This window comes from Aneurinibacillus sp. Ricciae_BoGa-3, assembly GCF_028421645.1.
Taxonomy (GTDB): Bacteria; Bacillota; Bacilli; order Aneurinibacillales; family Aneurinibacillaceae; genus Aneurinibacillus_B.
This window is the reverse complement of the sequence record NZ_CP116887.1, coordinates 3,847,276-3,904,946: the sequence shown is the minus strand read 5'-3', so window position 1 is coordinate 3,904,946 and position 57,671 is coordinate 3,847,276. Positions and strand designations below refer to the sequence as shown.

General features: G+C 45.6%; 59 protein-coding genes, 3 pseudogenes, 1 riboswitch and 1 other annotated feature (2 of these 64 only partly in view). Of the genes and pseudogenes, 43 read left to right on the top strand and 19 right to left on the bottom strand.

What is annotated here, in order from left to right; translation table 11 throughout:
• Nucleotides 1-165 carry the 3' end of a sigma-70 family RNA polymerase sigma factor gene (locus PP175_RS19865; protein WP_272439967.1) on the top strand. It extends 195 nt beyond the left edge of the window, so the window shows 165 of its 360 coding nt (coding positions 196-360); its start codon lies beyond the left edge, outside the window; its stop codon occupies nt 163-165.
• 266 nt (nt 166-431) lie between these two features.
• Nucleotides 432-830, top strand: coding sequence for a CBO0543 family protein (locus tag PP175_RS19860; RefSeq protein ID WP_272439966.1), 399 nt, complete (start codon nt 432-434; stop codon nt 828-830).
• A gap of 27 nt (nt 831-857) precedes the next feature.
• On the opposite strand, the gene PP175_RS19855 is transcribed toward PP175_RS19860, so the two are convergent.
• Complete coding sequence (locus PP175_RS19855; protein ID WP_272439965.1) at nt 858-1,016, bottom strand: transposase; 159 nt, start codon at nt 1,014-1,016, stop codon at nt 858-860.
• Nucleotides 1,017-1,029: 13 nt separating this feature from the next.
• A riboswitch (cyclic di-GMP riboswitch) is annotated at nt 1,030-1,119 on the bottom strand.
• 243 nt (nt 1,120-1,362) lie between these two features.
• Between PP175_RS19855 and PP175_RS19850 the strand changes: the two genes are divergently transcribed.
• From PP175_RS19850 to PP175_RS19835, 4 genes and pseudogenes are all read left to right on the top strand, one after another.
• Nucleotides 1,363-1,911 (top strand): CBO0543 family protein, encoded by a 549-nt coding sequence (locus PP175_RS19850; RefSeq protein WP_272439964.1) that lies wholly within the window; start codon nt 1,363-1,365, stop codon nt 1,909-1,911.
• A gap of 192 nt (nt 1,912-2,103) precedes the next feature.
• Nucleotides 2,104-3,609 carry a recombinase family protein gene (locus PP175_RS19845; protein WP_272439963.1) on the top strand — a complete coding sequence of 502 codons (1,506 nt, stop codon included), beginning with the start codon at nt 2,104-2,106 and terminating at the stop codon, nt 3,607-3,609.
• Between the two features lie 23 nt (nt 3,610-3,632).
• Nucleotides 3,633-4,010 (top strand): annotated as a pseudogene (locus PP175_RS19840) (sigma-70 family RNA polymerase sigma factor); the annotation flags it as partial.
• Nucleotides 4,011-4,157: 147 nt separating this feature from the next.
• Entirely contained in the window at nt 4,158-4,922 is a 765-nt protein-coding gene (locus PP175_RS19835; RefSeq protein WP_272439961.1) for a DODA-type extradiol aromatic ring-opening family dioxygenase, read from the top strand.
• A 93-nt stretch (nt 4,923-5,015) separates the two neighbouring features.
• On the opposite strand, the gene lgt is transcribed toward PP175_RS19835, so the two are convergent.
• Nucleotides 5,016-5,804, bottom strand: a complete 789-nt coding sequence (gene lgt, locus PP175_RS19830; RefSeq protein WP_272439960.1) for a prolipoprotein diacylglyceryl transferase — start codon at nt 5,802-5,804, stop codon at nt 5,016-5,018.
• A gap of 70 nt (nt 5,805-5,874) precedes the next feature.
• Nucleotides 5,875-6,330 (bottom strand): 2-thiouracil desulfurase family protein, encoded by a 456-nt coding sequence (locus PP175_RS19825; protein WP_272439959.1) that lies wholly within the window; start codon nt 6,328-6,330, stop codon nt 5,875-5,877.
• Nucleotides 6,331-6,518: 188 nt separating this feature from the next.
• Between PP175_RS19825 and PP175_RS19820 the strand changes: the two genes are divergently transcribed.
• From PP175_RS19820 to PP175_RS19795, 6 genes are all read left to right on the top strand, one after another.
• On the top strand, nt 6,519-6,767 hold the full coding sequence (locus tag PP175_RS19820) for a hypothetical protein (RefSeq protein ID WP_272439958.1): 249 nt from the start codon (nt 6,519-6,521) through the stop codon (nt 6,765-6,767).
• Nucleotides 6,768-6,806: 39 nt separating this feature from the next.
• Nucleotides 6,807-7,286, top strand: a complete 480-nt coding sequence (locus PP175_RS19815) for a cache domain-containing protein (RefSeq protein ID WP_272439957.1) — start codon at nt 6,807-6,809, stop codon at nt 7,284-7,286.
• A gap of 414 nt (nt 7,287-7,700) precedes the next feature.
• Nucleotides 7,701-7,919 (top strand): hypothetical protein, encoded by a 219-nt coding sequence (locus tag PP175_RS19810; protein ID WP_272439956.1) that lies wholly within the window; start codon nt 7,701-7,703, stop codon nt 7,917-7,919.
• A 76-nt stretch (nt 7,920-7,995) separates the two neighbouring features.
• Nucleotides 7,996-9,423: an aspartate ammonia-lyase gene (gene aspA, locus PP175_RS19805; RefSeq protein WP_272439955.1), complete on the top strand. Its 1,428-nt coding sequence runs from the start codon at nt 7,996-7,998 to the stop codon at nt 9,421-9,423.
• Nucleotides 9,424-9,569: 146 nt separating this feature from the next.
• Nucleotides 9,570-10,244 carry a hypothetical protein gene (locus PP175_RS19800; RefSeq protein WP_272439954.1) on the top strand — a complete coding sequence of 225 codons (675 nt, stop codon included), beginning with the start codon at nt 9,570-9,572 and terminating at the stop codon, nt 10,242-10,244.
• Between the two features lie 70 nt (nt 10,245-10,314).
• Nucleotides 10,315-10,527, top strand: a complete 213-nt coding sequence (locus tag PP175_RS19795; protein WP_272439953.1) for an alpha/beta-type small acid-soluble spore protein — start codon at nt 10,315-10,317, stop codon at nt 10,525-10,527.
• Nucleotides 10,528-10,573: 46 nt separating this feature from the next.
• On the opposite strand, the gene hemY is transcribed toward PP175_RS19795, so the two are convergent.
• Genes hemY through hemE form a run of 3 tightly spaced genes read right to left on the bottom strand, consistent with a single transcriptional unit; the run spans nt 10,574 to nt 14,018 of the window.
• On the bottom strand, nt 10,574-12,004 hold the full coding sequence (gene hemY / locus PP175_RS19790; protein ID WP_442870392.1) for a protoporphyrinogen oxidase: 1,431 nt from the start codon (nt 12,002-12,004) through the stop codon (nt 10,574-10,576).
• A 17-nt stretch (nt 12,005-12,021) separates the two neighbouring features.
• Nucleotides 12,022-12,948 (bottom strand): ferrochelatase, encoded by a 927-nt coding sequence (hemH, locus tag PP175_RS19785; RefSeq protein WP_272443331.1) that lies wholly within the window; start codon nt 12,946-12,948, stop codon nt 12,022-12,024.
• Between the two features lie 26 nt (nt 12,949-12,974).
• Nucleotides 12,975-14,018 (bottom strand): uroporphyrinogen decarboxylase, encoded by a 1,044-nt coding sequence (gene hemE / locus PP175_RS19780; RefSeq protein ID WP_272439952.1) that lies wholly within the window; start codon nt 14,016-14,018, stop codon nt 12,975-12,977.
• Nucleotides 14,019-14,375: 357 nt separating this feature from the next.
• Here hemE and PP175_RS19775 point away from each other — a divergent pair, with 357 nt between their 5' ends.
• From PP175_RS19775 to PP175_RS19765, 3 genes are all read left to right on the top strand, one after another.
• Nucleotides 14,376-15,197 (top strand): ABC transporter permease, encoded by an 822-nt coding sequence (locus PP175_RS19775; protein WP_272439951.1) that lies wholly within the window; start codon nt 14,376-14,378, stop codon nt 15,195-15,197.
• Between the two features lie 42 nt (nt 15,198-15,239).
• Nucleotides 15,240-16,064 (top strand): ABC transporter ATP-binding protein, encoded by an 825-nt coding sequence (locus PP175_RS19770; protein ID WP_272439950.1) that lies wholly within the window; start codon nt 15,240-15,242, stop codon nt 16,062-16,064.
• A gap of 65 nt (nt 16,065-16,129) precedes the next feature.
• Complete coding sequence (locus PP175_RS19765; protein ID WP_272439949.1) at nt 16,130-17,212, top strand: ABC transporter substrate-binding protein; 1,083 nt, start codon at nt 16,130-16,132, stop codon at nt 17,210-17,212.
• Between the two features lie 405 nt (nt 17,213-17,617).
• Here PP175_RS19765 and PP175_RS19760 read toward each other — a convergent pair whose 3' ends face one another.
• From PP175_RS19760 to PP175_RS19750, 3 genes are all read right to left on the bottom strand, one after another.
• Nucleotides 17,618-18,391: a M15 family metallopeptidase gene (locus PP175_RS19760; RefSeq protein ID WP_272439948.1), complete on the bottom strand. Its 774-nt coding sequence runs from the start codon at nt 18,389-18,391 to the stop codon at nt 17,618-17,620.
• Between the two features lie 96 nt (nt 18,392-18,487).
• Nucleotides 18,488-18,958, bottom strand: coding sequence for a DUF441 domain-containing protein (locus tag PP175_RS19755; protein WP_272439947.1), 471 nt, complete (start codon nt 18,956-18,958; stop codon nt 18,488-18,490).
• A gap of 38 nt (nt 18,959-18,996) precedes the next feature.
• On the bottom strand, nt 18,997-19,716 hold the full coding sequence (locus PP175_RS19750) for a 2-phosphosulfolactate phosphatase (RefSeq protein WP_272439946.1): 720 nt from the start codon (nt 19,714-19,716) through the stop codon (nt 18,997-18,999).
• A gap of 117 nt (nt 19,717-19,833) precedes the next feature.
• Between PP175_RS19750 and PP175_RS19745 the strand changes: the two genes are divergently transcribed.
• Nucleotides 19,834-20,097 carry a YqhV family protein gene (locus PP175_RS19745; RefSeq protein WP_272439945.1) on the top strand — a complete coding sequence of 88 codons (264 nt, stop codon included), beginning with the start codon at nt 19,834-19,836 and terminating at the stop codon, nt 20,095-20,097.
• A gap of 99 nt (nt 20,098-20,196) precedes the next feature.
• Here PP175_RS19745 and PP175_RS19740 read toward each other — a convergent pair whose 3' ends face one another.
• Entirely contained in the window at nt 20,197-20,964 is a 768-nt protein-coding gene (locus PP175_RS19740) for a sulfite exporter TauE/SafE family protein (RefSeq protein WP_272439944.1), read from the bottom strand.
• A 248-nt stretch (nt 20,965-21,212) separates the two neighbouring features.
• Between PP175_RS19740 and nagA the strand changes: the two genes are divergently transcribed.
• Together nagA and nagB are read left to right on the top strand one after the other, a co-directional pair.
• Nucleotides 21,213-22,430: an N-acetylglucosamine-6-phosphate deacetylase gene (gene nagA, locus PP175_RS19735; RefSeq protein ID WP_272439943.1), complete on the top strand. Its 1,218-nt coding sequence runs from the start codon at nt 21,213-21,215 to the stop codon at nt 22,428-22,430.
• Nucleotides 22,402-23,166: a glucosamine-6-phosphate deaminase gene (gene nagB, locus PP175_RS19730; RefSeq protein ID WP_272439942.1), complete on the top strand. Its 765-nt coding sequence runs from the start codon at nt 22,402-22,404 to the stop codon at nt 23,164-23,166. The genes nagA and nagB overlap by 29 nt, the downstream gene beginning before the upstream one ends.
• An 87-nt stretch (nt 23,167-23,253) precedes the next feature.
• On the opposite strand, the gene PP175_RS19725 is transcribed toward nagB, so the two are convergent.
• A complete protein-coding gene (locus tag PP175_RS19725) occupies nt 23,254-24,285 on the bottom strand; it encodes a YkvI family membrane protein (RefSeq protein WP_272439941.1) in 1,032 nt (343 codons plus the stop codon).
• Nucleotides 24,286-24,412: 127 nt separating this feature from the next.
• On the opposite strand from PP175_RS19725, the gene lepB reads away from it, so the two are divergent.
• The gene (gene lepB, locus PP175_RS19720) at nt 24,413-24,928 is read left to right on the top strand and encodes a signal peptidase I (RefSeq protein WP_272439940.1); all 516 of its coding nucleotides are present in this window, start codon (nt 24,413-24,415) and stop codon (nt 24,926-24,928) included.
• Nucleotides 24,929-24,963: 35 nt separating this feature from the next.
• Here the strand turns inward: lepB and PP175_RS19715 are convergent, their stop codons facing one another.
• The 4 genes from PP175_RS19715 to PP175_RS19700 form a co-directional block, all read right to left on the bottom strand.
• On the bottom strand, nt 24,964-26,370 hold the full coding sequence (locus tag PP175_RS19715) for a sensor histidine kinase (protein WP_272439939.1): 1,407 nt from the start codon (nt 26,368-26,370) through the stop codon (nt 24,964-24,966).
• Nucleotides 26,367-27,041 (bottom strand): response regulator transcription factor, encoded by a 675-nt coding sequence (locus tag PP175_RS19710; RefSeq protein WP_272439938.1) that lies wholly within the window; start codon nt 27,039-27,041, stop codon nt 26,367-26,369. The genes PP175_RS19715 and PP175_RS19710 overlap by 4 nt, the downstream gene beginning before the upstream one ends.
• Complete coding sequence (locus PP175_RS19705) at nt 27,019-27,279, bottom strand: hypothetical protein (protein ID WP_272439937.1); 261 nt, start codon at nt 27,277-27,279, stop codon at nt 27,019-27,021. The genes PP175_RS19710 and PP175_RS19705 overlap by 23 nt, the downstream gene beginning before the upstream one ends.
• 190 nt (nt 27,280-27,469) lie before the next feature.
• Entirely contained in the window at nt 27,470-28,189 is a 720-nt protein-coding gene (locus PP175_RS19700) for an alpha/beta hydrolase (protein WP_272439936.1), read from the bottom strand.
• 198 nt (nt 28,190-28,387) lie between these two features.
• On the opposite strand from PP175_RS19700, the gene pdhA reads away from it, so the two are divergent.
• The 6 genes from pdhA (at nt 28,388) to PP175_RS19670 (ending at nt 34,886) form a co-directional block, all read left to right on the top strand.
• The gene (gene pdhA, locus PP175_RS19695) at nt 28,388-29,431 is read left to right on the top strand and encodes a pyruvate dehydrogenase (acetyl-transferring) E1 component subunit alpha (RefSeq protein ID WP_272439935.1); all 1,044 of its coding nucleotides are present in this window, start codon (nt 28,388-28,390) and stop codon (nt 29,429-29,431) included.
• Nucleotides 29,432-29,433: 2 nt separating this feature from the next.
• The gene (locus PP175_RS19690; RefSeq protein ID WP_272439934.1) at nt 29,434-30,414 is read left to right on the top strand and encodes an alpha-ketoacid dehydrogenase subunit beta; all 981 of its coding nucleotides are present in this window, start codon (nt 29,434-29,436) and stop codon (nt 30,412-30,414) included.
• 21 nt (nt 30,415-30,435) lie between these two features.
• On the top strand, nt 30,436-31,755 hold the full coding sequence (locus PP175_RS19685; RefSeq protein WP_272439933.1) for a dihydrolipoamide acetyltransferase family protein: 1,320 nt from the start codon (nt 30,436-30,438) through the stop codon (nt 31,753-31,755).
• 4 nt (nt 31,756-31,759) lie between these two features.
• Nucleotides 31,760-33,166: a dihydrolipoyl dehydrogenase gene (gene lpdA, locus PP175_RS19680; RefSeq protein ID WP_272439932.1), complete on the top strand. Its 1,407-nt coding sequence runs from the start codon at nt 31,760-31,762 to the stop codon at nt 33,164-33,166.
• 372 nt (nt 33,167-33,538) lie between these two features.
• Nucleotides 33,539-34,363: an ImmA/IrrE family metallo-endopeptidase gene (locus PP175_RS19675; protein WP_272439931.1), complete on the top strand. Its 825-nt coding sequence runs from the start codon at nt 33,539-33,541 to the stop codon at nt 34,361-34,363.
• Nucleotides 34,364-34,559: 196 nt separating this feature from the next.
• Entirely contained in the window at nt 34,560-34,886 is a 327-nt protein-coding gene (locus tag PP175_RS19670; protein ID WP_272439930.1) for a hypothetical protein, read from the top strand.
• 103 nt (nt 34,887-34,989) lie between these two features.
• Here PP175_RS19670 and PP175_RS19665 read toward each other — a convergent pair.
• Nucleotides 34,990-35,196, bottom strand: a pseudogene (locus tag PP175_RS19665) (transposase); the annotation flags it as partial.
• A 64-nt stretch (nt 35,197-35,260) separates the two neighbouring features.
• Between PP175_RS19665 and PP175_RS19660 the strand changes: the two are divergent.
• Entirely contained in the window at nt 35,261-36,487 is a 1,227-nt protein-coding gene (locus PP175_RS19660; RefSeq protein WP_272439165.1) for an ISL3 family transposase, read from the top strand.
• Between the two features lie 415 nt (nt 36,488-36,902).
• Here the strand turns inward: PP175_RS19660 and PP175_RS19655 are convergent.
• Together PP175_RS19655 and PP175_RS19650 are read right to left on the bottom strand one after the other, a co-directional pair.
• Nucleotides 36,903-38,075: pseudogene (locus PP175_RS19655) on the bottom strand (transposase); the annotation flags it as partial.
• A gap of 288 nt (nt 38,076-38,363) precedes the next feature.
• Nucleotides 38,364-38,804 (bottom strand): hypothetical protein, encoded by a 441-nt coding sequence (locus PP175_RS19650; protein WP_272439929.1) that lies wholly within the window; start codon nt 38,802-38,804, stop codon nt 38,364-38,366.
• A 187-nt stretch (nt 38,805-38,991) separates the two neighbouring features.
• Here PP175_RS19650 and PP175_RS19645 point away from each other — a divergent pair, with 187 nt between their 5' ends.
• The 5 genes from PP175_RS19645 to tnpC all read left to right on the top strand — a co-directional run bounded on the left by PP175_RS19645 (nt 38,992) and on the right by tnpC (nt 45,688).
• Complete coding sequence (locus tag PP175_RS19645; RefSeq protein ID WP_272443329.1) at nt 38,992-39,543, top strand: glycerol-3-phosphate responsive antiterminator; 552 nt, start codon at nt 38,992-38,994, stop codon at nt 39,541-39,543.
• Between the two features lie 261 nt (nt 39,544-39,804).
• Nucleotides 39,805-40,629, top strand: coding sequence for an MIP/aquaporin family protein (locus PP175_RS19640; protein WP_272439928.1), 825 nt, complete (start codon nt 39,805-39,807; stop codon nt 40,627-40,629).
• A gap of 39 nt (nt 40,630-40,668) precedes the next feature.
• Nucleotides 40,669-42,159, top strand: coding sequence for a glycerol kinase GlpK (glpK, locus tag PP175_RS19635; RefSeq protein ID WP_272439927.1), 1,491 nt, complete (start codon nt 40,669-40,671; stop codon nt 42,157-42,159).
• 152 nt (nt 42,160-42,311) lie between these two features.
• Nucleotides 42,312-44,018 carry a glycerol-3-phosphate dehydrogenase/oxidase gene (locus tag PP175_RS19630; RefSeq protein WP_272439926.1) on the top strand — a complete coding sequence of 569 codons (1,707 nt, stop codon included), beginning with the start codon at nt 42,312-42,314 and terminating at the stop codon, nt 44,016-44,018.
• 182 nt (nt 44,019-44,200) lie between these two features.
• Complete coding sequence (gene tnpC / locus PP175_RS19625; protein ID WP_272439925.1) at nt 44,201-45,688, top strand: IS66 family transposase; 1,488 nt, start codon at nt 44,201-44,203, stop codon at nt 45,686-45,688.
• A 230-nt stretch (nt 45,689-45,918) separates the two neighbouring features.
• On the opposite strand, the gene PP175_RS19620 is transcribed toward tnpC, so the two are convergent.
• The gene (locus PP175_RS19620) at nt 45,919-46,179 is read right to left on the bottom strand and encodes a hypothetical protein (protein WP_272439924.1); all 261 of its coding nucleotides are present in this window, start codon (nt 46,177-46,179) and stop codon (nt 45,919-45,921) included.
• Between the two features lie 564 nt (nt 46,180-46,743).
• On the opposite strand from PP175_RS19620, the gene PP175_RS19615 reads away from it, so the two are divergent.
• The 12 genes from PP175_RS19615 to leuS form a co-directional block, all read left to right on the top strand.
• Nucleotides 46,744-47,463, top strand: a complete 720-nt coding sequence (locus PP175_RS19615; protein ID WP_272439923.1) for a TrkA C-terminal domain-containing protein — start codon at nt 46,744-46,746, stop codon at nt 47,461-47,463.
• Between the two features lie 128 nt (nt 47,464-47,591).
• Nucleotides 47,592-49,022, top strand: a complete 1,431-nt coding sequence (locus PP175_RS19610; RefSeq protein WP_272439922.1) for a nicotinate phosphoribosyltransferase — start codon at nt 47,592-47,594, stop codon at nt 49,020-49,022.
• A gap of 84 nt (nt 49,023-49,106) precedes the next feature.
• Nucleotides 49,107-50,456 (top strand): S-layer homology domain-containing protein, encoded by a 1,350-nt coding sequence (locus PP175_RS19605; protein ID WP_272439921.1) that lies wholly within the window; start codon nt 49,107-49,109, stop codon nt 50,454-50,456.
• A gap of 394 nt (nt 50,457-50,850) precedes the next feature.
• Nucleotides 50,851-51,378 carry a YqeG family HAD IIIA-type phosphatase gene (locus PP175_RS19600; protein WP_272439920.1) on the top strand — a complete coding sequence of 176 codons (528 nt, stop codon included), beginning with the start codon at nt 50,851-50,853 and terminating at the stop codon, nt 51,376-51,378.
• Entirely contained in the window at nt 51,371-52,477 is a 1,107-nt protein-coding gene (gene yqeH, locus PP175_RS19595) for a ribosome biogenesis GTPase YqeH (RefSeq protein ID WP_272439919.1), read from the top strand. The genes PP175_RS19600 and yqeH overlap by 8 nt, the downstream gene beginning before the upstream one ends.
• Before the next feature lie 31 nt (nt 52,478-52,508).
• Complete coding sequence (locus tag PP175_RS19590) at nt 52,509-53,378, top strand: shikimate dehydrogenase (protein ID WP_442870391.1); 870 nt, start codon at nt 52,509-52,511, stop codon at nt 53,376-53,378.
• 16 nt (nt 53,379-53,394) lie between these two features.
• A complete protein-coding gene (gene yhbY / locus PP175_RS19585; RefSeq protein WP_272439918.1) occupies nt 53,395-53,688 on the top strand; it encodes a ribosome assembly RNA-binding protein YhbY in 294 nt (97 codons plus the stop codon).
• The gene (locus PP175_RS19580) at nt 53,672-54,268 is read left to right on the top strand and encodes a nicotinate-nucleotide adenylyltransferase (RefSeq protein ID WP_272439917.1); all 597 of its coding nucleotides are present in this window, start codon (nt 53,672-53,674) and stop codon (nt 54,266-54,268) included. The genes yhbY and PP175_RS19580 overlap by 17 nt, the downstream gene beginning before the upstream one ends.
• Nucleotides 54,258-54,842 carry a bis(5'-nucleosyl)-tetraphosphatase (symmetrical) YqeK gene (gene yqeK / locus PP175_RS19575; RefSeq protein ID WP_272439916.1) on the top strand — a complete coding sequence of 195 codons (585 nt, stop codon included), beginning with the start codon at nt 54,258-54,260 and terminating at the stop codon, nt 54,840-54,842. Before PP175_RS19580 ends, yqeK begins: the two co-directional genes overlap by 11 nt.
• Entirely contained in the window at nt 54,843-55,184 is a 342-nt protein-coding gene (rsfS, locus tag PP175_RS19570) for a ribosome silencing factor (protein WP_272439915.1), read from the top strand.
• On the top strand, nt 55,159-55,947 hold the full coding sequence (locus tag PP175_RS19565; protein WP_272439914.1) for a class I SAM-dependent DNA methyltransferase: 789 nt from the start codon (nt 55,159-55,161) through the stop codon (nt 55,945-55,947). The genes rsfS and PP175_RS19565 overlap by 26 nt, the downstream gene beginning before the upstream one ends.
• Before the next feature lie 43 nt (nt 55,948-55,990).
• Nucleotides 55,991-56,217 (top strand) — a binding site (T-box leader).
• 122 nt (nt 56,218-56,339) lie between these two features.
• Nucleotides 56,340-57,671, top strand: partial view of a leucine--tRNA ligase gene (leuS, locus tag PP175_RS19560; protein WP_272439913.1) — the 5' portion only. 1,128 nt of this gene lie beyond the right edge of the window; only the first 1,332 of its 2,460 coding nucleotides appear in the window; its start codon is at nt 56,340-56,342; the stop codon falls past the right edge of the window.

Below are 57,671 nucleotides of genomic sequence, written 5' to 3'. Positions count from 1 at the left end.
ACAAAGAAATTTGAGAATACCGGGGAAGACAGTGAGGATCTGATTTCAATTGGCACGATAGGATTGATCAAAGCCATTGAAAGCTATCAGAAAGACAAGGGAACCAAACTGGCTACATACGCAGCAAGATGCATTGAGAATGAGATTCTTATGTCTATAGTGTAGCGTGAAAGAGAGGAAATTTAAAATACTGTAAAAAATACTTAGAATACCTTTCAACATGCTACAAATAATAACCTGTAATTATGGCTCTTTGTTTGGAGGTAATCATTATTATCTATTACACACCATCATTTGACCAAGTCAATAAAGCTGCAAAAAATTTTACAACTAGTAATTTTTCCTATTGGGCAAATAATAATTTTCTAACATGGAGATGGTGGTTGTTATTATTTTTAACTATTGTTCCGTGGTTTATATGGTGGAAAGTCGTGGACAGGAAGCGAATGGATCAAATTCTTTTGTTCGGTTTAGCTGTGAGCATCTTCACGATTATTTTGGACGACATTGGAACAGGTTTGCTTTGGTGGGGATACCCAGTTAAGCTCCAACCACTATATCTTATTCTTGCCCCAGCGGATATCACTCTCGTACCCATATACTTGATGATTATCTATCAATTTTTCAATGACAGTTCCCAGCGGTTTGTTACAGCTATCGTCGTAGGTGGGGCTTTGGCTGCTTTTATTTTTGAGTATTTTTTTATTTGGTTGGACTACTATCACCGGTACACATGGAAGGCACTCTATTCATGGGGATTTTACATTTTGGCGTCACTTTTAGGTCGTTTTATTGTTACTATCGTAAGGAAACGATCGCAAGAGGTTTAACATTACCGGGTAAGGAAATTGTCAGCATCAACCATTGAATTTCCCTTCTTTATATTCTTTTACCCAACGATATATTATAAAGCTGTTTAAATGGTGTTTCCTAGCTACAGAGCTTGGGCTTTTAGTCTCAAGAGCTTGTCTTATGACCTCACGTTTAAAGTCTATTGTATATTGTTTTTTACTCAAAGTAGGAACTCCTTTCGATAGTCCGGCCATCATAATTGTGCGCAACAACCTTAGATCCGTGACTTTGTGTCCTCACCTTTGGATGAGTTTACCTTTTCGATGGTTTAAATTTCATACACAGAATATATCAAAAGAATGTTAATTCAGTGTAAAACGGATAAAAGTTGTTATTTTCAAAAAACATTTGTCCTTTTATTTATGATCCCGCTAAGGTGATATTCCGCCTTATGCTACCCATTTCTCATTTTGCATCTTAAAGCAATAAGATTATTAAGAAATACATACTTATCGGTATTTGGGTAACACTAGCTTAAAAGCGCCATCATTAGAGGAAAGAGTGAGTCGAGTGCAGGATTCGGTTAGAAATAAAATTCAAACCATATATGATTCCACTGAGAGAATGAATAGAGAATATTTGGCGATTTGGAGAGATCATATTCTTTTCTCATGGGAATGGTGGGTCTGTCTCTTGCTTACGATTGTTCCGTGGATGGCATGGGTAAAATTCAGAAAAAAAGAAAGCTCGGATCGCTTGCTATATGCAGGTTTCTTTGTCTTAATCATTAGTTCATACCTTAATTTTCTTGGCATTTCATACGGTTTATGGTGGTATTTAGTTGATGTCATACCTACTGTTCCTTCCTTCGTTGTATGGGATTGCTCGGTGCTACCTGTCATGAGTATGTTGTTTTTGCAATACAAACCGGAATATTCCCCTTACATAAAGGCGCTATTGTTTTCACTCTTTAATTCTTTTGTAGCAGAAACCATTTTTCGTTGGATCGGTTTTTATGAGCCCAAAAACTGGAATTCCCTCTACTCTTTCCCTTTGTACTACTTGATTTATATGATGGCTGATTACTTAAGTAGAAGAAATGCATTTGTAAAAATCTAATCGATGTAATTATTTACGTTTTCCCATGTAAACGGTCCATTTTCAAGTCTGCATTGGCCAAACCCTTATTTGCATACCCTCCTTATAAGGGGGGATACGAGATGCACGTCAAATTAATAAAGAGCGACTCTACTCGCAAAAGAATGCTTGCCTGCTATGTTTATCTAAAAGATAAGTATAGGAGGGATCTGTGTGATCGGGATTTATGCACGGGTAAGTACGGAAGAGCAGGCGAGGAGTGGATTCAGTCTAGAGAGCCAGGTGAGGGAGTGCAGGAAGAAAGCTGGAACAACGGAATGTAAAGACTATGTCGATGATGGGGTGTCTGGAGAATTTTTAGACCGTCCAGCTTTGGCACGGTTGCGGCAGGATGTTCGAGATGGATTGATTAGAAAAATTGTCTGCCTAGATCCGGACAGATTATCGAGAAAGCTCATGCATCAGCTGCTTATTACCGAAGAGTTTGATCGAAGAGGAATTGAACTTGTGTTTGTCAGCGGTGATTATGCGCGTACACCGGAAGGACAGTTATTTTATAGTATGCGAGGCGCTATTGCGGAGTTTGAAAAGGCAAAAATCAATGAGCGAATGAGTCGAGGCCGCCGGGAGAAGGCGCGCCAAGGACGTGTCCTGCGTGATTTTCAAATATATGGATATAGTTACGACAAAGAAAAAGAGCAAATGATCGTGAAAGAAGATGAAGCAGCTATTGTGCGGATGATTTTTAATATGTTTACCAAACCTGGCCAAGTTAAAGGAATGAACGGAATTGCGAATCACTTAACAGCTAACAGCATACCCACAAAGAAGGGCAAAGGTGTCTGGCACCGACAAGTTGTACGGCAAATACTCATGAATGAAGCTTATATAGGAGAGTTTTACCAGAACAAATGGAACACAGAAGGTATGCTTGGGAATAAACACAAAAGCCCGGATGAGCGTGTTGCAATGAAGGAGAGACCGAGGGAAGAATGGATCTTGATTCCCTGTCCACCAATTGTTGACCAGGAAACATTTGACCATGCACAGAAGCTTTTGCAGGATTCCAGAAGACGCTGGGCTAAAAAAGGGGTATACCAATATCTTCTTAGTGGACTGGTTCGATGTGCTGATTGCGGAAATACCCTTACAGGCCGGCGTGCAAAGAACTGGGGAAAATATGAGTTTGAGTATACAGACATTAAAAACAGCGTGGGTGCCAAAGAAAGAGGATGTGGAAGAAGGTTAAAAGCCGTAGATTTAGAAACTCAGGTGTGGGAAACCATTCGCTCTTGGTTAGAACAACCTGATGAAATAGCTGCAGCAGTAGAAGCGGATACCGAACGCGAAGAAATTCCGTATGGACAGACAGAATTAACAAGATTAGAAAAAGAGATTGAAAAGGCTAAGGAGGGACGAAAAAGGATCGTTTCATTATTTGCCGCTGGTTTAGACATAAGTGAAGCAGAAGTACGCGAAACAATGCGGGACCTTAAGGAAAAAGAAGAAAAGTACACAAAGCAATTAGCAGAACTGAATTCCAAAATGAAAGAATCTAAACAAGCTAGATTTAATCAGAACTTGCTTAATGAGGCAGCTGAGTACTATTTAACTAAGCGAAAAGATGAGTTGACGTTTGACGATAAGCAGCAGCTTATTCGTCAGCTGGCACGTGAGATTATCGTGTACGAAGATCATATCGAGATTTTTACATACTAAGCACAACTATTGACTTGAGAATCGAAATTCTTATGCATCTTCGTTCACTTAAGAAGACAAAAAAGGATGTTTCCCTGCACGACCCAATTGGAACCGATAAGGAAGGCAATGAAATCTCACTGCTCGACATACTCGGCACAGAAGCTAATGAGATTGAGGATAAAGTCGAACTCGAGCTGGAAAAAACCAAAATTTATAAGCACATCCACATTCTCGACGAGCGTGAAAAAGAAGTGATTATTGGACGCTTCGGACTTGATAACGAAGAAGAAAGAACGCAGCGAGAAATCGCGCGCGACTTAGGCATTTCCCGCTCGTATGTATCCCGCATTGAAAAGAGAGCGCTAATGAAGCTGTTTCATGAGTTTTACCGGCAAAATCAAAGCGTTGTCAAAAATTGATAAAGTATCCGCATCCTTCTGCGTGGATGCGGGTACTTTATTTCGTAAGCAAGGACGCGCTTTAAGAAAACTTGACATCCATAGTATATAAATGTATATTAACTTATGAAAAGTAACTAACTAACACCACGGTTAGGGGGCAACAAGATGGTTCCATCTTTGTTTCTGGCGCATGGGTCACCTATGCTTGCTATAGAAAATAATGATTACACACGTTTTCTTAAGCAACTGGGGGAGTACATTAAACCAAAAGCGATTGTGATTTTCACGGCACATTGGGAAAGTGATATTCTTACCATTTCCGATGTGGATGGCGTGTACGAAACGATTTACGATTTCTACGGTTTTCCAGACGAATTATACGCGATTAAGTACCCAGCTAAAGGTTCAGCACAATATGTTTCACTGCTGGAAAAGCGGTTCACGGACCAGGGGATTCTAGTAAGAAAGGACACGGAACGAGGTCTGGATCACGGATCCTGGACGCTTCTGTCCCGTATGTATCCTCAGGCAGATATACCCGTTGTGCAAGTCTCCGTTAACCCTTACCTGTCCGCAGAGGATCAGTATAAAATCGGCCAGTCGCTGCAAGGGCTTGGACAGGAAGATATATTGGTGATCGGCAGCGGCGTTACCGTTCATTATTTACGGATGGTAAATTGGGGGCAGAAAACGCCTGAGCCATGGGCTGTAGCGTTTGATGATTGGCTCATTGAGAAGATGCAAAACAAAGATTGGGACGGGCTTTTCCACTACGAAACAGCACCGAATGCCCGGCTCGCCGTTCCGAGGCCCGAGCATTTTGTCCCCTTCTTCATTGCAATGGGAGCTGGTGGCCCTAATACCGACGCTAAGGTTATCCACCGTAGCTATGATTTGGGAACGTTAAGCTACCTTTGTATGCAATTCTAGAATCGAACACAAAACCAATAGCACATTAAATCAACAAGTTAGGGCGCAATAAGACCCCGGCTCTTCAATGAGTACGGGGTCTTTGACTGCCTGTCAAACAGGCGTTTGTTCTGTCTTCTGTGTGAAATGCAGGTAAATCCCTGCAATCACGCAGATGAATATGATGCTAGCAGCGGTCCACTGGGCGGTGGTCCAATTAAAGAGAAAACGTGGCGAATCCCCACGCAGCATTTCCAGCAGAAACCTGCCTGCGTTATAGAGAACGTTATAGATCAGGAATAAATATCCACGCTTCATGCGCTTCTGCAGCAGCATAAATAAAATGGCGAAGAATATGACATCCATTTGCCCTTCCCATATTTCGGCCGGCCATAGGGGCTTGTTGCCAAAGGTTTCCCGGGCGTTCGTTCCCTCTGGGTATAAGATCCCAAAGTTTCCGCCTGTTGGATCGCCAAAGGCATCCCCGTTCATCAGGTTGGCATCCCGCCCGATGCTTTGCCCCAGTATGAGCCCAGGGGCACACAGATCAGCCAGCTCCCAAAACGACAGCTTGTGCTTTCGAACGTACCAGATGGCCACCAGAATGGCGCCGACAATCCCGCCTTGAATGGATAATCCGCCGTGCCAGATGGCAAGAATCTCACCGGGGTTTTTAGAGTAATAATTCCAATCGAACAGAAAAACAGCCCAGAAGCGAGAACCGATAATAGCGCCAAAGAACATGGGTGCAGCAAGATTTAATAGGTGCTCCCCAAGCTCTTCCTTGTTCCGAAGTTTCGCCAGTGTATAGCTGACACCGAGGCCAAGCGCAAAAGCCAGCGCAAACAGCAGGCTATAGGAGCGGATTGGGAAGGAGCCGACAAAGCCAAGATATTGGTGCAATATAAAAACTCCTTTTATGTATCTACTTTGTATTTCGTTCTCTTAACTTTAAAATGAAAAGTCATTTTGTTCAAGTTTCAACCTGCCATTTTTCCTCCGACTCTACTTGAATCCCGTTGCGAATCAACAGTGCCGCTGCTACACCTACACCCGGCTGCTTCGTCCTGGAAAACGTGCCATCGTAGATCCCTGTGCTGCCACATGATGGACTTCTTTCTTTCAAGATGGCATGCGTAGCCCCTGCCGCCTTCGCAATTCGCAACGCCTGGCGTGCGCCTTGCAGGAACTGTTCCGTTACATCCTGTCCAGTGTTATCCACCACTCTAGCTTTCCCATCAAGGACATCAAATCCGTCTCCTCCCACAATCTCCGCCGGGTTGCGAGGTGTAGACAATCCGCCAAGCTGCTCCGGGCACGCGGGAACGGCCCTGCCCTCCTTAATGAGCTGTTCAATTTCCTCTTTATAATTGGCTTTCCCGTCGTAGCGGCATTCGCATCCCATGAGGCAGGCACTGATTAATTTCATTTAGCAATCCTCCCTTTAATTCCGATATACATAAATGAAGTTTATTGGCAGGCAACATAATTTTGTTGGTTATGATTGGGGTTTCAATCGTGCAGCTTACGGTCCCAATATACCAGAGAAAAAGCTAGTCAGGCAATGGCAACTCGTGTTTCTTTGGTGCAGTAAAAAAGCAAAACCAGAAGCCAAAAATGACCATTCGGGCCAAATTAATTGTTTCGTTCATCGCGGCTCTCCTGCTGCCTGGGGTAATGATTGGAGGAATTGCTTACAATACCGCCCGCAACAAAGTGGATGACCAGATGTCTGCCGACGTGCGTGCAAATGTGCACCTACTTGACAATCTCATCACAAATACAATAAGCCCGGAGTTTAAAGACGTTGAATATCTGACCAATTCAGCCGCTATTAAAGCGGCCGGGGAAACGCCTTTGCTGTGAAAGCAGCTTAACTCCTATTCGAAGGCACATCCTGAACTTATGCATACATATGTTGGCACCCAGACAGGTCACATGATATTATCCCCAAAAGACGTGCTTCCAAAAGGCTATGACCCAAGAACGCGTCCATGGTATAAACAAGCAATGGATAATAAAGGAACTGTTGTGGCCACTGATCCGTACGTAGACGCCATCTCAGGGAACATTGTCGTGACGATTGCCCGGGCCACAGATGATGGCGCAGGTGTCGCTGCGGTTGACTTGAATCTGGCTAAACTGTCTGAAACAGTTAAGGCAGTACAAATTGGAAAAAGCGGTTATGCATTTCTGTTGGACAAAAATAGCAATACGATTGTTCATCCAACGATAAAACCAGGTGATAAAGCTTCCGGTACACAGGTAACAACCATGTACAGCAAGCCATCCGGCGAATTTGATTATGATTACAATGGCACGCCAAAGAAAATGGTATTTGCCACAAACGAAGTAACCGGCTGGAAAATTGCAGGTGCTCGTTGAGATTAACCAAATGTCGGCTAAACTATCCCATGCTTCGAATGATTTAGCGGAGGGTGCTGCGCACACAAATCAGGCAACTGAGCAAATTGCTGCTACAATTGAGGAGGTATCTGCAGGGTCGGATAAGCAGGCGCAAAGTATGCATGCCGTGTCGCAGACACTGGGTCAGATGTCCTCTGCTGTCCAGCAGATTGCGGTGAATTCCCAGCAGGTTTCCCAATCTTCCCAGCAAGCGGCTGATCTAGCGGAATCCGGAAACACGGCGATTCACACGGCAGCCAGCCAGATGGTATCTATCAATCATACGGTCAACCACCTGTCCTCAACCGTTAAAAGGGCTCGGGCACCGGTCACAGGAAATCGGTCAGACCCATTCAGGAAGTTGCTTCCCAAATTGAGGAAGTGTCAGCAGCCGTGCAGCAGATGTCTGCAGGTTCGGAAGAAGTGCTTCACTCGTTTGAACAACACGCGTCTATTACGGAAATAACGGCGTCCGGTACGCAGAGCGTATCGGCTGCAGCGGAAGAACAGCTGGCCTATATGGAACAGCTATCCGCATCTGCTTCTTCTTTATCTAAGATGGCGGACGAACTGCATCGGATTGTTACAGGATTTAAAATCGACTGTGAATAAATTATGTGTTTGCATCGCAATGTGGTACGATAATCTCAGCAATATAATTTCACTCAGCTTCAGGAGATGAATATTGATGAGCGAAAACAAAAATTTCCGGATTGAAAAGGACTTTTTAGGAGAAAAGGAAGTACCGATTCATGCTTATTACGGCGTCCAAACACTGCGCGCGGTAGAAAACTTTCCGATTACCGGTTACCGCATTCATGAATCGCTTATTTCTGCGATGGCCATTGTAAAGAAGGCTGCAGCGCTGGCTAACATGGAAACGGGGCAGCTCAATCCGCGGATCGGAAATGCAATCGTAACGGCCGCAGAGGAGATTATCAATGGAAAACTCCATGACCAGTTTATTGTAGACCCGATACAGGGCGGAGCCGGCACTTCGATTAATATGAATACCAACGAAGTGATTGCCAATAGAGGGCTGGAGATTCTGGGTGAACAAAAAGGTAACTATTTTCAATTAAGCCCGAATACACATGTGAACATGGCACAGTCAACGAACGATTCGTTTCCTACCGGCATACATATCGCAGTGCTAAGCATGCTGGAGAAACTGCTTGCAACCATGCAGCAACTTCACGATACGTTTGGAGAAAAGGCAAAAGAATTTGACCATGTAATTAAAATGGGGCGCACACATCTTCAGGACGCAGTGCCCATTCGCCTCGGGCAAGAATTTGAGGCGTACAGGCGCGTTTTAAGCAGAGATATTAATCGTATTCGCCAGTCCCGCCAGCACCTGTATGAGGTCAATATGGGTGCTACAGCGGTCGGTACCGGGTTAAACGCAGAGCCGCGCTATATTAAGAGCGTTGTAAAGCATCTCGCAGACATCAGCGGGTTCCCGCTTATCGGCGCAGAAGATCTAGTGGATGCCACACAGAATACGGATTCCTACACTGAGGTGTCTGCTGCCCTTAAAGTTTGCATGATGAACATGTCCAAAGTGGCCAATGACTTACGGCTTATGGCCTCAGGTCCCCGTGTTGGACTCGGCGAAATTCAGCTTCCTGCCCGGCAGCCTGGTTCATCCATTATGCCAGGCAAAGTAAACCCGGTTATGGCAGAAGTGATTAATCAGGTCGCTTTCCAGGTGATTGGAAATGACCATACAATCTGTCTGGCTTCAGAGGCAGGTCAATTGGAACTCAATGTGATGGAGCCTGTACTCGTGTTTAATCTGCTACAATCCATCAATATTATGAACAACGCTTTCCGCGTGTTCCGTGAATATTGTGTGAAGGGAATTGTCGCCAACACGGAAAAAATGAAAGAATATGTGGATAAAAGTGTCGGTGTTATTACCGCCGTTAATCCGCATCTTGGGTATGAGACCGCGGCCCGCATTGCCCGGGAAGCCATTTTATCCGGTAAGTCGGTAAGAGAACTTTGCTTGTACTACAATGTTCTAACAGAAGAAGAACTGGACTTGATCCTGGATCCTTATGAAATGACCCACCCGGGAATTGCCGGTGCTTCGCTGTTATTCAAAGATTAAAAAAGGGTTATTTTTAGGAAGGTGTGCAGTCTGAGCACCTTCCTTTTTGTGTATATGTAAGTATATAAGTAAGCAAAAATAGATCCCCCCACAAAAGCAAAGGTGCATACGAATCATATAGGAAATAACAGGGAGGGCGCAACAACATGAGAAAATGGTTTAAAAGGCCGTATTTTATTATAGCTGCCATGTTGGTTCTTGCAATTGTTACGCCTGTGCTGGCATCGGGGATTATGCAGAAGAAGCCAACGACAAGCACGGCAGCTGTTGATCATGTGAGCCGTGTTACGGCACAGCCGCTCACAAATACTACAAACGCAACTACGGTACAAACACCCCAAAAAGATCAGAGCAGGGTAACGATGACGCCGCTTGATAAAACGTTGGATCAAGTAAAGGCGCAAACCAGCAATCAACAGCCGGTGGCACCAACGCATCGGGCAAACACAGCGTCTGGCTCTTCTCAGTCGGTACCTCCGCCGTCCAACCAATCCGCCGGATCTACAGACTCTGCAGTACAACAGAATTCTCCGCAACAGCAAGGGCACCAGCTGAGCGAATCGTCTATCGCACAGTTAAAACAACAGGGTCTGAGTGAGGGGCAGATTAAAAAAATAAACGAAATTATTTCATTGGGGATCACCGAGGATCAGTTGGCTAAATTGTTGAATGAAAAGGGATATGCTAACATTGCAGCAGCCTTAGCGCATCAGCGCAATGAGGTTCGTAAAACAGATAAAGGCGAGAAAAAGGAAAAAAATCACGAGGATAAGCACCATAAGGTGAAGCACCAAAAGCATGGGGACGAAGGTGACGATTAAGGCGGGAAGATATTGGGGCAAATATATATCGAAGGGAGACGAATAATAGTAACAAACAGGGGGTGAGATAATGGCACAGGGAAACAGAAACAGGCTGCTTGTTCCCCAAGCGGGGCAAATTCTGGATCAATATAAGTATGAAATCGCCACCGAGTTTGGCGTTCAGCTAGGGGGAAATACCGTATCCCGGGCAAACGGTTCAGTTGGCGGGGAAATTACGAAGCGGCTTGTGCAGATGTCCCAGCAGCAGCTTGCAGCAAATAGCACACAAAACAACCAATAACCGCAGGAAGAGCCAGCTTTCAATGAAAGCGCTGGCTCTTTTGACTTTACATGGTGACGGAAACAGGTTTGACAAGATAGGCGATAACTTGAGCAACCGCGCTTTCTCCCTGATCGATGCAGTCTGGAAGCCCCACACCATAATAGGGCGAACCTGCAAGAAATAGGCCGGGCAGATTCTTGGCAACATCTTCTTCAAGCTGCGCAATACGCTGTTTGTGGCCCACTACATATTGTGGCATCGATTGTTTCCAGCGTGTCACAATGGAGAACTCTGGCTGTTGATTGATCTTCATAATCTTATTCAAGTCGTTCATAACTGTGGCAATAATTTCTTCATCGGATTTAAAAACGATCGATTCATCGTTGGCCCTGCCCACGTAAGCCCGCAGCAGTACTTTGCATTCCGGGGTGGAATGCGGCCATTTCTTGTGGGTCCACGTGCACGCGGTGATGGTATAATCCGCATTTCTTGAAACGACAAATCCAGTGCCATTAATGTCTTTATTGATTGCGGATGCCGGAAAGGCAAGCGCAACGGTGGCAACGGATGTCGTCGGAATCTCATCCAGCAGTTTCGTAAACGGATAATCTTGAAGCGCCCTGTGGGTCGGTCCGGGCGGTGTGGTCATGACAACAGCGTCTGCATGCAGAGTTGAGCCATCATCGAGTAAAATGGTGTACCCGTCTTCTGTATGGATCACTTTCTTAACCGGCGTGTTCTTCTTAATAGAAGAAGGGTCCAGCTTATTCTCAATGGCGTCCACGAGAGACTGGAGCCCGCGTTTTAGAGTGAGAAACGCGCTGGATTGCTTTTTGTCGCCGGCAGACTTTGGCTGCTTCGGCGTAGTAGAACGCATGCCAAGGATGAGGCTGCGATATTTCTTCTCAACCGTATGGAACTGCGGGAAAGTGGACAGCAAACTCAGCTGATCGATATCGCCTGCATAAATGCCCGAGAGCAGCGGTTCAATCAGATTTTCTACCACTTCATTGCCCAGCCGGTGCCGGAAAAAATGCCCCAGCGATTGATCTTCTTCTCCTTTACTCGTACGAGGCAATACAAGGTCGGCAGCAGCGCGCAGCTTGCCAGCGGGTGAAAACAGGCTGGTTGTGGCAAAAGGAGCAAGCTTCGTAGGAATTCCCATAATGGAGCCGCCAGGAATCGCGTACAGTTTATCGTTGTTAAGTATATAGGCCTGTCCTGTATGGTTGCGCACCAGCTCCTGCTCCAGCCCCGCCTCTTTGATTAAACGGGAAGCACTGGTTTTCCGGGCGAGGAAAGAGTCTGGTCCTTTCTCTATGACAAATCCATTCGTATAATCGGTCTGAATTTTACCGCCGAGGCGGCCCGTGGCTTCAATCAAAACATATTCGATGGGGAGGTTGTTTTCCCTAATTTCCTTCTGCAAATAGTAGGCTGTTGTCAGGCCGGTGATTCCAGCGCCGATTATAGCTACCTTCTGTTTGGTGATCATTATCATTCACTTCTTTTCTAAATAAGCTTTTTTTCCACAGCGCATGCCAGCGCCTCAATAAAACGGGGATCGGTGTTTGGCATGGCAGGCCTGTAATAGCGAATGCCAAGTTCATCTGTCAGCTTTTTGCACTCATAATCATTATCATAGAGGACTTCCAGATGGTCCGCAACAAAGCCGATCGGACAAAAAATCATCGAAGTGTATCCTTCTTTATGAAGCTCGCGAATTTTATCCAGTATATCTGGACCCAGCCATGGCTCCGGCGTGCGGCCGGCGCTCTGCCACGCCGTTGTGTAATGGGCTATGCCGGCTCTTTCTGCGATTAATTTTGCGTTATCAGCGATTTGGCCCGGATACGGATCCTTCATTTGAATAATCTTCTCCGGGAGGCTATGGGCGGAAAAAATCACAATGGTGTGCGCTTTAGCTTCCGTGGGTATCTGATCAAATGTATCGCGAATCCGGTCGCTCCAGAAATCCAAAAAGGATGGCTCGCTATACCAGCTATCAATGGATGTGATAGCCGGCCCGCCGATTTTTTCGCTTTCTTCATGAGCGCGGTTATTGTATGAATCTGTGCTGAAGGTCGATTGATGCGGAGCAAGTACGATACTGATTGCTTGTTCGATCCCATCTTCCTTCATTTGCTGTACAACGTTTTCAATATAAGGCTCTATATGCTTTAAACCTACGTAGGCTTTAAATGTTACATTCGCGTGCCTTTCATTTAAACGATATTCAAGCTGTTCCGCCTGCTCCTCCGTAATGCGGGAGAGGGGGGAGACGCCTCCTATAAGTTTGTAGCGCTCAATGAGAGTGTCCAAAAGCTCAGGTGTAGGCTTCCGCCCGCGCCGGATATGCGTATAATACGGCTCGATTTCATCGATATTTCTCGGGGTGCCATAGGCCATAACCAGCAGGCCGATTTGTTTATCCGCAATTTGTCTGTCCGCCATTTCACTGCCCCCTATCGCTTAATTTTTGAAGAGTATTCATGGACGAAAGCGGTGAGGCGCTTCAGTGTTTCCGCTTCTACCTGCGGATACACACCGTGTCCCAGGTTGAAAACAAAGTTAGGTGTTTCCATACCCTGATCCAGTATTTCCTTCGTCTTTTTTTCGATTTCGTTCCACGAAGCTAGCAGCAGGCCGGGATCAAGGTTGCCCTGAACTGTACGTGTTACGCCCTGCTGGCGTGCCGAGCGAATACTCGTTCTCCAATCCAGCCCAATTACATCAACCGGCAGCTTGTTCCACTCCTCAAGCAGATGTCCTGCGCCTACGCCAAACATAATTTTAGGGGCATCCAGTTCTTTAACGCCGGTAAAAATTTTATTCATCACCGGCGCGACGAATTCCGCATAATCTTCAGCGTTTAACGCGCCGACCCAGGAATCAAACACCTGCACAGCCTGAGCGCCGGCCTCAATCTGCGCCTTGAGGTATGTAATACACATGTCGCCTAGACGATCCATCAACAGATGCCATGCCTCCGGGTTGGAATGCATGAAAGACTTTGTAAAGTAGTAATTTCTGGACGGGCCGCCTTCTATCAGGTAGCTTGCAAGTGTAAACGGTGCGCCGGTAAATCCAATGAGCGGTACGTTTAGCTGCTCCCGAAGCAGTTTCACCGTATCAAGAATATAGGGGATGTGCTCAGATGGATGCAATTCTCGAAGGTTTTTTACATCTTCCAAAGTTCGAATGGGATTGCTGATAACCGGTCCAATGTTTGATTTAATTTCAACATCAATACCCATAGCAGGCATCGGCGTCATGATGTCTGCGAACAGAATCGCTGCGTCCACACCAAGCTGGCGCACCGGCAGCAGCGTAACTTCCGTGCAAACCTCCGGATTATGGGTAATCTCAAACAGGGAGTACTTCTCGCGAATTTTGCGATATTCGGGCTGGAACCGTCCCGCCTGGCGCATATACCAAACCGGAACATGTTCGTGTTCTTCTCCTTTGCATGCTTTTAGAAAATTATCATTAAATGGCTTTAGGCTCATTCTTCCACACCTTTCCTCATCATAAACCCGGTTTCTTCCTGTATGTACAATAGCACAAACTCTATAAAATAGCACTTAGGTCACGCTTTTTCACTCATTATGAAGTATGCTGTCGAATTCACGGATTAAGCTAATTATAGTGTAACGGAAAAAACAAGCTACACACACTCAAGATATTGACATATTTCTTAAAAATAGAAACAAATTTATTACTAAATCTTTATCTTTTGTTTACATCAACTTTTCAACAATTATGTAACCTTGACTGTAGAACCACCAAAAAACCATTCAGGGCATGTATAAGTGGGAAACCTGGAAAAACCATTGCACAGCCATTAACTTGGATAAGGAGGGGTTATGGAAGTATCATCAAAGGTTTTCAAAACGCTGTTAGGAAGAAGAAAATCCCAGACTGCTATTACAATGGGAAAGAGTATATGGCGTCGGCCATTGTCTGTTCTTGCCCCTGCCACCTTGCTTATAATGTGGCAAATCTTGGTCATGATCGGTATATTGGACAACCGATTTTTTCCTGCTCCAACTGACATTTTTAAACAAGGATATGAAGATTTTGTATCCGGTCAGCTGGCAAGTGATCTCGCAATCAGCCTTATCCGTCTGTTTATTGGTTTTATAGCAGGTGCGGTGCCAGGTATTGTAATAGGGCTTAGCATGGGTCTTTTTAAGCCTGTTCGTTATGTACTGGACCCGATTGTGGCGTCAACCTATCCGATTCCTAAGCTCGCCCTCATGCCTTTAATCATGCTGATGTTTGGTTTAGGTGAGATCGAAAAATATGTTGTTATCATGCTTGGCGTATTTTTTCCTGTTTTAATAAGTACGGTTACAGGAGTCTTACAGCTTGATGAAAAGTACATGGACGTGGCAAGAGATTTTGGGGCGTCTCGGAAACTTTATTATACGACAGTAGCATTGCCGGGTTCTTTACCCATGATTTTTACGGGCCTAAAATTAGGGCTTGGCATGGCACTTCTTTTTATTATGACAGCAGAGATGGAAGGTGCCACAGGAGGCATCGGTTATCGCATCTGGATTTCCTACAGCCTTTTCCAAATTAAGGACATGTATGTTGGCTTTATCGCGATGGCTTTAATCGGTTATTTTTCCAACCTCTTGCTTGATGAACTCGAAGCCAGGATTGTACCCTGGAAAGGCTAGGATACACGTGAGACTTAAAACCGAACGCTTAGGAGTTTTAATATGAATACCATTTCATCGATTACATCACCTGCCGAATCTATGTGTCACCAAACTGAACAGGCAGGCTACAAGATTAAATTGCAAGCAATCAGGAAGGATTTTCGAAGCCAAAACAAAATTTTAACCGCCATTGAAAACATTTCCCTAGAAATTAAAGAGGGTGAATTCGTTTGTATTGTGGGCCCCAGTGGCTGTGGCAAGACAACACTATTGCGGATTGTGGCCGGGCTGGAAGAAAAAACTTCCGGAACGGTTTCCATTATGCACAGAGATTGTGCCAACCCTTTGAAATCCACCGTTTTTCAGGAGCATTCCATTTTCCCCTGGATGACCGTCCGAAATAACATTGCCTATGGGCTTAAAATGCGTAAAATGCCGAAAAAATTAATGAACGAGATAACGGATCACTATATCCATAAAATTGGTTTGAATAAGTTTTCTGACGCCTATCCCCACCAATTATCCGGAGGCATGAAACAGCGTGTCAGCATTGCCCGGGCATTTGCGAATGATCCTGAAATTCTTTTGATGGATGAGCCGTTTTCAAACTTAGATGAGCAAAATCGGTTTATCCTGCAAATGGAGTTATTACGAATCTGGGAAGAAACCCGCAAAACGGTGGTGTTTATTACGCACAGCATTGATGAAGCGATTTTCTTGTCTGATCGGGTTTTTGTTATGACTGCCCACCCTGGAACAATAAAAGCAAATTTCCCCGTAAATTTTCCGCGCCCCAGAACGATTGAAGAAGTACGCCAAAGCGAACAATTTCAGCATTTGCTTAGCGAAATCTGGGCTCTTCTTAAAAGTGAAGTGGCAAATTAATAAGGGTATAGTTCCCGAAATGCAAACACGGAACGAATACACCATGAACAAAAAGGAGAAAAAAATTGAAGATAAAAAAATTAGTCCCTATCTTAACCGCAGGTATCCTATTGACAGGTCTTACAGCAGGCTGTGGATCGAATTTTTCCTCGAATGCGTCTGCAAGCGCCCCGGCAGGACAAGATACAACCGATGCAAAGCAACTGCAAGTAGTTAAAGTTGCGATGGACGATCCCTCACCTGCCATGGCTGGAATTGTGCTGGCCGATAAATTAGGTTATTTCAAAGAACAGGGAATTAAGCTTGAACCTGTGAATTTTTCTTCTGGATCAGATTCAATGACTGGGCTGGCTGCTAACCAGGTTGATGTCGCTACAGGTTTAATTTCCGCTTACATATTTAATGCAGCCCAGCAGGGTTTGAATATTAGTATCGTCGCTGACCAGGGACGGAATCAGCCAGGAAAAGGCTTTTTTGAGTTTGTATTACGAAAAGATTTAGCAGACAAAGTTAAGGATTATTCTCAGCTAAAAGGACTTACTTTGGGGATTGCTTCTAAGGGAAACATTAACCAATTAGTATTGGATAAGGTGTTAGAAAAAGGCGGATTAACGGAAAAAGATATCAACCTTAAGGTGGTTGATGATTTCCACGACTTTAATACGGCTATGGCTAACAAAGCTATGGATGGCGCAGTCCAAATTGAACCGAATATCAGCGTAGGCAAAAAGCAGAATATCCTGGTTCCTTTCAAAGATTCCCAGGAATATGCGCCCAATGAACAGACGGGTGTGATCATGTACAGTCCCGATTTTGCCAAGAAAAAGCAATTGGCGACCCACTTTATGATTGCTTATTTAAAAGCTGTGCGGTCATTCGATAACGCCTTTCTTTTTGGCAGCGTGGACAAAGCTAAAGTAGGGAAAATAATGTCGGAATACATGAAGACGCCAGTTGAACAGTTAAACCAAATCAATATGCCACTGCTCGATCCAAATGGTTACATTGATCCAAAAGCCATTCAGTCGGATGAAGACTGGTATATGAAACAAGGCACTGTCAAACAATCTGTACCCGTAGAGAAGGTTCTGAATCCTCAGTTTGTCCAAGCCGCTCTTCAAAAAATTGGTGAATATAAAAAGCCGTAATGTGTTTGCCTTTCACCTTTTGAACATTCCCATAACCGGAAAGGGCAGAGGCAACCATTTGGCATGTTAAGGTTTACTTGTATAGAACAAAAACCCGGTTTCCCCGGGTTTTTGTTCTCCTATAGGAAAGTATATTTTACTTTAACGTGTTGAAGTACGTTCAGCGATTTTTTAAATGGGACCTCCGGTCCCAAAACACTCAAGAGAAACATCGTGAGGCGCATGTGCGCACCTTTCTTTCCCCTTGTGGAGCGTGTGGAACAGAGGACGAAAAGGACCGGCAACTGTGTCCATCATTGAGATACCCAGATGTTTTGCCGGTCCGTCCGTCGTTCCACAAAGCGGCCGTAAAAAACTTCTATGAGGGGAAAGGAGAGAGCGGCATGGCCCGCGATGTTTTTCTCATTATCGAGACAAGTATTCTTCAAGCGTGATTCCTTTGGCAGAGATTTCCTCAGCAATTTTAACGCCCACATAGCGAATGTGCCATGGCTCATAGGAATAGCCCGTAATTTTTTCTTTTCCCTTCGGATAACGGATGATAAAACCGTAGTGCGGGGCGTTTTTGGCCAGCCATTTGCCTTCCGGGGTGGCCCCGAAATTCTCTTCGAGGCTAAACCCGACCCGGTGGCTTGTCAGGTCAATAGCCAGGCCTGTCTGATGTTCGCTTTCACCAGGTATGGCGCTGGTCTTGTTGGCCACAGCCTCTCCTTTTTCTTTGGCGTTTTCATCAAAGATTGCTTTCTGGGTGGCATAAGAGCGGTATGCGGACTGGCCGAGAAGATCGACTTTGTCTTTTTTGGCCTGTGCAAACAGCTGTTCAAGAGCGTGGGCAGCCTGCTTGCGCATCAGCTTTCTTGGACTTTTTCCTGGGAAGGAAAAAGGTATATTCGGTTGAATTAAGTCCGGTGGAGTGTATGTAGGGAGAATGGTTCTCTTTTTATTGACGACCACAAGCATATCTGTCATATTTGTTACTTCTGCCACGCCCCTGTCGTTTATCTTTACAGTCCGGGCCAGCGTAGGCAGGGCCGCAGCCTCAGGAACAGGTTTCTTTACGGAAGGCTGAGCCGCACTATGTGTTTCCTGCTGGTTTTTTGCCGGTGCGTCTTTTGAACAGGCTGTTCCAATGGTGGATGCGGCGAGAAGGGCCATGGTAATTTGTATTGCTTTTTTCACGTTTCTAAAACTTCCTCTCCGTGCATGTCTTTCGTAACTCAACTACTAGAATATCAATTTTTACGCACAGTTGCACGCATTTCCGCCAGACCGCGTTTAAAAAAAACGCTGAAGCCACTCGAATATTTTAATAAGAAGTGCGGTTATTCCAGCCGCCATCAGCGGGCCAACCGGTATCCCGCGAAGCAGTACAATGCCGATTATGGAGCCGATAACAAGTCCAACGATTAAATGAGGCTGGGCGCGCAGCACCTCAAGCCCTTTTCCGTTCATGTAGGTAGCGAGCGCGCCGCCTGTAAGAGCAAGAACACCAACCAGCGTTGTAAATAAAGGTACAATTTCCTTCCAGGAAATCTTTTCACTTGCGAATGGCACAAGCACTGAAATCGTCAGAAACAACAGCCCAAGTTCCATACCACGCCTTTCAACGGAAGGAAAGTAGCGTTCAAGTGACGTTAGTTTGAGCACAAGCAAAATACTGGACGCTGTCGCAATAATGGGAGAGCGGCCGATTAGCCCGATAATGATCAAAACAACCAGCATCAATTCCCCTGGTAAGACCGGCATAATTATCAAACCCCTGTCCATTGGCTTCTCATCACTATTTATGAGAGATTGCAGGGGAGTATTCTTTTTTCCTTCACAATTGGCACAATCTTTTCAAGATCGAGCTGGCTGCAGTACAAAATATCGGGTGTATGATGGTGCTGTACCAGGCGCCTGCCTGTGATGGTATGGAACAGGCAATCTGGAAATTCGGGGGCAAGGTTGAGATACCCCGCTTCCAGTGCGGAGCCGAGATCGCACACCTGAACTTCCGTATTTAGTTCGCGGGCTTTGTGGACCATGCAGCCGGCCGCAAGTCCGTCCTCAAGCGCAAACTCCTGACGGGTTCCCGCGCAGTACAGGACAATATCATGCTTTCGGCGCAGTGCCTCCTGAATGCAGGCTGTAGCATTTAGGAAACAGCCGATCAATACGCAACTCGCCCGCGCCGCTTTTTGAATGGCCCTTGTACCGTTTGTTGTTGTCAAAACAAGCTGCTTTCCTTCTGGAGAAGAAGCGGCGGCGATAGCAGTGGGCGAGTTGTTGTAATCAAACTCATTTAAGGATTTGCAATGCCTCTCTCCGGCTAACACAATATCCTTTGCCCGCAATGCATAAGCCTGGCCGACTGTTTCAACCGGTATCACGGAGGCAAAACCGGTGGATAGAGCCGTTACAATTGTGCTGGATGCACGGAGTACATCAATGACGATTGCTGTTCGGTTATGCAACTGCTCATGCCGGATTTCCTCGACGGTAGGGACGACTTCAATGCGCATGTTCTATCCTTCTTTCCCTGGGCTTATGCCTTTATTGTATGCAGATTCACAAACAGCCGTGAATAAGACTATAACGGTTCGTCCATGCATAGGATGTGGTAAAAGGGGGGGAGACAGGTGCTGCAAAAAGCCGTTCTAGGTATGGCAACACTTCGGATCTTTTCGGGTTCGCTCGAAATTATTGCCGCACTCATCATTCTGCGATTAAATAGTGTGGAGAAAGCGCTGGTAGTGAACTCGGCGCTTGCGCTGGTTGGGCCGCTGGTGCTGCTGACGACCACAACCATCGGGCTAATCGGAATGGCCGATAAAATAAGCCTTTCGAAAATAGTGTGGATATTTGCGGGAATCGCCTGCATCTTTATCGGAGTGAAAAAATAGAATTTGTTATGTAGAAGAAAGGGACAAGGAGATAGACAGCCGGCTGCAGGGAGAGATAGGAATTCCCCGCCGGCTGCAATCATTAAGTCTAACCATGAATCACTTAAAGAAAATATCCCATAGCTGTTTGCCAATCAAGAGGGCCGTAACGAAGATAAAAAGTGGGCGTACATAGGTGCTTCCTTTTTGAATGGCGACCCGGGAGCCTACGAGCGCACCGAGCACCATAGCCAGCCCCATTAGAATGCCATAGGTGTAGTTCACGCACCCTAAGGCCATAAAAGTAGCCAGCCCCGCAATGTTGCTTCCGAAATTCAGCACCTTTGCGTTGCCTGCTGCGCTGACAAAATCGAAGCCAATCATGAGAAAAGCAAACAAAAGAAAAGACCCGGTGCCCGGCCCAAAAAATCCGTCATAAAACCCCAGTGTGAGGGCTGCCAGAGCGGTCAAATACGCCACTTTGGTGGTCAAGCCTTTATAGGTGGACTGCTTTCCCCAATCTTTCTTTGTTAGTGTATAGATGGTTACAATAACCAGCAGAATAATCACCAGCGGTTTTAGAAATTCAGGGGGGATCTGTTTTACCGTGTAGGCGCCCAGGGCCGAACCGATTAAAGAAAGAGGAAATAATTTCAGGACAAGACGAAAGGTAATCTTCCCTGAGCGCATAAAAGATAGCGTGCTCGTTAAGGAGGACATAGTGCTTGCCAGCTTGTTGGTTCCAAGAACCACAGATGAGGGCAGGCCTGTAATCAAGAGGGCAGGGGTGGAAATAAGCCCGCCACCGCCCACAACAGAGTCAATAAAGGAAGCGATAAAGCCAGCCCCCAGAAGAAAAAAAAGCATGTGCATACTAATATGTTCCACGAATATAACCTCCTAAAACTGCCCGATCGGCATAACTCCAGTATAGTGGCTTTGGTAACAATAGTAAATTGTGAACTGGTTTCTAAGCGCAGGCCTGGTTGCGAGTCAACAACTATATCTATACTGCTAGAGACAACACTGGTATAGACAACTAGATCAATTTTTGTGGTGTACAATCGGTTGAGCAGTGGAAAGGGTAGATAAACCGTTCTTCGGCGGGGAACTGTTACAGATTAAGGAGTGAAAACATGGATAAAGCCGAAAAAGTCGCGCCCATTATTATCCGAGGCGCCGCAGTGTACAGCGAGAAAGGTATCGAGGAAGCAGGTTATATTCTAATAGAGGATGGAAAAATCGGTTCGATTGGGCGGGGCATTCCTGAACAGCAGAGTGGGGCTCTGGTTCTTTCATTTCCTGCGGCATACAAAGTCGTCCCAGGTATGATCGATCTCCATATTCATGGTGCGGCCGGGGCGGATGTAATGGATGCCAGCCGAGAAGCGCTGAAGACGATTGCAGCCCAATTGCCGGCCGAGGGAACAACCGGCTTCCTGGCTACTACCATGACCCAGACAGAAGATGCGATTGAGAAAGCGCTGGGAGCGGTTGCGGGCTATATGGCGAACCCTGCCGGGGCAGGTGCGGAAGTGCTTGGCGTGCATCTGGAAGGGCCGTTTATTTCGCCGAAAAGAGCAGGCGCACAACCTGTCCATCTCATTCGCGAAATGGATATTGGTACGTTTGACCGGTGGCAAAGCATTTCCGGCGGCAACATCAAACTTGTAACGCTTGCACCGGAACGGCAAGGCGGCCTGGACTTTACGAGGCATCTTGCTAAACAGGGCGTGGTCGCTTCTATTGGCCACTCGGATGCAACGTATGCCGAGACGGTAAAAGGGATTGAAGCAGGCATAACCCATGCAACCCACTTGTATAACGGGATGCGAGGTCTGCATCACCGGGATCCTGGAGTTGCGGGCGCTGTACTGCTTTATAAGGCAGTTAAAGCTGAGCTGATTGCAGACGGAATTCATGTCCACCCTGATATGGTTTCTCTCACCTATAAAAATAAGGGTTCTGAAGGCCTCATAATCATAACCGATGCAATGCGGGCCAAATGCCTTGGCAGTGGGACATATGAACTAGGCGGGCAGGAGGTTCGCGTCGGCAATGGCCGGGCGACCCTGGCAGACGGTACGCTGGCAGGAAGCGTACTGCAAATGAGGGATGCTGTCCGAAACACCATCGCGTATACCGGCTGTTCATTGGAGGAGATCGTTCAGATGACCTCTACTAACCCTGCACGCCAGATTGGTGTTTTTGACCGGAAAGGGAGCCTCGCGGAGGGAAAGGACGCGGACATTGTCGTGCTTAATGAAGACAACGGTGTGGTGTTGACATTGTGCAGAGGGAGAATTGCTTACAAGGAGACCCGTTATGAAACTGAATCAGGTACAGAACTATGACGAAATGAGTAGACAGGCTGCTTCCATACTGATCAGCCAGGTCAGGCAAAATCCTTCGAGCACCCTTGGGCTTGCTACGGGGGGAACGCCCCTTGGCATATATGCATGCATGGTTGCCGACCACAGGGAGAATGCCACATCATATGCCCAGGTTTCAACAGTGAATCTTGATGAATACGTTGGATTAAAAGAAAGCGACTCGCAGAGTTATCATTTTTACATGCAGAGAAACTTATTTTCGCACATCGATATCCCCAGAGATGCGACACATATCCCGAATGGTATGAGCCCGGATCTTTTGGCTGAGTGCCGGCGCTACGACGATCTTTTAAACAGCCTTAATGGCGTCGATATTCAACTTTTGGGAATTGGGGCAAACGGACACATTGGATTCAATGAACCGGGAACTTCTTTTCAGGCGAGGACGCACATCGTCGAGCTGACGGAGACAACCCGCGCGGCGAATGGTCGCTACTTTCCGTCTCTTCAGGATGTACCGCATAAAGCCATCACAATGGGGATCGCGTCGATCATGGAAAGCAGGCACATCCTGTTGCTCGCGTCGGGCACCAACAAAGCAGAGGCTGTTTATGCTTTGTTTTGTGATGAAGTCAGTGAACAAAATCCGTCATCCATCCTAAAAAAACACGCGAATGTCACCGTGATAGCCGATGAAGCCGCGTTAATCCTTGCAAAGCAAAAGGGATGTGTCGAACACCCAAGAAAAACATCGTGAGGCGCATGTCCGCCGTCGTTCCACAAAGCGGCCGTAACAACTTCTGTGAGGGGAAAGGAGAGGGCGGCATGGCCCGCGATGTTTTTGTCATGTTTTTTTGATAAATAACATAAAGAAACTGATTACACTGATAAGGCCGAACACCGGGTATAAACGGTGGACGAGATTTGAAAACCCGAATTGACTGATGGCGCAGCAGAGCACAAGAAGGATGAATATTACGGTTTTTTCCTTTATACTCGGAAGCATACTTGTCATTTGCCGTGTTAATCCGAAAACATTCCCAATAAGGGTTGTCAGTATCTCTCCCAGAATTACCAGGTTAAATAGTGCATATAGAATAAATCCAAATTTTTTTACGATAATGGACATGGGGATTTCTTTGCCTGTGATCTCATTGAGGTGCAAGCTTAGCGTGTAATTACTTAAGAATAGGAGCAGTCCTAAACCGATTCCAGCAATCACAGCGCCTCCTCGTATTACGCTTCGATCATCCGCTTCACGTCCCAGAGGAACAAGGACGGCGAAAGCTAGCGTGATGTTAAATGACGCATATAGAAACGGCGAAACAGCCCAACCTGCTGTATGGTTCAGCGCAGTATAAGTAACAGGTCCAGCGTGAAGAAATGTTTTGAGCCCGATAAGTATATTAAAAAAAATCATAACAGGGACAACGATCATGTTAACGGTGACTAACGCTTCCATGCCCCTGGCCGTCACAAGATACACAAACACTAAAGCTGCCAGGATGCTAAGCTGATAAGCCCCGCCAAAGAACTGCTGGAATAAGGCGCCGACCCCTGCCAGCATCACACCTGTGATACAGACCAACATAAAAAATGTCATGCCGTTAACCCAGCGCCCTATCTTTTTTCCAAACAGATAGTAATTGAATTCATGATAGGAATAAGCCTGGATCTGGCGGGAAAGAGACATAACCTTATCACCTGATACGATAAGCAGCAGCATGCATAGCGGGATAATGAACAGGCTCTTATCCCCATAGCGGGTGATAAAGTGGAAAATCTCCTGCCCGCTGGCAAATCCCGCTCCCACAACTGTTCCGATATACGTAAAGCCAATTTGTATCATCCGAATCCACTTGTTCGCTTTCCTCACCCTCTTCCTGCCTTTCGCTTCTCTATATTCTTATTAGATGGAATGGACAAATATAAATCTTTTCGTTACTTTCTCATAAACTTCATTTAAAATATAAAAAGATCAGGAAAACAGGAGGATAAAGGGAATGAAAAAGTTTTTAAAGGATTGGGTGCCTGTTCTGCTCCTGGCATTCATATTAAGCACTGCCATCCGAACCTATGTGGGCGAAGCAGTTGTCGTCCCGTCGGAATCCATGGTTCCAACCATCCATGTAAATGACCGGCTTGCCGTTAATAAATTAATAAAACCGGATAACTTAAAAGATGGAGACATCGTTGTGTTTTACCCCCCTTTGAAGGACCAGGCAAATGAACGTTTTATCAAACGTCTGATTGGAAAGGGCGGAGACACCATTCAAATAAAGAATCATTCGCTTTATCGGAATGGAAAGAAAGTAGATGAACCCTATATTCGTGAACCGATGAACTATGATTATGGCCCAATAACCGTTCCAGCCGGAAAGTTCTTCTTCCTTGGGGATAACCGAAATCAAAGCTATGATTCGCATTTATGGCCAACGCCATTTGTAAGCAAAGATAAAATCTGCGGCAAAGCTTTTTTGAAATTCTATCCGCTCACTGATATTAAAATCATGAAGTAAAAATAAGACGCCTTCCCGGCAATCGGATAGGCGTCTTATTTTATCGGGATGGAGAGGGTGACAGTAGTTCCTTCATTTTCCTTGCTGGCGATTTTAATCGTGCCGCCAGCGCGTTCAACCAGCCGTTTGGCAATGGATAGTCCAAGGCCGTTCCCGCCTTTTTCCCGGCTTCTTTCTTTGTTAATTCGATAGAAGCGGTCAAAGATGAGCGGAACTTCCTCTTCCGGGATCCCTAAGCCGAAGTCTATGATTTCTAGAATCAGGAAGCCATCTTTCGCTTCGCTTCGGAGGATTATTGATCGGCTGTCCCCTGAATATTTAATGGCATTATCCAGCAGGATAATCAGGATCTGCGTTAAATGGTCAGCGGAAAGGGTGATTTCTATTCTCTCCAACGGAGATAGATCCGTTTCAATGGTAAATTCACTGTGCAGCGTCCTGAGCTCTTGTGCGATGTGCTCCATGACTGAGGTTGGATCGTACTGCCGGACTTCCATGCTGTCCGGCAGCGATTCGGCCCGGCTCAGATACAGCAGTTCCTCCACAAGGGAAGATAGGCGGCGAATTTCCTGCAGGGAAGCCTGAAGTGATTCATCGAGTACCTGTGGATCTCCTTTGCCCCAGCGCTGCAAGAGGGATAAATGGCCTTCAATGATGGCTACGGGAGTACGCAATTCATGAGAAGCGTCTTCTACGAATTGCTTTTGCTGGTAGAATGAAGTTTCCAAACGGTTCATCATCTCATTAAATATTTTACTCAGGCGGGATAACTCGTCGCCGTTATCATAGAAATCGACACGCATACTTAAATCTTCTTCATGAATCCGCTGCATGGTATCGGTAATAGATTGGATAGGCATAAGCAGCTGCCTGGAAAGGAAGTAGCCCCCTAATCCATTCAGGATAACTGCGCTTAAACTAGCGGCGAGAATGATAAGCAGGATGGTTGTTACCATCTGATCGGTATCTTCCTGATTGCGTGCGATTTCTATCGTTCCCGTGAAATAATCGCTTTTTAGCGGAACACGGATGAGCAGAATATGTGTGTCATCGCTGCGTTTAATGTTCATCAGCTTGCGCACCTCGGAATACTGGGGTCTCACCGTGGTAAGTGGAAGCCTATTAGACACCTCAACAATCGGGTGGTTTTCCCTGTCTATAATCCGGATAAATTGGCCCTTATCATTTACGTCGCGCAAAAAACTCCGGCTCTGCATGACATCGAATAGTGTAAGGGTGTCTTGCTTATCCGCAAAATATCCGGTGATTTCGCTCACGGACTCCTCCATGCGTGCCTCGGCCTGCCCATAAATCCACCGGTCAATCACAATATATTGAAGGGAATTATAGAGAAAGAATAAAACCGTGAGCAGGATGGTGGACCAAATGGCAAGCTTCCATTTGATAGGCAGCTTTAGAAAACGCTGATACAGCCTCGTCATTTTCGGATCACGTAACCCATCCCACGCACCGTCTGAATGAAACTTTCCTCACCTGGGTTATCAAGTTTGTTGCGGAGATAACGAATATATACATCAACCACATTCGTCTCAACGGCGCTGTCATACCCCCATACCTGATCCAGCAGCATATCCCGTGTCATCACCCGGTTGATATTTCGCATGAGCGATACGAGAAGCTCATATTCGCGGCGGGTTAATGTCACATTCACGCCGTTTTTTAACACAACCTGGGATTCCGTATTTACCTCGATATGGCCGTAGGTAAGTATTGGAGACTCTTCCTCTTTGGCTTCAACCCGGCGGAACAGCGACCGCATCCGTGCAAGAAGTTCTTCGATTGCAAAGGGCTTGGGAATATAGTCATCTGCTCCGCTATCAAGCCCTGACACTCTATCCAACACGCTTGTCCGCGCAGTGAGCATAATAATAGGGGTATCTTTTACAGCCCGCACTCTGCGGCAGATCTCCATTCCGTTGAGGCCTGGCAGCATTAAATCAAGCAGGATGATATCCCATTCGCCATTAAGCGCAGCCTCAACACCTTCTCTTCCATCATGGCAGATGGTAACATGGAAGCCCTCATGCTGGAGCTCAAGCTCGATAAAACGGGCTAAGTTTTTCTCGTCTTCAATTACTAGAACCTTTTTCATCGCGTCTTCTCCTCGACTTACGTTTTCTTACCCTGTAATAAAACAGCGTACTAACAGTGCTGATGATTAAGACCGCTACAGCTGCCCGGGTCAGCCATTCTTCATGGAAGTCGGGGGGCAGCGCATTCAAGATACTTAACATTATAATAAAGATTCCCGAAAAAATCAGAATGGAGATAACGGTTATAGCGATAAGAAAGCTGGTGGAGCGCTTCGCAATAAACGATTGTTTCATCATGTTTCCCTCTCAGTTGAAATAAAAATGCATGTTTTTTTATTTTAGCCTGAGATTCTAAAAATGTACTTAAGTAAGAATGAATAGGCTTAACTTGTTTCTCATGTAAGAATCATCAATTTCTCATAAATAGGGTGCATTGGAATGCGGTTTGTTAAACATCGGGGATTCGCTGACAAAAAGGTGAATCCTCTTACTTAACGCCATAGAAATGGTTCAGAGCTTCCGGCAGCTGGCTCTGCCAGAAGCCCCAGTCATGCCCGCCATCCTGCTCGGTGTACACCACGTTGGCGCCTTTTTCTTCGAGTAGCTGTTTCATGTCGCGGTTTATGGAAAGAAAGTCAGATGTTCGCGCGCCAAACTCTACGGCAGTTTCCCTGGTGCCGACCAGCATATAGATATGCAGGTAGTCCAGCCTATTATGCAGGCGTACATTTTTCATAGTCGGTCCATAGAAGGCGCCAGAAAGAGAAAGCACTTTCTGAAACAAATCAGGCCTGTTTATCGCAAGATCCAGGCTTACGGTCCCTCCAAGCGAATCGCCAGCTAGCGTTCTTTCACCTGTTGAGTATTCCCGTTCAACAGCTGGTACAAGTTCGTGTATAAAGAAGTTCTTATACATTTCATTGCGGGGTTGTCCTGTACCGTATTCTTGGGTTCGGTTATCGTGGGATACTGTAACAGCTGTAATTATAAAAGGAAACAGTTCGCCATTTAGAATTCTCTCGTTGGCAATTGTCGCAATGCGTCCGAAGTTCAAAAACTGCTCGCCATCCTGCGTATAGAGCACGGGATAACCCTGTTCCGGGTTATAACCGGGGGGCAGGTATACCTTGTAGGAGCGAGTTTCGTTAAGGTGCTGGCTATCTATTTCTCTCCGTACGATGGTACGTTTGCGAATGTTGGAATCCATTTGAGAAATTTCCTCCTTTTAATATGTAAGCGTAAAAAAAATGGACATGATAATGATGGAGTGCTATACTCTTCGCGGGTAAAGATTAGTAGAACTGTACTTGTTCTGCAACAAGCGGTGTACTAGTTGCGGATTGTACTATTACAGTAGGGAAAATATCCCTTTCACGTATATTCTAACAAAAAAGGAGTTGTCACGATGTTACAGATTCTTTCTCCTGAAGGCAAGGTTGTTGGCAATAAAAGTATGCCCGAAGTCTCTGATGAGAAGCTCCAGGAACTGATGAGAAAAATGGTTTATACCCGGGTATGGGACCAGCGTGCAATTAGTTTAAACCGCCAGGGACGCCTAGGATTTTACGCGCCGGTAGCCGGTCAGGAAGCTACCATGTGTGGAAGCCAGAGTGCGCTGGGCAAAGAAGACTTTATTCTTCCAAGCTATCGCGATATTCCGCAAATGGTCTGGCATGGTTTCCCGCTCCACAAAGCTTTTCTCTATTCTAAAGGTCACTATCAAGGCGGGCAAATTCCAGAAGATGTAAACGTGCTCATGCCACAGATCATTATCGCGGCGCAAATTACCCAGGCAATGGGTGTTGCAATGGGCTTCAAGCTAAATAATGAAAAAAGAGTCGCTATCACATACATAGGTGACGGCGGTACATCCCAGGGTGATTTCTACGAAGGATTGAACTTTGCAGGCGTATATAAAGTTCCTGCTATCTTCTTCGTGCAGAATAACCAGTATGCGATCTCTACTCCGTTCTCTAAACAAACAGCGGCTGAGTCGATCGCAGCCAAAGCGCAGGCAGTAGGTATCAAAGGCGTGCGCATTGACGGAATGGATGTACTATCCGTTTACAACACAGTAAAAGAAGCTAGAGAACGCGCGCTGGCAGGTGAAGGCCCTACCCTTATTGAAGCCCTCACTTTCCGCTACGGCCCCCACACGATGGCCGGGGACGATCCGACGCGCTATCGCCAGCAGGAAGAAATGACAGAGTGGGAGCAAAAAGATCCGCTCATCCGCTTCCGTTCTTACCTGGAAAGCAAAAACCTCTGGTCCAAAGAGGAAGAAGATAAAGTAATCGAACAGGCGAAAGCTGAAATTGCTGAAGCCATTAAACTGGCAGATGCAGCACCGAAACAAAAGGTTACAGACCTGATTGATATTATGTACGAAGAAAAAACTCCGGCGCTGCAAGAGCAGTACAATGAGTACACGCAGAAGGAGATGAAATAACAATGGCACAAATGACAATGATCCAGGCCATTACAGATGCTTTGCGTACAGAAATGAAGCGCGACGAGAAAGTACTCGTTTTTGGTGAAGACGTTGGCGTAAACGGAGGCGTATTCCGCGCGACTGAAGGGCTTCAAAACGAATTCGGTGAAAACCGCATATTTGATACACCGCTTGCAGAATCCGCAATTGGCGGTATGGCAGTAGGCTTAAGCCTTGCGGGCTTCCGTCCGGTGCCTGAAATTCAATTCTTTGGCTTCGTGTTTGAAACGATGGATGCGATTGCTTCCCAGGCAGCGCGTCTGCGCTACCGTTCAGGCGGTCGCTATAATGCGCCTATTACGGTCCGTGCACCATTTGGCGGCGGCGTAAAAACACCTGAGCTTCATGCCGACAGCCTCGAAGGTTTATTCCTGCAAACACCAGGGGTAAAAGTAGTTATCCCTTCTAATCCATACGATGCAAAAGGGCTCTTGCTCTCCGCCATCCGCGATAATGATCCGGTTATTTTCCTTGAGCATATGAAACTGTATCGTTCATTCCGTCAGGAGGTTCCGGAAGGCGAATACACGATTCCGCTTGGCAAAGCCAACGTTGTGAAAGAAGGCGAAGACGTAACGATTATTACGTATGGTGCGATGGTCCAGACTTCACTAAAAGCAGCAGAACAAATTGAAAAAGACCGCGGCATCACGGTAGAAGTCATTGACTTACGCACGGTCAACCCAATCGACTATGAAACAATTATTACTTCTGTAGAGAAAACGAACCGTGCCATCGTTGTGCAGGAAGCGCAGAAGCAGGCAGGCGTAGCAGCTGAAGTTATTGCGCAGATTAATGAACGGGCTATCCTGTCCCTGGAAGCGCCGGTTCTTCGCGTAACATCACCTGACACGGTGTTCCCTTTTGCGGCTGCTGAAGATGTATGGCTCCCGAATCCCGCACGCGTCATTGAAACCTTAAACAAAGTACTTGATTTTTAATATAGAGGAGGGACAACAGTCATGGCAGCATTTCAGTTTAAGCTCCCGGATATCGGTGAAGGTATCCATGAAGGGGAAATTGTAAAATGGCATATCAGCGCTGGGGATACGGTTGAAGAGGACCAGATTATCCTTGAAGTGCAGAATGATAAAGCAGTTGTAGAAATCCCGTCTCCTGTTAACGGTAAAGTTCTTTCTATTAAAGTAGAGGAAGGGACCGTTGCAGTAGTAGGGGATGTACTCGTTGAGTTTGAAGTAGAAGGCGAAGTACCCGCACAGCCATCTCATGGGGAAGAACCGCAAGTAGCCCCGGCACCTCAGGCGCAAGCTGAAGCTCCTGCAGCACAGGCTGCCCCTGCACAACCAGCAGCGCAGCCTCAAGCCGCACCACAGCAGCCTGTAGATGAGAACAAAAAGGTTTTTGCTACACCTGCTGTTCGTAAACTGGCTCGTGAAATGGGCATCAACATTCGTTCGGTGAACGGTACTGGCAGGAACGGACGCATTACGAAAGAAGACCTTGAGCAATTTGCTACAGGCGGAGCACCTGCAGCGGCTGCACCGGCTGCGGCTACAGCAGCTCCGGAAGCACAGCAGGCAGCTGTTCAGGCTCCTGCAGCAGCGGTTGCGGCTGGCGGACTCGAAGAGCGCGTGCCGCTCCGTGGCATTCGCAAAGCGATCGCTTCTGCAATGGTGAAGTCCATGTATACCGCTCCTCACGTTACCGTAATGGACGAGGTAGATGTAACGAAGCTTGTAGAAATGCGCCAGCGCTTCAAGCCTGTAGCCGAGAAAAAAGGCGTAAAATTAACATACCTGCCTTTCATCGTGAAGGCTGCTTTAGCCGGCCTGCGTGAGTTCCCTGAAATGAACGCAAGCATCGACGATGAGAAAAATGAAATCGTATTGAAGAAATACTATAACATTGGAATCGCTACTGCGACCGATGAAGGCCTGATGGTGCCGGTCATTAAAGATGCAGACCGCAAGCCAATCTGGAAAATTGCCAGCGAAATTTCTGAACTTGCCGGTAAAGCGCGCGACCGCAAAGCAAGTGCGGACGAGCTTAAAGGCAGCACGTTCTCCATCACGAACATCGGTTCTGCCGGCGGTATGTTCTTCACACCGGTTATTAACTATCCGGAAGTGGCAATTCTAGGTGTAGGGCGTATTGCAAAGAAACCTGTGGTAAATGAAGAGGGAGAAATTGCAGTAGGCCAAATGCTTGCTCTTTCCTTAAGCTTTGACCATCGTTTAATCGACGGTGAAATGGCACAGCTGTACATGAACTACATTAAAGGGCTGCTGCAAAATCCGGAAATGCTCGTAATGGAGGTGTAAGATCATGGTAGTTGGTGAATTTACAACAGAAATTGATGTCCTCGTCATTGGTGCAGGTCCTGGCGGGTATGTGGCGGCAATTCGCGCTGCCCAGCTCGGAAAAAAAGTTGCAATTGTTGATAAAGCTGAAGTCGGCGGCGTGTGCTTAAACCGTGGATGTATTCCTTCTAAGTCTCTGATCAGTGCGGCTCATCGGTATGAGCACGCGCTGCACGGCAGCGATATCGGGGTTAATGTGGAAGGCGTTACCGTTGATATGAAAAAAGTACAGGAATGGAAGCAGTCCGTCGTTAATAAACTGACCGGCGGGGTTGCATCTCTTCTCAAAGGCAACAAGGTAGAGGTAATTGAAGGCGAAGCCTTGTTCGTTAATGAAAACGAAGTGCGGGTCTTTAAGGGGTACGAAGTAAATCGATACCACTTTAACCACTGCATTATCGCAACAGGCTCACGTCCGATTGAAATTCCATCACTTCCATACAGTGAGCGGATTCTTTCTTCAACGGAAGCCCTTACCCTTGACCATATTCCAGAGAAACTGCTCGTAGTAGGCGGCGGCTATATCGGAATTGAGCTTGGTACGACTTTTGCTAAATTTGGTTCCAAGGTTACGATTCTTGAAGGGTCTGACAGCATTCTGCCTGGTTTTGAGAAGAATCTGACAGCAGCTGTGAAGAAGAAGCTGAAAGGTCTTGGCGTTGAAATCAAAACAGAAGCCATGGCTTCGAAGAGCGAAGTTACAGCCAACGGGGTAACCGTTACAGCTTCCGTTAAAGGACAGGAAGAAACGTTTGAAGCGGATTACTGTCTCGTAACAGTTGGACGCCGTCCAAATACGGACAACCTGGGCCTAGAGTCTATCGGCATGAAGTTGAATGAACGCGGCTTTATTGAAGTGGACAAGCAGGGGCAGACAAACATTCCAAACGTTTATGCGATTGGGGATATTGTGCCAGGCCTAGCTCTTGCGCACAAAGCTTCTTACGAAGGCAAAGTGGCAGCTGAAGCGATTGCTGGCCAGCCTAGTGAGGTAGATTATCTGGCAATCCCTGCTGTTGTGTTCTCTGATCCGGAAATCGCCTCTGTTGGCCTGGATGAAACGACAGCGAAAGCCCAGGGCTTGAAGGTGAAAACCGGCCGTTTCTCCTTTGGAGCCAACGGCCGTGCGCTCAGCTTAAACGAACCGGATGGTTTCGTTAAAGTGGTTGCGGATGAAGAAGATGGACGTGTTCTCGGTGTGCAAATCGTTGGTGCCGGTGCTTCTGATCTGATAGCTGAAGCAGGCCTTGCGATTGAAATGGGTTCAACCCTCGAAGACATCGCGCTCACCATCCACGCTCACCCAACACTTGGTGAAGTGGTCATGGAAGCAGCAGAAAATGCGCTTGGACAGGGTATCCACTCTTTATAATTGGTTGTAATGGATGTACAAAAGAAAGCAGAACGATGAATTTCATCGTTCTGCTTTTTTAATGCCCGGTCGTGAGCACCGCCACCCTTCGACAGGTGTTCAAATTTCTTCGGCAGGTGGATCAGTGAGGCTCAATCTTTTCTTTGTCTAAAAGACCTTACACAAAATAATTTACGTCATCCCTAATGGCAAAGGCTTTAGATATCGCAGGAAAATGAACTTTTTGTGTAATATCTACACACGGATGTGTTATTTTGTGTATTTTTGGTGATAATGAATATTTTTTGGATTTATCCGACAATATCTTTAGGGAACTAATGGCTCAAAGGGAGTTATACCGTAAGCACGCCGAAAATGGGGGGCATCATAAATATGTTTGAACGCCCCGAAGGAAAAGTAGAATTAAGTGACCCTGTTAAATCCTCTATACGCTTAGAGACTATGGCATTTGCAAATGAAACAAGAGAAAGATTGGGCATTAGCCCCATCGAGCCTATCGAGGTGATTCAACACATCGAGAGGGATGGGGTTTTTGTTTTTCAGATTAAGAATTTGGGAAGTTCTGGTTTTGTTCGTGTATTTGGCGATCAAAAAGCGATTTTTGTCAATGCCGATCACTCATTAGGCCGACAATATTATACGAACGCTCATGAGTATTGCCACGTTGTTCGCGATTTGAACAAAATTCAAATACTAAAAGAACTTCCGGAAGAAGAGCGAAAGCAGCGTTTGGATCAAATTGAAGAGTTCGCCTTCAAGTTTGCAGATTATTTCTTAATGCCCGAACCGGCTATCTACAAATCGCTTGAGACTTTAGGCATCTATGATTATAAAATAATATCAGTAACCGATGTTATACGGATCCAACACCACTTTAATGTTAGTTACCGTCAAACGGTTAGGATGTTGAATAAAGCAAACGTAATATCAGATGAGCAACGGCATGAACTCGGGAAGTTAAGGTCCAAAGAGAATCCAGATGAGCTTTTGTCTTTAACAACACAAGCCGGTTTTAATATTGCTACACTTGCTTTAGGATTAGAGTATTCAAGAATTCCTTCTATTCTTGTAGAAGAGATTATAGCTAACATCCGCAATAGCAGAATGACCTACAAAAAAGTAAAGCATCTCGAGGATTTATTAGGCATCTCGTTAAAGGAGTATTGGCCTGTAGAAGAGAATACTACATCCCCGTAAGACCAAGAGCCTTCAGATTGGAGATGGGATTAAAGTATGAGTACAGCTGTTGTCATCTCTGATACTGATAAATTTCATTCCCAGGTTTTCCATCTATACAATAAAGTCAACTGTGTTAAACAAACAAAAGGAATATGGGACAAGCTTTCTCCTGAATTAAGAAGAGATTAATGAGAAAAAACGCGAGCTACGAGGCATGCTTGATCCGGGTGAACTTGATTGTTACGCCTATTCTGTTGGCATGGGAATTGATGCAATTATGAGCAATGACGCAGGCGCACGGGAGATAATAAGGTACGAATCGGATGATCAAAAGGTAGTAATGAACTTTGCCCAACTTCTTATCCTTGGAGCTAACTTGGGTAATTTTACTATGAGCCAAGCAGAGCAATATTATGAGCAAGTAAAACATCGAAATCGTTTGAATAATCTTGCTAACTTTAACCACCAGGTTAGTATTTTTAACACTTACACAGTTAAGCATCCTTGGGTGCGAAACAATTACCCTTCTCTTTATCGTTGATTATTGTTACTATCGAATCAATTTCATAGTTACTTTTGCTCGGATGCTAAGACTCTCAGAATTTCAATATTTTTATTTTAAAACGACCGTAGGTCGTAATGTGTTACGCTGCTTTGCAATTTAATCTAGTGTTAATACGGTCAACAGCAATTTTACAAGCGTTGAATAGTAAGCATGTTAAATCTACTTGAACTCTTCCAAGCTCTTCTGAGCGGTATCGTAGGTTATTTAGCTGGAAATATTCTTTTAAATAGGCATTTACTCGTTCAACAGAAGTGCGTTCTTTATAAAGCTTTTTCGCTTCCTCGCTGTCTAGCGTGAAACATATATGTTAATGATAGAGCTATCATACTTTTTACAAGGGGAATAGCTCAATGAAAACTAATGAACAAGACTTAGAAATGTATCAAGCAGCTTTACAACTTGAATATCCTTGGTATGTCATCCGCAAGGAATTTGATTTGAACAATGGTCGTTTGGATATTTATTTAGATTTTGATCGTAAGGGCAACTTTCCCTGTGCCACTTGTGGTACAAAGAACCAGCCCTTCTATGACATCGTGGTAAAGGAACGTGTCTGGCGACACTTGGATTTCTGGCAGTATACCTCTTTTCTGCATGCTCCTCTTCCGCGTGTACGTTGCGAGCAATGCGATAAAGTGAAAGCTGCTTCTGTTTCTTGGTCTCGCCCAGGCAGCGGCTTTACGGAACTCTTCGAGTTTCGGGTATTAGAACTTGTAAAAGAAATGCCGGTGAATGCGGCTGCTCGTATTATGCGCGAACATGACACCCGTTTATGGCGTACTCTTCGCTTCTATGTCGATAAGGAACTCGAAAAGCAAGATTTGTCAAAGGTAACGAAAGTGGCCATTGATGAAACATCCTCTAAAAGAGGACATCAATATGTGAGTTTAGTTGTTGACATACAACAGCGAAAAGTCATCTTTGCTACAGAAGGAAAAGACGCTTCTACACTGAAGCGATTTAAAGCTGAATTAGAGACGAAAAATGGAGCAGCAGAACAAATAGAAGAATTCTGCAGTGATCTATCTCCCGCTTTTATTCAAGGAGTGAAAACCCACTTTCCTAATGCAAATCATACCTTTGATAAGTTTCATATTTTGAAGCTGATTAATGAAGCGGTCGATGAGGTGCGTCGACAGGAACAAAGAGAAATACCGGAACTAAAAAGAAGCCGGTATGTTTGGCTTAAAAATGAAAAGAATCTCAATGTAAAACAGAAAGAGCAGCTCATTCGCTTAAAAGAAATGAATCTGAAAACGACGAAAGCGTATCATCTAAAGCTGGCTTTTCAAGATTTCTGGACAAGGCCCGCCTTACTAGCCGATCTTTATTTGCAAGAATGGTACAACTGGGCTGTTCGCTCCCGGCTTGAACCGATGGTTCAAGTAGCGAAAACCATTAAGCATCACAAACAAGGCATTTTACAATGGTTTCAGTCGAAAATAACCAATGGTCTCTTGGAAGGCATCAATAGCCTTGTTCAAGCAGCAAAACGTAAAGCACGAGGCTATCGAACGATACAAAATCTTATGACGATGATTTACCTAATCGCTGGAAAGTTAGAAATAGCCAAGTAAAGAAAAAAGGACAATTACCGGTATGAAAACAAGCATCATTCGCTCGTCCAACCAATAACAGTCCCTGTCCTACTCCAAGTATGAACAGGATAAGAAAAACATATACCGGGTGGATTCAAGCGGATTTCGTGAGTTTAACCAATAACAGTTCCCTGTCCTATTAATCTTTTAAATTATCTCTAAATCATGGTAATTAGCGAAGAGCCGAAAAAAGGACAATTACCGGTATGAAAACAAGCATCATTCGCTCGTCCAACCAATAACAGTCCCTGTCCTACTCCAAGTATGAACAGGATAAGAAAAACATATACCGGGTGGATTCAAGCGGATTTCGTGAGTTTAACCAATAACAGTTCCCTGTCCTATTAATCTTTTAAATTATCTCTAAATCATGGTAATTAGCGAAGAGCCGCTTTTTCCATGCTTTACTACCTCGTGATGGAGCAGGATAACGTCGTAAATCCGTTGTCTTTTTGATTTTAATAATTTTTTGACATAGCGTATCATGCGCAAGCGGACAATCTATACATTCGTTCGGTCTGGAATATTTCAGCGTCTCGTATTTCTTATCATAGCTGTCATACCGATAGGAATGTTCCCGTACACACGTAGGGGCAAAATGCTTGTCAACACCGATAGGTGGTGCTTCATTGCGTTTATTATACGCAATAATACTATCCGCCTTCATGCGATAAATTTGTTCATAAATTGGTTTGTAATCATAGCCAGCATCCGCCATCACTCTCGTGATGTTTAGGAGAGGAAATCGCTCAGCTAGTCCTTTCAGCAAGGGAATGGCGGCTTTAGCATCATTCATGTTACCTGAACAAAGCAAGTTAACCAGAATGTATTGGCTTTTGGTTTCAACAGCCAGGTGAAGCTTATATCCATACCAGTAAACATGTTTGTTCTCAAAATTTTTCTTAATTCCCCAACCAGGAGAACAGGGCATCTCTTTCTGAAGTTCACCGAAGGTATGGTTTAATTGTTTGTCAATTTTGTGTTCAAAAAGAGGAAGTGCGTTTTGAATTTCCTCTTGTTCTTTTTTCCATGATTCCACGTCTTCTCTTTTCTTGCGACCGCGTTTTTTCGGTTCTTTGACAGGTCCTTCCACCTTACTTTCTTGCTTTTCTGGAGCCTGGTCTCTCGCTTCAATGTGGGTAGCATCGATTGCAATATGTTCACCATCTATGAAGCCTTCTTTAATTGCATGTAAAAGAAGTTCATGGTTCATTTCATTCAACACATTGGATGTTTTCATTTTTTGGACCAAACGTGAAAAAGAAGCTTCAGACGGAACTCGATCCGAAAGAGCAAAACCGCAGTCTAAAAAGAACAGCATGTCTTTTTTCAATCGACGAACAAGAAGTTTAATCGTTGGAATGCCTTCTAAAATACGGGCAAACAGTGAATAGATCATGGATGCATAATTAAGCGATTGTGGAGCACCCTCTCTTACCTTCTTGGATACAATTTTGAGTAGCGGCATAATATTAATGCCTTCAAAAATTGCTTCAAAACGATGGGTAGGTTCTAAATCTAATAAATCTTGCAGGGAAAACAAACAGCCTTGACGAATTGAATACATGAGGAGACCAACCTTTCTCATTGAGTTGTCTGGACAACTACTCTATTCGAGATTTGAGGAGGTACTCCTTTTTTCTATGCTCGTTGAACCTTACGGTTCAAGGGTTGTGAATTGTGAAATTGATTCATACGTCTAAGTTATTGGATATTTAACTACTTTTCTTCCATTTGAAGAATAAAAATCAAAAAAGGTATAAATATAATGAATTTGAGAATATTCAATAGAAGAATTATAAAGTTTTTCTTCGGAGATGAATGAGATGATAACGCTATGAAACAGAACAGGAGTTCACTTGCCCAAAAATATCTTTCTCCACTTCACCAACTTAATTAGGGTCAAAAGACAAGCCACTACAATACATAAGCTGGTAGCTATAAAATCACAAACCAACAATAGTTTCGGAGCATTGCGAACCTCATAAACGTGAGAATGTAAACCAGCAATCAGCAGGATCAGCCATAAGGCAGTAACTATTCCTACTCCTAACGAAACAAGCACTTTATAGAAAGATGTTTCTTTTTGTAGTAGCAGAAATAAAACAGTTACTACACACTTTAGAATAGTTAATATCATTAAAAATACATATTCACCAGTGGTTGGGACAGGGTTTGAATCACCGATAAAAAGGGTGGTAAATACAAATTCAATAACAAATAAAACAAGGAATACAGTCAACGAAAAAATTGCATGGATGAAAGAAATGATTGAATTCCATATTAGTGACTTCATGGTTACAAATCTCCCTCTCCCTGCTTATATGCAATAATCTCCACTAATTTTAAAATGATTATGAATGGGGATAAATATATATTCGGTTATAGATAGATTTGCATCCGCTTGTGACGGCATAGTGTAGGATGATATACTTCCGATAAAAACAGGCATCGTAGGCCGATGTAAATAGAGGAGAGTCATGATGAGTTTTTTTGGTCAAAAAATTTTGCCGGCAGCTAAAACCATTAAGGATTTTGAAAAAATTATCGACAGTTCCTTTGAATATGGTGTCTTTCTTGATACCCACATTGCCCAGCTAAAATCGCTCTATAATATGGCTAGATCAAATGGGAAAAAGATGCTCCTGCACGCGGATTTAGTCCAGGGCCTGAAAAACGATGAATATGCGACGGAATATTTGTGCCAGGAGATTCAACCGTTTGGAATCATTTCAACCCGGGCAAATGTCATTTTAAAAGCGAAACAAAAAGGGGTACTGGCCATACAACGAATTTTTCTACTGGATACGAATGCCCTCGAGAAAAGCTATGCACTCTTAGAAAAAACCCGTCCCGATTACATAGAAGTGCTGCCAGGAGCCATGCCGTTCATTATAAAAGAAGTATATGAGAGAACGAACATCCCGATTTTCGCAGGAGGGTTGATAAGAACCGTAAGCGATGTAGAACGTGCACTCGAAGCCGGAGCTGTCGCGATCACTACCTCAAATCGCGCATTATGGGAAAATTACTAACTTTAAAATTAAATGTTGACGCTTTCAATTCATTCAAGTATGATAAAGACAAGTTAATAAATGTGACGGAGAAAAGGAGATTCACATCTGTAATTCCTCGATTGGGGATAGATGTGAATTTTCTTTTTTTGTACTCAAAAAGAAAGTATGCCACGTTAAGGTTCTAAAGCGTTTTTTATTGCTTAACTGGGGACCGTATTGTCTTCAAAACGCTAAAGATTAAAGCGGTTACAAAACATCAATCAAAAGGAGGAACAAGGGATGTCACCATTTGTGGGAGAACTTATTGGAACGATGATTCTCATTATTCTAGGTGGCGGTGTGTGTGCGGGTGTTACGTTGAAGAAGTCTCTTGCACAGAATTCAGGCTGGATGGTAGTTACGATGGGGTGGGGTTTAGCTGTAGCGGTTGCAGCCTACGCAGTTGGAAGAATAAGTGGTGCCCACTTAAACCCTGCCTTAACTTTAGCTCTCGCATTTAAAGGGGATTTCCCCTGGAGCCAGGTTCCTTCCTATATCGCGGCTCAAATGATTGGTGCGATACTGGGAGCCACTGTCGTGTATCTTCATTATTTGCCGCATTGGAAAGAGACGGAGGATCCGGCCGCGAAGCTTGGCGTATTTTCTACCGGACCAGCTATTGAATATTCCTTTGCCAATCTATTAAGTGAAATCATCGGAACCTTCATCCTGGTATTAGGAATACTCGCGATTGGCGCGAATAAGTTTGCAGAAGGGCTCAACCCGTTCATAGTTGGATTTCTCATCGTGAGCATTGGCCTATCGCTTGGCGGCACGACGGGTTATGCGATTAACCCTGCTCGCGACTTAGGGCCACGAATTGCCCACTTTATCCTGCCTATCCATGGAAAGGGATCATCTAATTGGAAATATGCCTGGATCCCGGTTGTGGGCCCATTGCTAGGCGGTTCATTTGGCGGTTTATTTTATAAGGCTGTGTTTCAAGGAAAAGTAACACCCAGCTTCTGGTATGTACTGCTGGCCATGATCGTTGTGCTGGCCATCTCGATGATATCCGGGAAAAAGCCGGAGACCGCCAAAACAAAAAGTGAATATGCGGCCTAAACCTTTTAAAAAAATATAAAGCTATTGGAGGACTGTTAAATGGAGAACTATATTTTATCACTCGATCAGGGAACAACGAGTTCCCGCGCCATTATTTTTAATAAAAAGGGTGAAATTGTTCATACGGCGCAGCAGGAGTTTAAGCAGTATTTTCCGAAACCGGGCTGGGTAGAACACAATCCAAATGAAATATGGGGCTCTATTCTTGCGGTGATTGCCACAAGTCTATCTGAGTCAAATATAAGCCCTGATCAAATCGCAGGCATTGGCATTACCAATCAACGGGAAACAACGGTTGTATGGGACAGGACAACAGGCCAGCCTGTTTATAACGCAATCGTCTGGCAGTCCCGCCAGACAAATGACATCTGTGAAGATCTGAAAAGCAGGGGGTTGAATGAGCGATTCCGGGAGAAAACCGGGCTGTTAATTGATGCTTATTTCTCAGGCACAAAGGTTAAATGGATTCTCGATCACGTGGAGGGGGCCAGAGAAAAGGCTGAGAAGGGTGAATTGTTATTCGGGACCATCGATACATGGTTAATATGGAAGCTATCCGGCGGCAAAGTGCATGTAACCGACTACTCCAACGCATCCCGCACCTTGATGTATAACATTCATGACTTGAAATGGGACGACGAGCTGCTCGAGATTTTAACGATTCCTAAATCGATGCTGCCAGAAGTCCGGCCTTCATCTGAAGTTTATGGCCATACCGTTGACTACCACTTTTTTGGCAAAGAGGTGCCGATCGCCGGCGCTGCCGGGGACCAGCAGGCAGCATTGTTTGGGCAAGCGTGCTATACGGAAGGGATGGCCAAAAACACATATGGCACAGGCTGCTTTATGTTAATGAATACGGGAACCAAAGCGGTTTCTTCCAATCATGGGCTTTTAACGACCATTGCCTGGGGATTAAACGGAAAAGTAGAATATGCGTTAGAAGGAAGCATTTTTGTCGCAGGTTCCGCCGTCCAGTGGCTCAGAGACGGGCTGCGGATGTTTAAGGAAGCCAAAGACAGTGAAGAATATGCCGTTCGCGTCGCCTCAACAGATGGGGTATACGTTGTGCCGGCTTTCGTAGGACTTGGCACTCCTTACTGGGACAGTGAGGTTCGCGGAGCTGTGTTTGGCGTCACGCGCGGGACAACGAAAGAACATTTTATTCGTGCGACCCTAGAGTCGCTTGCCTATCAAAGCAAGGATGTTTTAACGGCCATGGAAGCCGATTCGGGTATTTCTTTGAAAACGCTGCGCGTTGACGGTGGTGCCGTAAAAAATAATTTCCTGATGGAATTCCAGAGTGACATTTTGGGTGTGCCGGTAGAACGCCCGGTTATTAATGAGACCACGGCACTGGGTGCAGCGTATCTTGCAGGATTAGCGGTAGGTTATTGGGAGAGCCAGGAACAAATCTCGCAACAATGGAATATCGAACACTGTTTTGAAGGGTCCATGTCAGAAGATGGGCGCAATGAACTTTACGATAGATGGAAAAAAGCTGTGAAGGCAGCTATGGCTTTTAAATAATACAGAATTGTGATATGCTAAAGTTAAGTTAATAATACGGTAGGAGTTTAGGAGAGACCGAACCTTCATTACAGCTTTTCATACAGCTGTATTGTTTAGGGGCGGTCTCTTTTTATTTGGTTTCGAATTCATATACCCAGGAGGCGTCCATAATGACAGCATTTTCAGGTTTGAATCGGTCACAACAGCTCGAGGACATGAGTGAGCAGTCCTTCGACTTGCTTGTTATAGGGGGAGGAATTACAGGTTGCGGGATTGCGCTCGATGCAACGACACGCGGAATAAAAACAGCGCTTGTTGAAATGCAGGATTTTGCGGCTGGCACCTCTAGCCGTTCAACTAAACTGGTACATGGAGGGCTTCGCTATTTAAAACAGTTTGAAGTGAAAATGGTAGCGGAAGTAGGAAAAGAGCGGGCGATCGTGTATGAAAATGGACCGCATGTTACCACGCCAGAATGGATGCTGCTCCCTATGCATAAAGGAGGGACATTCGGAAAGTTTAGCACATCTATCGGTTTAAGACTGTATGATTTTCTGGCAAACGTAAAACGCGGTGAGCGCCGAAAAATGTTGAATAACCAGCAGGCAATAGATAAAGAGCCGCTTCTCAAACGGGAAGGACTACTGGGTGGCGGATATTATGTAGAATATCGGACGGATGATGCCCGTTTAACCATTGAAGTGATCAAGGAAGCTGTAAAAAGAGGAGCAAAAGCCGTAAATTATGCCAAAGTAGAAGCGTTTATCTATCGCGATGGCAAAGTTATCGGTGTCCGCGTGCACGATCAGATTAGCGGAAAAACATATGAGCTTTTTGCTAAGAAAATTGTCAATGCAGCAGGGCCATGGGTGGATACGCTGCGTGAGAAAGATCATTCAAAAAAGGGCAAGTCACTTCAGCTGACGAAAGGCGTTCATCTTGTCATTGACCAGAAACGTTTCCCGCTCAAGCAGGCCGTTTATTTTGATACGCCGGATGGCCGAATGGTTTTTGCGATTCCACGTAACGGAAAGGCCTATGTAGGCACAACGGATACATTCTACGGCGAAGATCCTGTAAGTCCTAAAATGACAGTGGCTGACCGAACCTATATTATTGATGCAATTAATTATATGTTCCCTAAAGTAAACATTACGGAGAAAGACATAGAGTCCAGCTGGGCCGGTGTACGGCCGCTGATTCTTGAAGAAGGAAAAGACCCCTCGGAAATTTCACGTAAGGATGAAATCTGGCAATCCGAATCCGGACTTATTACGATTGCTGGGGGGAAACTGACAGGCTATCGTAAAATGGCTGAAACCATCGTTGATCTTGTCGCTAGTTTGCTAGGCAAGGAATTATCAACAACGTCCCCGGCTTGCAAAACGAAACACCTGCCGATTTCAGGCGGAGATGTAGGGGGATCGGCTCATTTCGCAAGTTATATTGAAAAGATGGCACAGGAAGGAATCAAGAAGGGCTTTACACCACAACAGGCGGGACGGTTAGCCCGTACGTATGGATCCAATGTGAACCACTTGTTTGACAAGTCTGCTGGCTACAACCAAGATGCAGCAGCAACTGGCTTGCCTCTTGACCTTTATGCATCGCTTGTGTATGGGCTTGAACAAGAAATGGTCTATAAGCCGGTTGACTTCTTTATTCGACGGACCGGATATCTTTTCTTCGATATCGACATGGTGTACAAGTGGAAGACGACGGTCATTGAATTTATGGCGGAACGGCTAAAGTGGAGCAAGGAAGAGAAGGAGAAATATGTGCAGGAATTAGAGGTTCAATTGCATGACGCCGTTGTCCCGATTGACGATCGTTCACGAAGTAACGAAAAAGGATTTCATAATAAAAATGCAATCTGAAATGTGCGTAGTTGTTGTAAATGAACAAGCGAGGCACGGTTCCTTCCTCGTCAGAGTGTGGATAAATCATTTTAAATATATTTTTATAACTTTTTGTGTAACTACTTAGGTATCTCAAATGTTTTAATAATCTTTAAAAAGGGTATAGTCATCTAATTTCATTGAACGGAAAAAGAAAGAGGATGATGATGATGGAATTTACCCCGGTACAAGTCATGCAAATAAGCAAAGGTGACAAAGAGATCGCCGATTTCATTACTGCATTGCTTGAACAGAACCGACAGTTGAAAAAAACCGTTGAACAACAGGCGAAACGTATTGTTCAACTCGAATCCCGTGTCCAAGAGCTGGAACGCCAGCTTGGAAGCAATAGCAGTAATAGTAGTAAACCACCATCGAGCGATGGATTGCGAAAACCAAAGAGCCTTCGGCCTTCTGGTGGGAAGAAAGGTGCCCCGAAGGGGCATGATGGGCATACTCTCAAAATGGTAAGCCAACCTGATGAAATTAAATGGCATACCATCGAATCCTGTTCCCGCTGTGCCACTTCCCTTGTCGATTTGCCAGTGGAGGCTTATACACGTCGGCAAGTGGTCGATCTACCGCTTCCCCGCCTAGTTGTTACAGAGCACCGATCAGTTTCAAAATGTTGCCCAAATTGCGGAACCAAACAGCACGCTGCATTCCCAGAGAACGTGCAGGCACCGGTTCAGTATGGAGATAGCTGGAAGGCGTGGTGTGCATACCTAAACAACTATCAACACCTGCCTCTTGAACGCATCTGCCAATTGTTCGAAGACATGACCGGACACCGTCCAAGCGAAGCTACCTTGCTCAGTCATCTTGAAGCGCTCTCCGTTCAATTGGAACCTATCGAGAAAGTAATTCGTCAACAACTGGTTAGCAGTGATTTGGTGCATGCGGATGAAACCGGGATGCGTATCGAAAACAAAACGCAGTGGCTGCATACTGTGAGCAATATCGACTGGACATTGTATAATGTCCATAAAAAACGAGGTAAAGAAGCCCTTAACACCAACGGTGTTTTACCGAATTACACCGGCATCCTAGTCCACGATTGTTGGGCACCGTACTTCTCTGACGAATTTCGATTCGAGCATGCACTTTGTGGCGCTCATCTTCTCCGCGAATGCCAGGGAATTATCGATTATGATAAACATCAATGGGCAGCCGACATGCAAGCGCTGCTCCGGGAAGCCTGGCAGCAAACAAAAAAAACACGGAGGGCTGAGAGACCAGTTGAAGCAAAGGTAATAGCTGATCTGGAAACTCGCTACGATCAAATTCTTTTTCGAGGCGCAGAGGAATGGAAAACCCCTCCTCCTGCACCTGATGCTCCTTTAAAAAGGGGCCGAAAGGCCAAAAGCAAAGCAGCTAACCTTGGCGAGCGATTCATTCTGCACAAAACCGCCATAATGCGGTTTCTTCGAGATGATCGAGTGCCTTTTGACAACAGTCAAGCAGAACGTGACATTCGAATGATGAAAATCAAGCAGGAAATTTCTGGATCCTTCCGTACAGAAGAGGGAGCCAAGCAATTTGCGCGCATCCGCGGCTTCATTTCCACGCTTCGAAAACAAAAACTGGATGTACTCGCTTCTATTATTTCTGTCATACGCGGTCAGTTTTCATTCGGCTCACTGACCTAAGTAGTTACCTTTTTGTAATTTATATAAAGCTTAAATCCGTCTACCTAAGAGACGGGTTTTTATTTTCGTTATTGCTATTTAACGATCGGGCAGGATAGTGTGATAACCGAAGAGAAAGTATTATTGAAAATAGCATTGAAAACTAAAAAATCCAGACCGAATGAAAATAGCCCTCAGTGGAGACTAAAAAAGGTGACACCATATACATAAAGCAATGGCGTCACCTTTTTCTATTTATCATAAACAAGAAATCGATTGAGTTCTTCTTTGGTTAGTTCTTGCGGTTTCTTTCCTTTCTCACGGCAATACCGATACATGGCTCCTAACTTAATTATGGGCTCACCTGGTTGTGGCGCGGCATAGATTCCATCTGGGAAACCTTCGTCAAACTCTTTCATCTCATCACGAAGCACGTTACCACTCTCCGTCTTCACATTGTAACCTGTCTTAGTTGCTGTCATGATAGTCATTAGTTTCACCTCTTTCGCCACAGTCTAACACCTCCAGGTACATATTTTGCTACTAACATTTGAACTTCTTCTGGTTCAAAGATAACATTGCGCCCTAAACAGAATCCACCTAACTTTTCAAAAAAGGAATGGTTTCATCTTTTGATTGCAATTGCACATAAATTAGCACCTAAACCTGCATACTTTTGAATCAGGTTTCTTTGTCCTTTCTTGATGAAGCTTTTGTTATTTTGCGGATTCAACATGGCGTACATGCACACAAAAAAAATCTCGATGATGGTTTGCCTTAACAGAAACTAGACCTTCAACAACATTTGGATTCTCTTCGGTTATCAAAGCATAAACGTCAAATCCAGCTTCGATGTCCTTGGCCCAATATAACAAGTCTCTTGTACCTTATCTTTTTTTTATTTTTTGAGGCGATCCCTTATGCAAACGTCGACGGTGGCGCCCGGTCACCCCTTAGAAAGGTTTACCCGGAAGGAATTTTGGGAAGGTATATAAGAAAATTCGGCTGACTCCTGCGTTAAGGCTTGATGCCAGCCGAATTTTCTATATGCCAAACGATTGGGGATGGCGTGCACAGTGGGAATTGTCTTCATCCTTATTTATTTTATCATTGTGTTTATTGTTATAGAGATCGCTACCGTTCTTCTGATACTATCCGGATTAAAAAAGGATGTGGCAAGATTTCAGGCCATCTCCATGCTAACGGGAACCGGCTTTACAACGATTGAATCCGAGTTAATTGCCAGACACCCGATTCGGAAGAAGATCGCCATGTTTCTTATTTTATTCGGTGCGTTTTCACTGGCTGTTATTATTTCGTCGTTAAGTACGATACTGGCGCAGCATTCAGGTATTCCCCAGCTCTCTATTATTGCCGTAGTGATGGCTGTCGGTTATTTCATTATAAGAAGCAAACCTGTCGAGCGTTATCTGGAGAGGCATTTAAAATCGAATCTACAAAAAGAATATATGATACATGAGCTTCCGATTGAAGACGTGTTATATATTAGCCGCGATGATTTATTCATAGAAGTGGTCATCTACATGCACTCTCCTTTTATTGGTAAGAGAGGCAGCGAAATTGCGCCCAAAACAATAGACATGCTCATTCTATTTATTAAGCGGGGCGAGGAATTTATACGAAACCGGGCGTATGACACACAAATCCGGGAAGGCGATACGCTTTTCGTTTACGGAAATAAACAAGTGATTCAGGGGATATTTGGCGAAGAGATTTCAAAGAAGGAACAAGTAAAAAAGGATGCAACCAATACCACCAGCAAACTGGTGCCGTGACATGTTTGTATGTTTGTAAATCATGGATTGACCAGGCCGGGAAGGAGTGACATAATTTCAACAAAGCCGTGTTGATTTCTGTATAATCAGGAAAACTATAAGATAAGCACGGTAAGGAGTTGGATAATTTGGAGAAAAATATAACATTAAGTACGGATCTTTACCAGATTAATATGATGTATGCCTATTATAAAAAAGGAATGGCGGATACGCGCGCTGTCTTTGATGTGTTTTACAGAAAAAATCCTTGTGGAAGCGGATACGCGGTTTTTGCGGGCCTTGAGCAGGCCCTTGCGTATATTACATCTATTGAATTTACAGATCGAGACATTGATTACCTTAGGACGGTCCATCCGTATGACGAGGGATTTCTCGATAAACTCCGCAGTTTCAAATTTACAGGCAGCATTTACGCCATGGACGAGGGAGAGATAATTTTTCCGGGTGAACCGCTCATGCGGGTGGAAGCACCCATTTTTGAAGCGCAAATGATTGAAACCGCTTTGCTAACGATGATTAACCACCAAACGCTTATCGCAACGAAGGCCGCCCGGATCGTGGAGGCTGCCAAAGGCGATAGCGTGCTTGAATTCGGCTTGCGCCGGGCCCAGGGAACGGAGGCCGGTTATTATGGCGCGCGCGCTGCCTTTATCGGCGGTGTTGCAGCGACTTCCAATGTTTTGGCAGGCCGCGATTTTGATATTCCCGTTCAGGGAACGCATGCGCACAGTTTTGTGCAGGTATTTGACAATGAACTGGATGCCTTTCAGGCTTATGCTGAAGCCTTCCCGGATAACACCGTGCTGCTCGTGGATACATACGATTCTCTTTCAGTGGGCATCCCACACGCGATTAAGATGGCAAATGAACTGAAAAAATGGGGTAAACGCCTGCTGGGTATCCGGCTTGATTCCGGTGATTTGGCCTATCTCTCCAAAAAAGCCCGGGCGATGCTGGATGAAGCGGGGCTTGAGGACGTTGCCATTGTTGCTTCCAGCGATTTAGATGAGCATTTAATTAAAGATTTGAAAAACCAGGGCGCGTGCATTTCCATCTGGGGAGTCGGGACCAATCTCATCACTTCCAGTGATTGCCCTGCGCTTGGCGGGGTGTACAAGCTTGCTGCTGTCCAACAAAACGGAGAGTGGGAACCGCGGCTTAAAATCTCGGAAAATCCCTCGAAAATTACGAATCCTGGGTTCAAGAAAGTCGTGCGGTTTTTTGATGACAAATCAGGCCAACCGCTCGCGGATTTAATCGCGCTGGAAGGTGAGCACATCCCTGAGGATGAAATTACGCTTTTCGACCCGCTTTTTCCGCATAAAAGAAAAACGATACGCGACTACCGCATGAAGAGCCTGCTTTCCGAGGTTGTCGCAAACGGAAGAAAAACAGCAGATAGTCCAAGCCTAAAAGTGCTGCAGCAGCGGATGCAGGAACGCCTTAAGGTCTTTCCGCAGGAAATCCGCCGCCTGACGAATCCACATGGCTATCATGTTGATTTAAGCCAGAAATTATGGGATTTAAAACAGGAGCTTATCAATAAAGATAGAGAATAAAATTTATTTTGGCAGTTTGCAACTTTCAGACCCCTTCATACGTAAGAAGAGTGATAAGATTTTCCAAATGTGGAGGGGTTAGAAGTGAAGAAGAGGAGCATGCTTGTAACAGGGTTGGTTAGTCTTTCAATGCTTATGGGGTCGCCGGTGGCAAATGCACTGGCTGCGGGGAGTACATACATCGCACCCTCACACAGCAACTTAATCACTCGCGGAGAATTTTTTAATCTACTGGTAAACGCTGTGGATCTGTCGCAAGTTGAAGCCATCCAGAATTTCAAAGATGTGAATAAGACAAGCCCATACTATGCTGCGGCAGCCAAATTGCAAGGAAATCATATTGTTTCGGGTTTTACCGATCATACTTTGCGTCTCAACCAGCCGGTTAAACAAATTGAGGCGATCGCTTTTATTGGACGGGCGCTGGGCATTCCGAATAGCCCGCTTGCAGGCTCATCCTCACCGCTAGCGGAAAAACACTGGGCCTATAATTTATCCACCTGGTTTAATGGCGTTAAAGCGAACATGGATTGGACACAATCGGATAAACTGCTCACGAAAGAAGAGGCGCAAACGTTAATCCAACAGCTTCTTTCCACCTCTGCCGATGTTCAAACCAAATTAGCGGATAGCCAGCAGAAGCAGTCCGAACTAAAATCTGCCTCCATGAAACTCAGCCTCTCCGCTAAGGTCGAAGGCAATGCCAAAGCCATCAAAGGCCATGAGCAGGAGTGGGCTATGGTTCAAAAGATGGTTAACCAGCTTGTGGTAAATGGGGACGCCGCTTATGTGTTGCCTGATAAAATGAAAATAAACATAGCGATGAACATGCCTGCTATGCCGAACATGCCAGCTATGTCCGGACCGATCAATATGGAGGAATACATCATCGGCAAAGATTTGTATCTGAAGACGCCTGCCGTTCCGGGAGGACAGGGCAGCCAATGGCTTAAAATCCCGAATGCGATGCCGGACATGGGTGCGCTCATGCAGCAGAAAACGCAGCTTTTGCCTCCGCAGCTGCAAAAATCTCTTTTCTATAGAGACCTGGGCAATGGGCAGTATGCATTCCAGGGGAAAATCAGCCATTTCTCAGATCTCGCTGGAATGTTTGACAACGGAACAGCCGGCTTGGCAGATATAAAGGCAGCCTTGCAGCAAGCGGATGCCCTTATCGGTTCGTTATACATTCAGGGAACGATGACGATCGATCCGAAAACCGGCCTGATGAGTGATATGGATGTGCAGATTGCCGTAACGCTTAATGATAAAGCAATTGGACAGGATATTCCGATTAAAAGCGTGTTCGTAAATGAAAAGATAAAAATGACAGACTATAATACCGATATTAAGATCGAGCTTCCTGCAGAAGCGAAAAACGCTCAAGTCATTCCTGCTTTTACAGGAATGCCGGGAGTTGCATCAGCCAATTAATCCGAACAAGAATGCGGCCATGATTGCAAATAATTGGCCTGGTTCCATGTAAAATAGAAGGAAGCGGACATTTAACCCTGTCCGCTTTTTCGTATTTTTATAAGGGGGTTTTATTTTGGCGTGGAAAAACATCGCGAGGCAACTGCCGCCTTTGTTTTTCCTTAGCGAGCGTGTGGAACAAAGGGCGAAAAAGACCGTCAACTGTCTCCATCATTGAGATACCCAGATGTTTTGACGGTCCGCCCGTCGAGACACAAAGCGGCCGTGATACTTCTCTGAGGGAAAACAAGAGCGGCAAGGACTCGCGTGTTTTTCCCATTTGAAGTGACACTCTGTTTGCTGTATGGTATAGTAAATGCCGGAATTTATGTGAAATATAACTTGGAGGGGCCGCATGTTCTTATCTCTGCTCGTGCCGGATCTGCACGTGGAATCGGTATATGAAATAGACCTTCATGAATTGAAAGCCCGTGGAATAAAGGGCATAATAACAGATTTGGACAACACGTTAATCGAGTGGAACCGGCCGGATGCAACCCCTAAGCTTGTTCAATGGATGAGAGAAGTAGAGGAGCTCGGGTTCTCCGTTGTTATTGTCTCAAACAACAAACAAACCCGTGTATCGAAGGTTGCCGAACCGCTTGGTGTTCCCTATATTCACCAGGCGAGAAAACCAACATTAGCGGCTTTTCGTGAAGCTACCCGCCGGATGAATCTTTCGGTCGCAGAAACAGTGGTAATAGGCGATCAGTTATTTACGGATGTGCTTGGTGGGCGTCGGATGGGATTCTACACCATCCTTGTGGTTCCGGTCGCCGCAAGCGACGGCATTTTTACCCGGATAAACCGGATGCTTGAAAGAGTGGCGCTGGGATGGCTGAGAAGACGCGGTATGATACCCTGGGAGGATAAACATGAGTGAATTAGATCTGCATTGTGCCGGATGCGGCATTGCGATACAAACGGAAGATAAAACAAAACCAGGCTATGCCCCTGAGAGTTCGCTGGTGAAGGAAACGCCTGTTTGCCAGCGCTGTTACCGGATTAAGCACTATAATGAGGCTTCAACCGTTACGCTAGGAGACGACGAATTTGTCCGAATTTTAAACAGTATTGGACATACCCGCTCGCTCGTTGTGCAGGTCGTTGATCTTTTTGACTTCAATGGAAGCTGGCTGCGTGGCCTTCCCAGATTTGTCGGAGATAATCCGATCTTGCTTGTGGCCAATAAAGTGGACTTGCTGCCCAAAAACGTTAACCGGAATCGTCTGGTGAACTGGCTACGTAAGTCTGCCAGTGACCTTGGGCTCAAGCCGGTAGATGTCGTTTTGGTCAGCGCCCGCTCCGGCGAAGGAGTAGAACGATTGGTCCAGGCGATGGATACGTACCGGAAAAAGCGTGATATTTATATTGTAGGCGTTACGAATGTAGGAAAGTCTTCCTTAATAAACCGCCTTCTCAGCCAGTATGGCGAATCTGAAAAGGAGATTACGACCTCTCAATTTCCAGGCACTACACTGGATGTCATTGAAATACCGCTGGATGAAGGGTCCTCGCTGTATGATACACCAGGTATAATCAACAGGGATCAGATCATTTACCGGGTTACTCCGGAAGAACTAAAGCTAGTGATGCCGTCAAAGCCCTTAAAACCGAAAACGTACCAGCTTAAGGACAAACAGTCGCTTTTCATTGCGGGCCTAGCCAGGGTGGATTTTGTTAAGGGAGAGGATCAGCCGTTTGTCTTCTACATTTCAAATCAGCTGAACATTCATCGCACAAAGCTTGAGCGTGCCGATGAAATTTATGCAAACCATCTGGGTGAGATGCTTTCCCCGCCTGGAAAAGATCAGGCGGATCCAACAGCTAAGCTGGATAAGTTTACATTTAAAGTTCCCGCTGGCAATTATGATCTGGTTATTTCAGGCCTCGGCTGGATCGCACTCCATGGAACAGGCGCAAACGTTGTGGTCCACGTGCCAAAAGGAGTGGCGGTTTCCCTGCGTCCGTCGCTTATCTAAGGTAAAGACAAAGTTATAAAGGGGAGAGGCAATGATGGGGGAAATTGACAGTTGCACCAGACTCACAGGCTTGTTTGGCCACCCGGTTGGGCATTCACTTTCACCGCTTATGCACAACCGTGCTTTTCAGGAATTGGGGCTGCCATATCTATATGCCGCGTTTGATATTGAACCATCTAACATCGCATCTGCTGTAGAGAGCATCCGAGCTCTTGGCTTGCGGGGGGTAAATGTAACGATCCCGCATAAAGTGGCGGTTATGCCGTTCTTGGATGAGATTGACGAGGAAGCACGCCAGATCGGAGCGGTAAATACCATTGTCAACGAGAATGGACGCCTTATTGGGTATAATACAGATGGAAGAGGTTACGTGCAGTCCCTTATAGAAGAAGGAAACATAAATCCGCCGGATGCCCGTGTTCTAATGCTGGGAGCGGGAGGTGCAGCACGGGGAGTTTCACTGGCTCTGCTTAGAGCCGGGGTAGAGCGCGTGGTAATTACAAACCGTACATATGCCAAAGCCGAGCAATTGGCAGTGGAACTCACGCAGCTTTTTCCTGGTCGAGATATCCGATCGATCCCTGTGGAGCAAATTGCTTGCGAAATAAAGGAAAGTACGCTGCTTGTCCAGACGACTTCCATTGGCATGCATCCGGATAATGAAGCCAGCCCGATACCCGCGGAATACCTGCACAGCAGGCTGCTCGTAAGCGATTTAATTTACAATCCGCTGCAGACGCGGATTCAGCGGGATGCGCTGGCTGCAGGTGCCCGCATACACAGCGGTGTTGGCATGTTCATCTACCAGGGCGCCTTAAGTTTTGAATATTGGACCGGCCGCAAGGCACCCGTTCATATAATGAGAGAAGCGGTGCTGGCTTCTCTTACAGCCGATAAGTAATGAGGAGGAAAAATAAATGTTAACAGGCAAACAAAAGCGGCATTTACGGTCGCTGGCCCACCATTTAACACCCATTTTTCAAGTGGGAAAGGGCGGCGTTAATGAGAATTTAATCCGGCAAATCGAGGAAACGCTAGAGGTCCGTGAATTGCTTAAAGTGTCGATCTTAAATAACAATGATGATGATAAAGATGAAGTGGCCAGAGAGCTTGCCGAGGGAGCGGGAGCTGAACTTGTCCAATTAATTGGCAAAACCGTTGTGCTTTACAAAGAATCGAAGGAAAACAAAAGAATTGAGCTGCCCCGTTAAAAAGATCGGATTAATGGGAGGAACGTTCGATCCGGTCCATACCGTCCATCTGATTGCGGCAGACCAGGCCAGAACGAGCCTGGGACTCGATGAAGTCTGGTTTATTCCGGCCCATATTCCACCGCATAAACGGGAGAAGCGTATTACGGACGACAGCCACCGGATAGCCATGCTGAAACTGGCTATCGATAATCATCCGGCTTTCTGTCTATCAACAGTTGAAATCGATACGGCTGAAATGGGGAAACCTTCCTTTACGTATGACACGATGCTATACTTAAACAATCGTTACCCTGATACAGCTTTTTACTTTATTATCGGGGGGGACATGGTCGAATACCTGCACCATTGGAATCGAATTGATGAACTGGTTCAAATGGTTCGTTTTGTGGCCCTCGCAAGGCCAGGCTATTTAATGAAGCACCCATTCGGCGATCGCATCACTGAAGTTGAGATGCCGCAGCTCGATGTTTCTTCTACCATGATCAGAAATTTTGTCTCACAGAGACGTTCCATTCGTTATCTTGTTCCGGAAGCGGTTAGACTATATATAGAGGAGAACGGGTTATATGGATCGTGAAAAGCTATTAGCTGCTGTTAAACAGCAGGTTACCGACCATCGGTACCAGCATATTCTGGGCGTTATGGAGACATCCATTCAGCTGGCCCGCCAGTATGGGGCAAACGAGAAAAAGGCGGAGATCGCTGCCATTTTACATGATTACTGTAAGTTTTGGCCGGAAGACAAGCTGCGCAAAATCATCAAACGCACACCGCAAATTCCCAAGGATCTGCTTGATTACGATAAGGAGCTATGGCATGCACCTGTGGGTGCAGAGGTTGCGAAACAGGAGCTAGGCATCCAGGATGAAAAGATTCTAAATGCGATCCGTTATCATACGTCAGGCCGGGAACGGATGAAGAAGCTTGAGAAGGTCGTTTGCCTGGCTGACTATATTGAACCCAATCGGATTTTCCCCGGAGTAGAGGAGCTGCGGGAATTGGCCAAGCAGGATATGGACGCGGCGCTGATTAAGGCGTTCGGAAATACGATTACGTTTCTTGTCAATCGGGGTAAAAAAGTATATCCGTTAACCGTTATGGCTCGCAACTCGCTGCTTTCTGAAAAAAACGCAATCAGGAGGACTGATTAGATGACCGAACTTGAAATTGCCAAACTGGCTGCCCACGCAGCAGAAGATAAAAAAGCGCACAATGTTGTCCTGTTGGACATTCAGGGACTTTCAATCATTGCGGATTACTTTGTCATATGCCACGGGAACTCAGAAACCCAGGTACAGGCTATAGTTGACAGTATAAAAGATGAAGTGGAGAAAGAAGGTGTGACCATACGCGGCCGTGAAGGGTATGACGAAGCGCGCTGGGTGCTCATCGACCTGGGTGATGTGGTGGTCCACGTTTTCCACCGGGATGAACGGGAATTCTACAACATAGAAAGATTGTGGAAAGATGCACGAACAATCGGCGTCGAGTAATTACCACCAGCTCGCCCGCGTGTACGATCACTTAATGGCCGACGCGCCGTATGCTGAGTGGATGCAGTTTGTGCTGCAGGCGTGGCAGCGTACCGGGCAGAAGCCGGATCACGTGGCTGAGCTAGGCTGTGGGACAGGTTCGCTTACCCGTTATTTGCTTGAAGCAGGCCTGGAAGTATGGGCCGTTGACTTGTCTGCTGATATGCTTGAGGTAGCACGGGAGAAGATTCAGGTAAGCCATCCGGGAGCCCGTGTACATCTCCTGCAGCAGGACATTACCGGGCTTGATTTGGGGACTCGGATGGACAGCGTAGTCAGTTTTTGCGATACGTTGAATTATATAACGGAGTGCGAAGGAATCAGAGCAGTGTTTAACCGGGTTTTCCAGAGCCTTGTTCCCGGCGGCACGTTTTTGTTTGATGTCCATACGCCCTACAAAATCCGCGATGTTTTCGGGGACGAATCCTTTCATTATCAGGATGAAGAAGTAGCATACATATGGGAAAGCAGCTTTTATGAAGAAACAGAAACGGTTAAGCATGACCTCACGCTGTTTGTAAGGGAAAATGATGGGCTGTTCCGCAGGTTTCAGGAAAGCCATCTCCAGCAGTCCTACAACCTCGATGATCTGGCACAATGGCTTGTCGACGAAGGCTTTGAGGTGATCACGGTCACATCTGATTTTTCGGCAGAGCCGGTTGCAGCTGACAGTGAGAGAGCCTTCTTTATAGCCCGTAAACCCGGCTCAGGCAGCGCAGGTTGACATTCGGGCGGCAAGTTCATATAATTCTATATAATTATGGAATAGGAAAGTCTTGACGAGGATTAGTAGCTGAACGAGCGGTGTTTTGCAGAGAGTTAACGGATGGTGCGAGTTAACCGCCGCCTGCAGCGAACTCACCTCTGAACTGACAGTGGGAAACAACGCGTCTACTACTGTCCGTCTTGTCCACGTTAAGGATCAAAGAGTGAGCGCTCAGACAAGCGCTAACTAGGGTGGTACCGCGGGAGATACAAGCCTCTCGTCCCTGGATATTTAAATTCAGGGACGAGAGGCTTTTTTTTGAAACAAAAGTAGATTCTACTTTGAACTGCTAAAGTATTTGTTGCTTAAACGGGACGGAATGGTTCCGGGAATAATGGAGGTTTTGGCAAATGGAAGCGTACAGACCGCACGAGATTGAGCAGAAATGGCAGAAATTTTGGGAAGAAAACAAAGTAAACAAAACAAACGAGAACGATGGGGCTGATAAATTCTACTGCCTGGAGCAGTTTCCGTATCCATCAGGCCGTCTCCACATGGGCCATATGCGCGTATATTCCATCGGGGATGTAATGGCACGCTACAACAGAATGAAAGGGTATCAGGTCCTTCATCCGATGGGATGGGATGCGTTCGGCATGCCGGCAGAAAATGCGGCGATTAAATTCGGTGCTCAGCCGTCCAAATGGACGTATGAGAATATCGACTTCATGCGCGGCCAGCAAAAGCAGCTTGGTGTTAGTTATGACTGGGACCGGGAAATCGCAACCTGCAACCCTGACTATTATAAAATGACCCAGATGCTTTTCCTGCTTTTCTATGAAAAAGGATTAGCCTATCGCAAAAAAGGAGCGGTCAATTGGTGTCCACATGATCAGACCGTGCTTGCCAATGAACAGGTAGAGGATGGCAAATGCTGGCGCTGCGGGACGGAAGTGACGAAACTTGATCTGGAGCAATGGTATTTCAAAATCACCGATTATGCTGATCGTCTCTTAAAAGATCTGGATGGACTAGACGGCTGGCCAGAAAAAGTTAAAACGATGCAGCGCAACTGGATCGGCCGCAGTGAAGGCGCGGAAGTAACGTTTGATCTGCCCGAGCTGGATGAAAAAATAACGGTATTCACCACACGCCCGGATACACTTTATGGTGTTACTTTTATGGTAATCGCTCCTGAACACCCGCTCGTGCCTGAGCTGGCAAAAGGAAAAGAAATGGAATCCGAGGTGCTGGCATTCATCGAGCGCATGAAAAAGGAATCCGACATTAACCGTACTTCTACGGATGCGCCGAAGGAAGGTTTGTTTACCGGTGCATACGCGAAACACCCGCTTACAGGAGAAGATGTGCCGATCTGGATCGCCAACTATGTCTTAATGGATTACGGTACAGGGGCGGTTATGGCTGTTCCGGCACATGATACGCGCGACTTTGCCTTTGCCCGTAAATATAATATTCCGATCAAGGTCGTTATCCAGCCTGAAGGGGAGGAACTTCGGGAAGAGGATATGACCGAAGCGTTTACTGAAGATGGAAAGCTTGTTAATTCTGCTGCATTTAACGGCACACCGAATCGGAAAGCGATCCAGGCATTAAGTGATCATTTGAAGGAAGAGGGCATGGGCGGAAAAACCGTTTCCTACAGGCTGCGCGATTGGTTAGTGTCCCGCCAGCGCTATTGGGGCGCTCCTATTCCAATGGTTTATTGTGACGACTGCGGA

Bases quoted from the DNA above. Each gene is read 5' to 3' on its own strand.
- PP175_RS19710 (WP_272439938.1), bottom strand. From the start codon at position 27,041: ATGAAAAAGGTTCTAGTAATTGAAGACGAGAAAAACTTAGCCCGTTTT.
- PP175_RS19750 (WP_272439946.1), bottom strand. From the start codon at position 19,716: ATGCGCATTGAAGTCGTCCCTACCGTCGAGGAAATCCGGCATGAGCAG.
- yqeK (WP_272439916.1), top strand. From the start codon at position 54,258: ATGGATCGTGAAAAGCTATTAGCTGCTGTTAAACAGCAGGTTACCGAC.
- PP175_RS19675 (WP_272439931.1), top strand. From the start codon at position 33,539: ATGTTTGAACGCCCCGAAGGAAAAGTAGAATTAAGTGACCCTGTTAAA.
- nagB (WP_272439942.1), top strand. From the start codon at position 22,402: ATGAAACTGAATCAGGTACAGAACTATGACGAAATGAGTAGACAGGCT.
- rsfS (WP_272439915.1), top strand. From the start codon at position 54,843: ATGACCGAACTTGAAATTGCCAAACTGGCTGCCCACGCAGCAGAAGAT.
- PP175_RS19690 (WP_272439934.1), top strand. From the start codon at position 29,434: ATGGCACAAATGACAATGATCCAGGCCATTACAGATGCTTTGCGTACA.
- PP175_RS19685 (WP_272439933.1), top strand. From the start codon at position 30,436: ATGGCAGCATTTCAGTTTAAGCTCCCGGATATCGGTGAAGGTATCCAT.
- PP175_RS19770 (WP_272439950.1), top strand. From the start codon at position 15,240: ATGAATACCATTTCATCGATTACATCACCTGCCGAATCTATGTGTCAC.
- PP175_RS19670 (WP_272439930.1), top strand. From the start codon at position 34,560: ATGCTTGATCCGGGTGAACTTGATTGTTACGCCTATTCTGTTGGCATG.
- PP175_RS19700 (WP_272439936.1), bottom strand. From the start codon at position 28,189: ATGGATTCCAACATTCGCAAACGTACCATCGTACGGAGAGAAATAGAT.
- nagA (WP_272439943.1), top strand. From the start codon at position 21,213: ATGGATAAAGCCGAAAAAGTCGCGCCCATTATTATCCGAGGCGCCGCA.
- tnpC (WP_272439925.1), top strand. From the start codon at position 44,201: ATGATGATGATGGAATTTACCCCGGTACAAGTCATGCAAATAAGCAAA.
- PP175_RS19820 (WP_272439958.1), top strand. From the start codon at position 6,519: ATGACCATTCGGGCCAAATTAATTGTTTCGTTCATCGCGGCTCTCCTG.
- PP175_RS19600 (WP_272439920.1), top strand. From the start codon at position 50,851: ATGTTCTTATCTCTGCTCGTGCCGGATCTGCACGTGGAATCGGTATAT.
- glpK (WP_272439927.1), top strand. From the start codon at position 40,669: ATGGAGAACTATATTTTATCACTCGATCAGGGAACAACGAGTTCCCGC.
- aspA (WP_272439955.1), top strand. From the start codon at position 7,996: ATGAGCGAAAACAAAAATTTCCGGATTGAAAAGGACTTTTTAGGAGAA.
- yhbY (WP_272439918.1), top strand. From the start codon at position 53,395: ATGTTAACAGGCAAACAAAAGCGGCATTTACGGTCGCTGGCCCACCAT.
- lepB (WP_272439940.1), top strand. From the start codon at position 24,413: ATGAAAAAGTTTTTAAAGGATTGGGTGCCTGTTCTGCTCCTGGCATTC.
- PP175_RS19705 (WP_272439937.1), bottom strand. From the start codon at position 27,279: ATGATGAAACAATCGTTTATTGCGAAGCGCTCCACCAGCTTTCTTATC.
- PP175_RS19815 (WP_272439957.1), top strand. From the start codon at position 6,807: ATGCATACATATGTTGGCACCCAGACAGGTCACATGATATTATCCCCA.
- PP175_RS19645 (WP_272443329.1), top strand. From the start codon at position 38,992: ATGAGTTTTTTTGGTCAAAAAATTTTGCCGGCAGCTAAAACCATTAAG.
- PP175_RS19715 (WP_272439939.1), bottom strand. From the start codon at position 26,370: ATGACGAGGCTGTATCAGCGTTTTCTAAAGCTGCCTATCAAATGGAAG.
- hemE (WP_272439952.1), bottom strand. From the start codon at position 14,018: ATGAGCCTAAAGCCATTTAATGATAATTTTCTAAAAGCATGCAAAGGA.
- pdhA (WP_272439935.1), top strand. From the start codon at position 28,388: ATGTTACAGATTCTTTCTCCTGAAGGCAAGGTTGTTGGCAATAAAAGT.
- PP175_RS19660 (WP_272439165.1), top strand. From the start codon at position 35,261: ATGAAAACTAATGAACAAGACTTAGAAATGTATCAAGCAGCTTTACAA.
- PP175_RS19835 (WP_272439961.1), top strand. From the start codon at position 4,158: ATGGTTCCATCTTTGTTTCTGGCGCATGGGTCACCTATGCTTGCTATA.
- PP175_RS19630 (WP_272439926.1), top strand. From the start codon at position 42,312: ATGACAGCATTTTCAGGTTTGAATCGGTCACAACAGCTCGAGGACATG.
- PP175_RS19795 (WP_272439953.1), top strand. From the start codon at position 10,315: ATGGCACAGGGAAACAGAAACAGGCTGCTTGTTCCCCAAGCGGGGCAA.
- PP175_RS19755 (WP_272439947.1), bottom strand. From the start codon at position 18,958: ATGCCGGTCTTACCAGGGGAATTGATGCTGGTTGTTTTGATCATTATC.
- PP175_RS19800 (WP_272439954.1), top strand. From the start codon at position 9,570: ATGAGAAAATGGTTTAAAAGGCCGTATTTTATTATAGCTGCCATGTTG.
- PP175_RS19825 (WP_272439959.1), bottom strand. From the start codon at position 6,330: ATGAAATTAATCAGTGCCTGCCTCATGGGATGCGAATGCCGCTACGAC.
- PP175_RS19565 (WP_272439914.1), top strand. From the start codon at position 55,159: ATGCACGAACAATCGGCGTCGAGTAATTACCACCAGCTCGCCCGCGTG.
- PP175_RS19650 (WP_272439929.1), bottom strand. From the start codon at position 38,804: ATGAAGTCACTAATATGGAATTCAATCATTTCTTTCATCCATGCAATT.
- hemY (WP_442870392.1), bottom strand. From the start codon at position 12,004: ATGATCACCAAACAGAAGGTAGCTATAATCGGCGCTGGAATCACCGGC.
- yqeH (WP_272439919.1), top strand. From the start codon at position 51,371: ATGAGTGAATTAGATCTGCATTGTGCCGGATGCGGCATTGCGATACAA.
- lpdA (WP_272439932.1), top strand. From the start codon at position 31,760: ATGGTAGTTGGTGAATTTACAACAGAAATTGATGTCCTCGTCATTGGT.
- PP175_RS19640 (WP_272439928.1), top strand. From the start codon at position 39,805: ATGTCACCATTTGTGGGAGAACTTATTGGAACGATGATTCTCATTATT.
- PP175_RS19775 (WP_272439951.1), top strand. From the start codon at position 14,376: ATGGAAGTATCATCAAAGGTTTTCAAAACGCTGTTAGGAAGAAGAAAA.
- PP175_RS19590 (WP_442870391.1), top strand. From the start codon at position 52,509: ATGATGGGGGAAATTGACAGTTGCACCAGACTCACAGGCTTGTTTGGC.